Source organism: Bordetella genomosp. 4, assembly GCF_002261185.1.
Lineage (GTDB): Bacteria > Pseudomonadota > Gammaproteobacteria > Burkholderiales > Burkholderiaceae_B > Bordetella_A.
In genome coordinates this window covers 801,182-858,852 of record NZ_NEVQ01000013.1, presented here as the reverse complement: position 1 = coordinate 858,852, position 57,671 = coordinate 801,182, and the positions used below count along the sequence as shown (strand labels likewise).

At 61.1% G+C, this 57,671-nt stretch carries 49 protein-coding genes and 1 tRNA gene (1 of these 50 cut by a window edge); 25 read left to right on the top strand and 25 right to left on the bottom strand.

From position 1 onward, the window contains the following. The first annotated feature begins 243 nt into the window (after window positions 1-243). A complete protein-coding gene (locus CAL20_RS14170) occupies window positions 244-516 on the top strand; it encodes an HU family DNA-binding protein (RefSeq protein WP_003812968.1) in 273 nt (90 codons plus the stop codon). Here CAL20_RS14170 and CAL20_RS14165 read toward each other — a convergent pair. From CAL20_RS14165 to CAL20_RS14130, 8 genes are all read right to left on the bottom strand, one after another. Then, window positions 513-755: a hypothetical protein gene (locus tag CAL20_RS14165; RefSeq protein ID WP_094838161.1), complete on the bottom strand. Its 243-nt coding sequence runs from the start codon at window positions 753-755 to the stop codon at window positions 513-515. The genes CAL20_RS14170 and CAL20_RS14165 overlap by 4 nt on opposite strands. Before the next feature lie 37 nt (window positions 756-792). Next, window positions 793-868 (bottom strand) — tRNA-Val (locus CAL20_RS14160). 115 nt (window positions 869-983) lie between these two features. After that, window positions 984-1,358, bottom strand: a complete 375-nt coding sequence (gene cyoD, locus CAL20_RS14155) for a cytochrome o ubiquinol oxidase subunit IV (RefSeq protein ID WP_094821767.1) — start codon at window positions 1,356-1,358, stop codon at window positions 984-986. Next, window positions 1,358-1,984, bottom strand: a complete 627-nt coding sequence (cyoC, locus tag CAL20_RS14150; RefSeq protein ID WP_094838160.1) for a cytochrome o ubiquinol oxidase subunit III — start codon at window positions 1,982-1,984, stop codon at window positions 1,358-1,360. Before cyoC ends, cyoD begins: the two co-directional genes overlap by 1 nt. A 3-nt stretch (window positions 1,985-1,987) precedes the next feature. Then, the gene (gene cyoB / locus CAL20_RS14145) at window positions 1,988-3,964 is read right to left on the bottom strand and encodes a cytochrome o ubiquinol oxidase subunit I (RefSeq protein ID WP_094821765.1); all 1,977 of its coding nucleotides are present in this window, start codon (window positions 3,962-3,964) and stop codon (window positions 1,988-1,990) included. Beyond that, window positions 3,964-4,872 (bottom strand): ubiquinol oxidase subunit II, encoded by a 909-nt coding sequence (gene cyoA, locus CAL20_RS14140; RefSeq protein ID WP_094821764.1) that lies wholly within the window; start codon window positions 4,870-4,872, stop codon window positions 3,964-3,966. The genes cyoB and cyoA overlap by 1 nt, the downstream gene beginning before the upstream one ends. Before the next feature lie 338 nt (window positions 4,873-5,210). Next, window positions 5,211-5,762: a response regulator transcription factor gene (locus CAL20_RS14135; protein WP_094821763.1), complete on the bottom strand. Its 552-nt coding sequence runs from the start codon at window positions 5,760-5,762 to the stop codon at window positions 5,211-5,213. Continuing rightward, a complete protein-coding gene (locus CAL20_RS14130) occupies window positions 5,759-6,985 on the bottom strand; it encodes an ATP-binding protein (RefSeq protein WP_094838159.1) in 1,227 nt (408 codons plus the stop codon). The genes CAL20_RS14135 and CAL20_RS14130 overlap by 4 nt, the downstream gene beginning before the upstream one ends. Window positions 6,986-7,232: 247 nt before the next feature. Here CAL20_RS14130 and CAL20_RS14125 point away from each other — a divergent pair, with 247 nt between their 5' ends. The 7 genes from CAL20_RS14125 (at window position 7,233) to CAL20_RS14095 (ending at window position 14,287) form a co-directional block, all read left to right on the top strand. Beyond that, window positions 7,233-7,520 (top strand): SelT/SelW/SelH family protein, encoded by a 288-nt coding sequence (locus tag CAL20_RS14125; RefSeq protein WP_094821761.1) that lies wholly within the window; start codon window positions 7,233-7,235, stop codon window positions 7,518-7,520. A gap of 293 nt (window positions 7,521-7,813) precedes the next feature. Next, window positions 7,814-8,641 (top strand): energy transducer TonB, encoded by an 828-nt coding sequence (locus CAL20_RS14120; RefSeq protein WP_094821760.1) that lies wholly within the window; start codon window positions 7,814-7,816, stop codon window positions 8,639-8,641. A 1-nt stretch (window position 8,642) separates the two neighbouring features. Further along, window positions 8,643-9,671 carry a MotA/TolQ/ExbB proton channel family protein gene (locus tag CAL20_RS14115; RefSeq protein ID WP_094821759.1) on the top strand — a complete coding sequence of 343 codons (1,029 nt, stop codon included), beginning with the start codon at window positions 8,643-8,645 and terminating at the stop codon, window positions 9,669-9,671. Beyond that, entirely contained in the window at window positions 9,671-10,210 is a 540-nt protein-coding gene (locus tag CAL20_RS14110) for an ExbD/TolR family protein (protein WP_094821758.1), read from the top strand. Before CAL20_RS14115 ends, CAL20_RS14110 begins: the two co-directional genes overlap by 1 nt. A 314-nt stretch (window positions 10,211-10,524) precedes the next feature. Then, window positions 10,525-11,196, top strand: coding sequence for a response regulator transcription factor (locus CAL20_RS14105; RefSeq protein ID WP_094821757.1), 672 nt, complete (start codon window positions 10,525-10,527; stop codon window positions 11,194-11,196). Between the two features lie 50 nt (window positions 11,197-11,246). Then, window positions 11,247-12,368, top strand: a complete 1,122-nt coding sequence (locus CAL20_RS14100; protein WP_094838158.1) for an ATP-binding protein — start codon at window positions 11,247-11,249, stop codon at window positions 12,366-12,368. Between the two features lie 17 nt (window positions 12,369-12,385). Next, entirely contained in the window at window positions 12,386-14,287 is a 1,902-nt protein-coding gene (locus CAL20_RS14095; protein WP_094821755.1) for a potassium transporter Kup, read from the top strand. Window positions 14,288-14,623: 336 nt separating this feature from the next. On the opposite strand, the gene argG is transcribed toward CAL20_RS14095, so the two are convergent. Both argG and argF read right to left on the bottom strand, forming a co-directional pair. After that, entirely contained in the window at window positions 14,624-15,961 is a 1,338-nt protein-coding gene (argG, locus tag CAL20_RS14090) for an argininosuccinate synthase (RefSeq protein ID WP_094821754.1), read from the bottom strand. Window positions 15,962-16,490: 529 nt separating this feature from the next. Further along, window positions 16,491-17,432: an ornithine carbamoyltransferase gene (gene argF / locus CAL20_RS14085; RefSeq protein ID WP_094821753.1), complete on the bottom strand. Its 942-nt coding sequence runs from the start codon at window positions 17,430-17,432 to the stop codon at window positions 16,491-16,493. 111 nt (window positions 17,433-17,543) lie between these two features. Between argF and CAL20_RS14080 the strand changes: the two genes are divergently transcribed. Continuing rightward, window positions 17,544-17,834: a DUF3579 domain-containing protein gene (locus CAL20_RS14080; protein WP_094821752.1), complete on the top strand. Its 291-nt coding sequence runs from the start codon at window positions 17,544-17,546 to the stop codon at window positions 17,832-17,834. A 9-nt stretch (window positions 17,835-17,843) separates the two neighbouring features. On the opposite strand, the gene CAL20_RS14075 is transcribed toward CAL20_RS14080, so the two are convergent. The 3 genes from CAL20_RS14075 to CAL20_RS14065 all read right to left on the bottom strand — a co-directional run bounded on the left by CAL20_RS14075 (window position 17,844) and on the right by CAL20_RS14065 (window position 22,210). Continuing rightward, a complete protein-coding gene (locus CAL20_RS14075; protein ID WP_094838157.1) occupies window positions 17,844-19,946 on the bottom strand; it encodes a TonB-dependent siderophore receptor in 2,103 nt (700 codons plus the stop codon). 293 nt (window positions 19,947-20,239) lie between these two features. Beyond that, complete coding sequence (locus tag CAL20_RS14070) at window positions 20,240-21,196, bottom strand: 2-hydroxyacid dehydrogenase (protein ID WP_094838392.1); 957 nt, start codon at window positions 21,194-21,196, stop codon at window positions 20,240-20,242. Window positions 21,197-21,238: 42 nt separating this feature from the next. Next, the gene (locus tag CAL20_RS14065; RefSeq protein ID WP_254924088.1) at window positions 21,239-22,210 is read right to left on the bottom strand and encodes a Bug family tripartite tricarboxylate transporter substrate binding protein; all 972 of its coding nucleotides are present in this window, start codon (window positions 22,208-22,210) and stop codon (window positions 21,239-21,241) included. A gap of 201 nt (window positions 22,211-22,411) precedes the next feature. Here CAL20_RS14065 and CAL20_RS14060 point away from each other — a divergent pair, with 201 nt between their 5' ends. The 4 genes from CAL20_RS14060 to garL all read left to right on the top strand — a co-directional run bounded on the left by CAL20_RS14060 (window position 22,412) and on the right by garL (window position 26,463). Continuing rightward, the gene (locus CAL20_RS14060) at window positions 22,412-23,497 is read left to right on the top strand and encodes an SMP-30/gluconolactonase/LRE family protein (RefSeq protein WP_094838156.1); all 1,086 of its coding nucleotides are present in this window, start codon (window positions 22,412-22,414) and stop codon (window positions 23,495-23,497) included. Window positions 23,498-23,575: 78 nt separating this feature from the next. Further along, window positions 23,576-24,355, top strand: a complete 780-nt coding sequence (locus tag CAL20_RS14055; RefSeq protein WP_094821748.1) for a FadR/GntR family transcriptional regulator — start codon at window positions 23,576-23,578, stop codon at window positions 24,353-24,355. Window positions 24,356-24,462: 107 nt separating this feature from the next. Further along, a complete protein-coding gene (locus CAL20_RS14050; RefSeq protein WP_256981497.1) occupies window positions 24,463-25,575 on the top strand; it encodes an Ldh family oxidoreductase in 1,113 nt (370 codons plus the stop codon). A gap of 120 nt (window positions 25,576-25,695) precedes the next feature. Next, entirely contained in the window at window positions 25,696-26,463 is a 768-nt protein-coding gene (gene garL / locus CAL20_RS14045) for a 2-dehydro-3-deoxyglucarate aldolase (RefSeq protein ID WP_094821747.1), read from the top strand. Between the two features lie 193 nt (window positions 26,464-26,656). On the opposite strand, the gene rpsT is transcribed toward garL, so the two are convergent. The 10 genes from rpsT to CAL20_RS13995 all read right to left on the bottom strand — a co-directional run bounded on the left by rpsT (window position 26,657) and on the right by CAL20_RS13995 (window position 34,772). Continuing rightward, on the bottom strand, window positions 26,657-26,920 hold the full coding sequence (rpsT, locus tag CAL20_RS14040) for a 30S ribosomal protein S20 (RefSeq protein WP_094821746.1): 264 nt from the start codon (window positions 26,918-26,920) through the stop codon (window positions 26,657-26,659). Window positions 26,921-27,064: 144 nt separating this feature from the next. Then, window positions 27,065-28,015 carry a FecR family protein gene (locus CAL20_RS14035; RefSeq protein WP_094838391.1) on the bottom strand — a complete coding sequence of 317 codons (951 nt, stop codon included), beginning with the start codon at window positions 28,013-28,015 and terminating at the stop codon, window positions 27,065-27,067. A 130-nt stretch (window positions 28,016-28,145) separates the two neighbouring features. Further along, window positions 28,146-29,705 (bottom strand): murein biosynthesis integral membrane protein MurJ, encoded by a 1,560-nt coding sequence (murJ, locus tag CAL20_RS14030; RefSeq protein WP_094838155.1) that lies wholly within the window; start codon window positions 29,703-29,705, stop codon window positions 28,146-28,148. 200 nt (window positions 29,706-29,905) lie between these two features. Then, window positions 29,906-30,664, bottom strand: coding sequence for a 3-hydroxyacyl-CoA dehydrogenase (locus CAL20_RS14025; protein WP_094821744.1), 759 nt, complete (start codon window positions 30,662-30,664; stop codon window positions 29,906-29,908). Between the two features lie 74 nt (window positions 30,665-30,738). After that, window positions 30,739-31,395, bottom strand: a complete 657-nt coding sequence (gene adk / locus CAL20_RS14020; RefSeq protein ID WP_094821743.1) for an adenylate kinase — start codon at window positions 31,393-31,395, stop codon at window positions 30,739-30,741. A gap of 96 nt (window positions 31,396-31,491) precedes the next feature. Further along, on the bottom strand, window positions 31,492-32,259 hold the full coding sequence (kdsB, locus tag CAL20_RS14015; protein WP_094821742.1) for a 3-deoxy-manno-octulosonate cytidylyltransferase: 768 nt from the start codon (window positions 32,257-32,259) through the stop codon (window positions 31,492-31,494). Then, window positions 32,256-32,447: a Trm112 family protein gene (locus CAL20_RS14010; protein WP_094821741.1), complete on the bottom strand. Its 192-nt coding sequence runs from the start codon at window positions 32,445-32,447 to the stop codon at window positions 32,256-32,258. Before CAL20_RS14010 ends, kdsB begins: the two co-directional genes overlap by 4 nt. Window positions 32,448-32,522: 75 nt before the next feature. Next, on the bottom strand, window positions 32,523-33,689 hold the full coding sequence (gene lpxK, locus CAL20_RS14005) for a tetraacyldisaccharide 4'-kinase (protein WP_094821740.1): 1,167 nt from the start codon (window positions 33,687-33,689) through the stop codon (window positions 32,523-32,525). 52 nt (window positions 33,690-33,741) lie between these two features. Then, window positions 33,742-34,155 (bottom strand): ExbD/TolR family protein, encoded by a 414-nt coding sequence (locus CAL20_RS14000; protein WP_094821739.1) that lies wholly within the window; start codon window positions 34,153-34,155, stop codon window positions 33,742-33,744. Then, window positions 34,152-34,772 carry a MotA/TolQ/ExbB proton channel family protein gene (locus CAL20_RS13995; protein WP_094821738.1) on the bottom strand — a complete coding sequence of 207 codons (621 nt, stop codon included), beginning with the start codon at window positions 34,770-34,772 and terminating at the stop codon, window positions 34,152-34,154. Before CAL20_RS13995 ends, CAL20_RS14000 begins: the two co-directional genes overlap by 4 nt. A 356-nt stretch (window positions 34,773-35,128) precedes the next feature. Here CAL20_RS13995 and xseA point away from each other — a divergent pair, with 356 nt between their 5' ends. From xseA to pcaF, 4 genes are all read left to right on the top strand, one after another. Continuing rightward, entirely contained in the window at window positions 35,129-36,484 is a 1,356-nt protein-coding gene (gene xseA / locus CAL20_RS13990) for an exodeoxyribonuclease VII large subunit (protein WP_094821737.1), read from the top strand. 151 nt (window positions 36,485-36,635) lie between these two features. Beyond that, the gene (gene sodB, locus CAL20_RS13985; RefSeq protein WP_094821736.1) at window positions 36,636-37,214 is read left to right on the top strand and encodes a superoxide dismutase [Fe]; all 579 of its coding nucleotides are present in this window, start codon (window positions 36,636-36,638) and stop codon (window positions 37,212-37,214) included. Between the two features lie 170 nt (window positions 37,215-37,384). Continuing rightward, a complete protein-coding gene (locus CAL20_RS13980) occupies window positions 37,385-38,767 on the top strand; it encodes a chloride channel protein (RefSeq protein ID WP_094838154.1) in 1,383 nt (460 codons plus the stop codon). A 146-nt stretch (window positions 38,768-38,913) separates the two neighbouring features. Beyond that, window positions 38,914-40,119: a 3-oxoadipyl-CoA thiolase gene (pcaF, locus tag CAL20_RS13975; protein ID WP_094838153.1), complete on the top strand. Its 1,206-nt coding sequence runs from the start codon at window positions 38,914-38,916 to the stop codon at window positions 40,117-40,119. 149 nt (window positions 40,120-40,268) lie between these two features. Here the strand turns inward: pcaF and CAL20_RS13970 are convergent, their stop codons facing one another. Next, window positions 40,269-40,808, bottom strand: coding sequence for a DUF192 domain-containing protein (locus CAL20_RS13970; RefSeq protein ID WP_094838390.1), 540 nt, complete (start codon window positions 40,806-40,808; stop codon window positions 40,269-40,271). Between the two features lie 130 nt (window positions 40,809-40,938). Beyond that, window positions 40,939-41,184, bottom strand: a complete 246-nt coding sequence (locus CAL20_RS13965; protein WP_006220277.1) for a cold-shock protein — start codon at window positions 41,182-41,184, stop codon at window positions 40,939-40,941. Between the two features lie 221 nt (window positions 41,185-41,405). Here CAL20_RS13965 and clpS point away from each other — a divergent pair, with 221 nt between their 5' ends. The 8 genes from clpS to putA all read left to right on the top strand — a co-directional run. Continuing rightward, the gene (gene clpS, locus CAL20_RS13960; RefSeq protein ID WP_094821734.1) at window positions 41,406-41,720 is read left to right on the top strand and encodes an ATP-dependent Clp protease adapter ClpS; all 315 of its coding nucleotides are present in this window, start codon (window positions 41,406-41,408) and stop codon (window positions 41,718-41,720) included. Window positions 41,721-41,937: 217 nt separating this feature from the next. Next, window positions 41,938-47,139 carry an alpha-2-macroglobulin family protein gene (locus tag CAL20_RS13955; protein ID WP_094838389.1) on the top strand — a complete coding sequence of 1,734 codons (5,202 nt, stop codon included), beginning with the start codon at window positions 41,938-41,940 and terminating at the stop codon, window positions 47,137-47,139. Between the two features lie 46 nt (window positions 47,140-47,185). Further along, window positions 47,186-49,315, top strand: coding sequence for a penicillin-binding protein 1C (gene pbpC / locus CAL20_RS13950; protein ID WP_179266686.1), 2,130 nt, complete (start codon window positions 47,186-47,188; stop codon window positions 49,313-49,315). A 56-nt stretch (window positions 49,316-49,371) separates the two neighbouring features. Further along, complete coding sequence (gene clpA, locus CAL20_RS13945; RefSeq protein WP_254924084.1) at window positions 49,372-51,681, top strand: ATP-dependent Clp protease ATP-binding subunit ClpA; 2,310 nt, start codon at window positions 49,372-49,374, stop codon at window positions 51,679-51,681. Between the two features lie 2 nt (window positions 51,682-51,683). After that, window positions 51,684-53,072, top strand: coding sequence for a paraquat-inducible protein A (locus CAL20_RS13940; protein WP_373558303.1), 1,389 nt, complete (start codon window positions 51,684-51,686; stop codon window positions 53,070-53,072). A gap of 27 nt (window positions 53,073-53,099) precedes the next feature. Next, window positions 53,100-54,749 carry a PqiB family protein gene (locus tag CAL20_RS13935; protein WP_094821730.1) on the top strand — a complete coding sequence of 550 codons (1,650 nt, stop codon included), beginning with the start codon at window positions 53,100-53,102 and terminating at the stop codon, window positions 54,747-54,749. A gap of 3 nt (window positions 54,750-54,752) precedes the next feature. Continuing rightward, window positions 54,753-55,403 carry a PqiC family protein gene (locus tag CAL20_RS13930; protein ID WP_094821729.1) on the top strand — a complete coding sequence of 217 codons (651 nt, stop codon included), beginning with the start codon at window positions 54,753-54,755 and terminating at the stop codon, window positions 55,401-55,403. A gap of 142 nt (window positions 55,404-55,545) precedes the next feature. Further along, on the top strand, window positions 55,546-57,671 hold the 5' portion of the coding sequence (putA, locus tag CAL20_RS13925; RefSeq protein ID WP_094838151.1) for a trifunctional transcriptional regulator/proline dehydrogenase/L-glutamate gamma-semialdehyde dehydrogenase. The gene runs 1,687 nt beyond the window's last position; 2,126 of the gene's 3,813 nt are visible here — the first part of the coding sequence; its start codon is at window positions 55,546-55,548; its stop codon lies beyond the right edge, outside the window.

Below are 57,671 nucleotides of genomic sequence, written 5' to 3'. Positions count from 1 at the left end.
GGAGTCTTTCCCCTTGACGTCGCCACAACGAGGGGCCTAATATGTTCCTGCGTCGCTGATGTCTTAGCACTTTCTCTGGTGCGAAAGACATCCGCGACGTAGCAATTTTGCCGTTGCGTTTGGCAGGGCACTGGGATATGCGCAGTGCCCGAGAAGCATATCTACCTCCGTTTGCTGGCACCTTGCTTGTTCCCGGTGTCGGCGCGCATCCGACAGAACCAACACCTTGAGGGGTAAACCTGAATGAACAAAACCGAACTCATCGATCATATCGCCAGCAAGGCCGATATCTCCAAAGCTGCCGCCGGCCGTTCGCTTGATGCCCTGATCGGTGCCGTAAAAACCACGCTCAAAAAGGGCGGCACAGTGACGTTGGTTGGCTTTGGCACGTTTGCTGTGTCGGCGCGCGCTGCTCGCACGGGCCGTAACCCTCGCACTGGCGAGACCATCAAGATCAAAAAGGCCAAAGTGCCGAAATTCCGTCCGGGCAAAGCCCTGAAGGATGCCGTCAACTAATCGACGGTCGCGATCGCGCGGCGAGCAACATCGCCGCAAAACACGAAAGCCCTTGGAAGCAGCGCGCTGCGCTGAATATTCAAGGGCTTTTGTGTTTGTGGACGGGGCAGGGCAGCCCGGCAAATAAAAAAGCTCCCACGCTGCGCCTTCGGCTTGCTGCCCCCCGAGAGGGCGTTTTTTGTCTTGGGGCGGCCCGGCAACAAAAAAGGCACCTGGAATAATCCGGTGCCTTTTTTCACATCCAGCCACCGTGGCTGGGTGTTTTATTCGGGGGACTGGTGGGTGCTACAGGGGTCGAACCTGTGACCTACGCCTTGTAAGGGCGCCGCTCTACCAACTGAGCTAAGCACCCCCGAGTGCTGCGTGATGTCGTGCATCACGTTCAACGAGGACGGCAGTATACCGGAGCAAAACGAGTTCGGCAAATGCAGTACGGCGTTGATCATGATGCATGACATTGACGGGCATTACATGCCGGGCATCGGGTGCATCATGTTGGCGTTCATGTTGTGCAGCACCCAGATCGAGCCTACCACGATGATCGCGATCACGAACACGGCGAAGATGAAAGCCGACAGATTGTCGCGCTGGGACTTCGAGGTGCCCATGTGCAGGAAGAACACCAATTGCACCAGCAACTGTGCCACACACAGCACGATGATGCCGGGCAGGATGATGCCGCGCGGGACGCCTTCGACCATGAGCAGACCGAACGAGCCCAGGGTCAGGATAATGGACAGGATGAAGCCTACGATGTAGGACTTCAGCGAGCCGTGATCGGCGCTGTCGTGGCCGTGATCACCGTGACCATGGCCTGCAGTAGAGGTCGTGTGGTGCGACATTAGATCGCTCCCATGAGGTAGATGAAGGTAAAGACGCAGATCCAGACGATGTCCAGGAAGTGCCAGAACAGGCTCAGGCACGCCAGACGACGTTTGTTGATCGAGTCCAGGCCGTGGCGGCGAACCATGTCGATCATGATGATGATCCAGATCAGGCCGAACGTGACGTGCAGCCCGTGGGTGCCGACCAGCGTAAAGAATGCCGACAGGAAGGCGCTGCGATCAGGACCAGCGCCGATGTGGATCAGGTGATGGAACTCATAGATTTCCATTCCGATAAAGCCTGCGCCGAACAGGAACGTCACCATGAGCCAGCCGATCACGCGGCCTTTGTTGCCGGCGTGCATGTTCAGCATGGCTATGCCGAAGGTGAAGCTGCTGATCAGCAGCAGCATGGTTTCGACCAGTACGAACGGCAGTTCGAACAGCTCTTTGCCGGTGGGGCCACCGGCGGTGGCGTTGGATAGTACGGCGAACGTGGCGAACAGGACGGCGAAGATGAGCAAATCGCTCATCAGATAGATCCAGAATCCGACTACGGTCTTGGATCCATCGTCGTGATGCTCGTCATGGTGTCCGGCGTGAGCGCCGGACCCGTGGGGGAGGTGTGTTGCAGCGTGAGTCATGACTCAGACGGCCTTTTGAATAGAAGCAAGATGGGCGGAGTCGATGCGCTCGACTTCTTTTGCGGGCACGTAGTAGTCCACGTCGCGGTCATAGGCGCGCACGATGAACGAGCCGATCATGCCGACGAAGCCCACGATGGCCAGCCACCAGATGTGCCAGACCAGGGCGAAGGTCATTACCAGGCCAAAGAGACCGATGAACACGCCCGCACCAGTATTGCGTGGCATATGGATGTCTTCGTATCGGGCCGGACGGGCATAGGCCGTGCCGTTTTCCTTGTCTTCCCAGTGTTGATCCAGATGGTCGACCTTGGGCAGGTGGGCAAAGTTGTAGAACGGTGCCGGCGAAGCGATCGACCATTCCAGCGTGCGGCCGCCCCAGGGATCACCGGTGGTGTCCAGGTTTTTCTTGCGGTCGCGGATGCTGACGAAGATCTGCAGCAGGATGAAGCCAATGCCAGCGGCCACGAAGCAGGCGCCGATGAAGGCTACGATCAGATAAGGCTGCCAGGTCGGGTCGTCGTAGTGGTTGATACGGCGCGTCATGCCTTTCAGGCCCAGGATGTACAGGGGCATGAAAGCCAGGTAGAAGCCGATGAACCAGCACCAGAACGAGTATTTGCCCAGACGCTCATTGAGCTTGAAGCCAAAGGCCTTGGGGAACCAGTAGGTCATGGCGGCGATACAACCGAACACCACGCCACCGATGATCACGTTGTGGAAGTGAGCAATCAGGAACAAGCTGTTGTGCAACACGAACGACACGCCGGGGATGGCCATCAGCACGCCGGTCATGCCGCCGATCACGAAGGTGACCATGAAGCCGATCGTCCAGAGCACAGGGGTGGTCATTTCGACGCGGCCGCGGTACATCGTGAACAGCCAGTTGAAAATCTTGACCCCGGTCGGGACCGAAATGATCATCGTGGCGATACCGAAGAACGTGTTGACGTTGGCCCCGGCGCCCATGGTGAAGAAGTGGTGCAGCCACACCATGAACGAGAGCACACCGATGGCGGCCGTGGCGTAAACCATGGACTTGTAGCCAAACAGAGGCTTTTTCGAGTAGGTGGCGATGATTTCCGAGAACGCGCCAAAGCACGGCAGGATCAGGATGTAAACCTCGGGGTGGCCCCAGATCCAGATCAGGTTCACGTACATCATGACGTTGCCGCCGAGATCGTTCGTGAAGAAATGCATGTCCAGATAGCGGTCAGCCGACAGCAGGGCCAACGTACCGGCCAGTACCGGGAAGGCGGCCACGATCAGGATGTTGGTCACCAGCGCGGTCCAGGTGAAGACCGGCATTTTCATGAGCGTCATGCCCGGCGTACGCATACGCAGGATGGTGACGATGAAGTTGATGCCGCTCAGCGTGGTGCCTACCCCCGATATCTGGAGCGCCCAGATATAGTAGTCGACCCCGACGCCGGGGCTGCCCTCCAGGCCCGAGAGCGGCGGATAAGCCAGCCAGCCAGTCGCGGCGAATTCGCCCACGAACAGCGACAGCATCATCAGCACGACACCGACACAGAACAGCCAGAAGCTCAGCGAGTTCAGGAACGGGTAGGCCACGTCGCGCGCACCGATTTGCAGCGGCACGACGACGTTCATCAGGCCTGTGATGAAGGGCATCGCCATGAAGAAAATCATGATGACGCCGTGAGCCGTGAAGATCTGGTCGTAATGGTGGGGAGGAAGGAATCCGACTGCGTCGGCAGCTGCGACAGCCTGCTGGCCACGCATCATGATGGCGTCGGCAAAGCCGCGCAAGAGCATGATCAGCGCAACGATGATGTACATGACACCAATGCGTTTGTGATCGACGCTGGTGAACCATTCGGTCCACAGGTACTTCCATTTACCGAAATAGGTAATCGCGCCCAATAGCGCAACGCCGCCCAGTATCACGGCAGCCATCGTCACCATGACGATGGGCTCGTGAAAAGGAATGGCCTCTAGTGTGAGTTTGCCGAACATCAGTTGTTTCCTGCGATCAAATTCTTCGACGTGGGCGTGCAGCTAGCCGGATCCAGGCCAGCTATCTTGCTCATCGTGTTGTGCATGATGTTGTCGAACATGCCCGTCGGTGCGCTGGAGTAGTACGTGACAGGGTTATGTTCGCTGGGCTGAACCAGGGCTTGATACGACTCGGGCGTCAACGGGTTGTTGGCGGCCTTGGCTTTGTTGATCCAGTCCTGGAATCCCTCGTTGCTGGTCGCGATGGCGCGGAAACGCATGCCGGAGAAGCCGGCGCCGCTGTAGTTGGCCGAGATGCCGGCGTAGTCGCCAGCCTCGCGGGCGATCAGATGGAGCTTGGTTTCCATGCCGGCCATCGAGTAGATCTGGCTACCCAATTGCGGAATGAAGAACGAGTTCATCAACGACGACGAGGTGATGCGGAAATTCACGGGCGTATCGACCGGGAACGCAATCTGGTTGACAGTCGCAATGTCGTAGTCGGGGTAGATGAACAGCCATTTCCAATCCAGCGACACGACGTCGATGTTGATCGGCTTTACCGAGGACTCGATGGGTTTGTAGGGGTCCAGCGCGTGCGTCGACTTGTAGGTCAACACGCCCAGAATCGCCACGATGATGCAGGGGATGGTCCAGACGACCACTTCGATACGCGTCGAGTGCGACCAGCGCGGCATGTACACCGCTTTGGCATTGCTCGCTCGGTATTTCCAGGCGAAATACAGCGTCATGATGATGACAGGCACCACGATGAGGAGCATGAGCCCCAAAGAGGTGAGAAGCAGCGTTTTTTCCTGGGCGCCGATGTCTCCCTTGGGCGACAGCACTTCCATTGTGCAGCCGCTGAGCAGCATGAGCGCACCAATACCGAGCGTGCGCCCGACGGTGGTGAAGTGGGGGTGTTTCACGTACAACCTTGAGGGTTAATTGCCGAAGCCGGCAAGAATGCACAACGCGTCTTGTTAGGACGCAAAGATGCGGTGAAGCCGCAATGCTAGCCGTTTGTTGCGGCGCAAACCTGCGACGAAAGGTCGCATCGCGGGAAAAGCGCGGGCATTGTAAACGGCAGTAACGCCATTGGGACAAGGTATTTGTGCGAAGCAGCAGGGGTGCGACAATGTGTCGCATCGAAATTTAGGGGTGGCGCCGAATCCGATCCGATCCGTTGAATGGGGGTGAATTGACGGAGGGGATGCTGCGGCCGCGTGAGCTGCCAACTGATGCGGCTGAAAGGTATCTAGAAAAATCAATCCAGGACGAGATCCCGCTCGGGGCCGGGCTTTTTGGCGAGCTTGCGTTGCAACGAGCGACGATGCATGCCCAGCAGCCGGGCGGCGGCAGATACATTGCCGCTGCACTCGTGCAGTGCCTGCTGGATGTGTTCCCATTCCAGGCGGTGCAGAGGCGTCATGGTGGTTTCGATGGCGGCCGATTCGGCCTTTACCAGACCCAGGGCGCGCAAGATCATCGGGGCGGTGGCGGGCTTGGGCAGGTAATCGTCCGCGCCGCGCTTGATGGCCTCGACCGCAGTCGCCACGCTGGCGTAGCCGGTGACCAGCAAAATGCGCATGTCGGGACGCAAGGCGCGCAGCGGCCGGATCAGCGTGAGCCCGGAGTCCTCGCCCAGGCGCAGATCGACCAGCGCGAAAGCGGGCAGGGTTTCTTCGGCCACGCGCAAGGCCTCGGCAATGCTGGTGGCGACGCGGGTGTCCAGGTGGTGCCGCGTCAGGCTGCGCTGCAAGGTGCGCACATAGAGTTCATCGTCGTCGATCAATAGGCCGACATCAGAGGCATTCATAGTTGAGTTCCGGTGCCACGCGTCGCGAGTGGCGTCAGAGGCAAGTGAAAACGGATGCGGGTGCCGCCGCCCTCGGCGGGGGCCATCGTCATGTCGCCGCCGAGCTGTTCTACGGTGGCATGCGACAGGGCCAGCCCGACGCCGAGTCCGCCCGGTTTTTCGCTATTGAATAAGCTGGTGGCGGGCAGCAGCGAATGGTCGGGATCGAAGCCGTGGCCGTGATCGCGCACCTCGCCTTCGAGGGCGCCGTCGCGATACTCCAGATGCAGGTCGACCCGCGAATTACCCGCGGTTTCGCCGGCATCGGCGGCATTATTGAGTAGAGCTTGTATCAGATGCGAAATCGAGGGCTCCACCCGTAGCGCAGCGGGCAGCTCGCCCGTTCGGTGCAAGTCGATAGTCGGGCGCACAAGACGCCATTGGCTGACTTCGCGCACGAGATCGACCTCGGTGGGGACGGCCAGATTGCGGATGCGCTCGCGGCACAGCGCCAGCAGTTGGCCGAGCAGCTCGGCGTCGGCGCGCAGATCATCCGTGTCGACTTCGGCGGCGATCTCGTCGGCCAACAAGGTCATGGTGGCCAACGGCGTATTGAGCTCGTGCGCCATGGCGGCGGCATGGGTGGCCAGCGCGACGATGCCCTCATTGCGGGTGAAACGCTCGCGCAACGCTGCCAGCTCGCGTTCCCGGCTGCGCAGATCGGCCGCCAGGCGCGTGGAAAAATACAGAACCACCATGGCCGAGATCAGGAAGCTGGCGGCAATGCCCGAGACGATGAGTGCGTAAGGATTATGGTGACCCTCTAGCGGCCGTCCCAACAGGCCCGAAACGAGATAGCCGATCAGGCAAGCCATCGCTGCGGCCAAGGCCCAACTGCGCGGCAACGCCAGGGCGGCCAGCGCGATCAGGATCAGGAACATCAGCCCGAAAGGGTTATGGATGCCGCCGCTCCAACCCACCATCCAGCCCAGGACGATGATGTCGACGAGCAGGTGGGCGAAGGCGACAGCGGGGGAGATCTCGCCGCGGCTGTGCAGCACTCGCAGCGTGGCATACAGGTTGAATGCCACCAGAATGCCGATACCGCTCCAGAGGGCAACCAGGGGGAGTTCCAGATCCAGCAATTCGCTGGCGACGAGCACCGTCGTGGCCTGGCCAGCGATGGCCAGCCAACGTAGTGTGCATAGAGAGCGCAGGAACGAATTGGCGGAACTACCAGGCATAACAAAATTCAGGGCCAAGCGTAGGCGCGAACGCCAGGCGCGGGGGCTCTGGAGAGGCAAGGACCTGCAGTGATGGGGCAAAGCAGGGGCGACGCCCTGGGATAGGCAAGCAGACCCTATTGTATTGCGATTCGATGCGCACTGCTGCGCTGCAATGAGGGACGGTTGCCGGCCACTTGCTGGCGCAAGCATACTGGCGGCTGTGGCATCGAGTGGGATTGCCGTAGAGTCTGGCCCGGAGTGTTTCATGACTGTCGAATCAAATCATCCTCAAATAACGATCACGTATTGCACGCAGTGCCAGTGGCTATTACGGGCGGGGTGGATGGCGCAGGAACTGCTGTCTACGTTCGGCACCGATCTGGGATCGGTGGCCTTGGTGCCAGGCACCGGCGGTGTTTTCCGTATTCATTACGATGGCGACCTCATCTGGGACCGCACGGTGGACGGAGGGTTCCCGGACGCCAAAATATTGAAACAACGTGTACGCGACCGCCTCGATCCCCAGAGGGATTTGGGGCATATCGATCGGTAGAAATAGCGGTGCGCCCCGGGCGTGGAGCGGTTGCTTGCTATAGGGCAGAGCGGTAGCGGGCACCGGTACAGGAGCATTTCACCGTTTGTGATGGTGATGGTGCTGGTGGTGTGCACTGGCTATTTGCCGCTGAGCCCGGCCCTCTGGCTGGAGCGCTGCTTTTTGCATAGAAGCGTGTGCGAATCATTCGCATTTAAGATATCATGTCGGACTTGGAATTTGCCGGTTCTGGCGTTTCCGGCGTGGTGCCGGTTGCGTGGCCGGACGACACTTCGACGTTTTTTGGCTGATTCATGCCTCGTCTTCAACACGGTTGGTCTTCTGGTCCACAATCCTCTGCTGCTTTGCGTATAGGCGCCGGTCTCACGGTGCTGGCAGTGCATTTGGCGGTAGTCGGAGCGATTTACTGGATGCCCGACGAAACTCCGCCCGAACTGCTGGAACCCGAAGCGGTGATGGTCAGCGTCATTGAAGCGCCGGTGCCTGAAATTGCAAAGGCCGAACCCACGGTTGAGCCGCAACCGGAACCGCCGCCAGAGCCCGAGGTGGAACCGCCGCCGCCCGAGCCGGAACCGGAGATTGAGCCGGAGCCAGAGCCTGAGCCCGTGGTCGAGCCCGAGCCCGAGCCCGAGCCGGTCATCGAAAAGCCTGTGGAGCCTGCTCCCAAGCCGAAACCTAAACCGAAGCCTAAGCCCAAACCTAAACCCAAGGTCGAAAAACCGGTCGAAAAACCAACGCCGCCCAAGCCTACGCCGCCGTCCGAGGCCCCGCCTACCGGTACGCCCGAAGGAGCCAAGGTGACGCAGGCTCCGGTGCAGGGGCCGCCGCCGGATGAGCCGATTCTGGTGTCCAGCGTCGAGTATGCAGGGCGTCGTCCGATGCCGAACTACCCGACGATGTCCAAACGCTTTCGTGAAGAAGGGCGGGTCGTGATCTTGGTCGAGATCAACACCATCGGTGTCGTGGAAAAGGCAACGGTGGATAAAAGCTCGGGCTTTGATCGTTTAGACGAGTCTGCTCTGGCAGCGGCGCGTAAAGCACGCTTTAAACCTCTGATGCGCAATGGCGTGCCGTATCCCGCCAAGGCCAAATTACCGTTCGATTTCGTACTAAGGAACTGAGATGTCTAACGCTATGCATAATGCCATCCTGGTGGCGCAGGCAAGCACCACGCCGACGGCGCCCGCGGCCTCTGGCGCCGCGGCGGCTGCAGGCTCTGTCGCTCCCGCTGCTTCGGGCCTTGCGCCCGCCGCAGGCGCCGTGGCGCCTGCCGCTTCCGGCGCCGCTCCTGCTGTGCCTGGCGCGCAACAAGCCGCCGATGCGCTGCATCAGGCAGGCCCCGCCCTGTCGCAGGCAGGCGACACGTTGCAGCAGGCCGCTGGCGCGTTGCCCCCCATGCCCACGGTACCGGACATGGGTTTCCTGCATTTTGTCGCGCAGAGCGATTTTGTCGGCAAGAGCTTGTTCGCCATCCTGATCATCATGTCGCTGGTGACGTGGTATCTGATCCTGGTGAAGTGCGTCAGCAATGTGCGCATGCGCCGCCGTTCGGCCGATTTTCTGAACAAGTTCTGGAATTCCAGTTCGCTGGAACAGGTCGAGAACGAGATCGTGACGCATGGTGCGCGTGATCCGTTCTCGCATTTGGCCAGCCATGCCATGCATGCGCAGGCTCACCACGCCAAATTCGGTGCGACCAAGCTCGAAGAGTCAGGCGCGAATGGCGAGTTTGTGACGCGCACGATGCGTAAAGTCATCGACGAAGAGACCGCCAAGCTCGAAAACGGCTTGACGGTATTGGCCTCGGTCGGCTCGACGGCGCCGTTTGTCGGTTTGTTCGGCACGGTGTGGGGGGTGTACCACGCGCTGGTCGGTATCGGCCTGGCCGACGGAGTGACGATCAACCGTATTGCCGGCCCCGTGGGCGAGGCGCTGATCATGACCGGCCTGGGTCTGGCGGTCGCTATCCCGGCAGTGTTGGCCTATAACGCATTTGTACGTAATAACCGCGTGTTCCTGTCGCGTCTGGACGCGTTTGCGCATGATTTGTTTGCCTTCCTGAGCACGGGCCAGCAGGTGGAGTTGTCTGATGGCAAAGTGCGCGCGCTGCGCCGTCATGGCCAGGGCGGGAACGGCCGAGGAGCGGAATAATGGCTTTTGGCAGCTTTGACAGTAAAGGTCCGGGCAGCCACGCGGTGTCGGAAATCAACATGGTGCCGCTGATCGACGTCATGTTGGTGCTGCTGGTGATTTTCATCATCACGGCACCGTTGATGGCGCACTCGGTGCGCATCAATATGCCGCAGGTCAGCTCCGAGCCGATCGACCAGGAACCCAAAAGCGTGGACCTGGCGATCGATCCCGCCGGGGCGTTGTTCTGGGACGATAAGCCCGTGGCGATGGATGATTTGCCCAACCGTTTCTATACGATGGCGCAGACCAAGCCGCAACCCGAACTGCGCATTCGCGCTGACCTGAACACGCGCTACGAGACCTTGGCCAAGGTCATGGCGGCGGCGCGCCGCTCGGGCTTGTCGCGAATAGGCTTTATCACTACACCGGCGGCTCAGGGCGGCGCCCCAGGCAGTGCTGCACCAGGCGGTGCACCTGCTGGCGCTGGAACGCCGTCTAGCGGATCGCCCGCACCGTCTGCCGCCCCTGCGGCACCGGCGCCCGCCGCGGCACAGTAAACCGCTGCCGACTCGGCATGACACACGCTGTGATGGTCATGCCCAAAACGTGCCAGACTCACCAGGTCTGGCACGTTGCGTTTCAGCGCCTTGTCAGCGCGGCAGCGAGCTCGCATGTCCCGTATCGGCATCTGGGCATAACTGTCACAAGTGTGACGCAGTGCATTTCAGCGCCTTGGCATATCATGTCGCGGATTTGGCGCTTGATTTACAGCGTTTTCGCAGCGCCTGTCTCAATCCTTAACTGCGGCAGATACGGCCGGGCGCCTCACGGCGAATTTCTTCTAAACCATACTTCGCGCTAGAATTCCGCCATGCGAGTACTTGTAATCGAAGACGACATGACCCTGGGCCACGCGCTCCAGGAGTTTTTGGCCGACCAGGGTTATGCGGTCGATTGGCTAACCGACGGAGACAAGGTGCTGGGCGCCTTGGCCGGGCAGACCTACGATCTGCTTTTACTCGACTTGAATCTGCCGGGCCGCAGCGGGCTGGATGTGCTGCGGCAACTGCGCCAGGACGGCAACCAGGTTCCCGTGTTGATCGTGACAGCCCGCGATGGTCTGGACGATCGCGTGGCGGGACTGGATGCCGGGGCGGATGACTACGTGACCAAGCCCTTTGATTTGCCTGAGCTGGCCGCACGCGTACGTGTTTTCGGCCGCCGCCGCTCGGGCCAGGCACAGCCGTTGATCGAGGCGGGCCCGCTCAGTTTCGATACGGTCGGGCGCGAGGTTCGCGCCAATGGTCAGCGTTTATCCTTATCGGTGCGTGAGCTTTCCGTGCTGGAAATGCTGATGGCGCGCGCGGGACGCGTGGTGACCAAGCGCCAGATCGTCAATTCTCTGTCGGCCTGGGACGCAGACTTCAGCGAAAACGCGGTCGAGGTCTACGTCTACCGTTTGCGCAAGCGCCTCGAAGGCACGGGCGCCAGTATCCAGACGGTACGGGGTTTCGGCTATATGCTGGAAACGCAAGCAGCGTGAATACCCATCGCAGGTCCGCGCACGCTGTGCCCCGACCTGCGTCTTCCACTATGCTGGATTCACATTCCTCTATTTCGGACGCGTCTGCGACCGGGCGTTGGCGTTTTTCGCGCGGCTCGTTGGCGCGCTATCTGGTCAAACGGCTGCTACCGCCCATTCTGGTGCTGGTGGCGCTGGATTTGCTGGCCACCTGGGTCATCAGCCATAAATTCGATATGGCCGGCTGGATGCTGGAGGATTTCTTCTGGGTCATGGTCCTGGGCCAGGCGGTACTGGTGGGGGTCTTCGCCGCCGTGATCGTGCAGGGTGTGCGATCCGGGTTGCGTTCGGTCAATCATCTATCCGAAGAAATCCGTCAGCGATCTATCGATGATATGCAGCCGCTGGAGGTTGCGGGCGTGCCAGACGAGATCGCGCCTTTGGTGACGCACACCAATGATCTGTTGTTGCGTCTGGATGCTTCATTGGCCGCGCAGCGCCGGTTCATCGGCCATGCCGCGCATCAACTGCGTACGCCGTTGAGCGGGCTGCGCATGGAATCCGAGCTGATGTTGGCGCGTCCGCTACCGGACGATGTGCGGGCGCGTGCCGAACGCATCAAAGCTGTCAGCGACCGCATGATCCGGCTCGGGCAGCAACTGCTGGTATTGGCGCGATCGGATCCGAACGCGCGTCCGCAGGACAGTTTTGTCCGCATCGACCTGTGTGAATGGGTACGGGTGAGCGGTGCGGAATGGATACCGCATGCCCATGCGGCACATTTTGATATTGACCTGGTGGCGCCGGATCATCCTGTCTGGATCGATGGCGATCCATTGCTGCTGGATGAGCTGCTGGGCAACCTGATCGACAATGCCGTGCGCTATGGCAATGGCATTGGCCGTATTACGCTGACAGTCAGCGAGAATCCGCCAACACTGATTGTCGAGGACGACGGCCCTGGGATCCCTGGCGAAGAACGCGAGCGCGTGTTCGAGGCGTTTTATCGTTCGCCAGGCTCTACTGCCGGCGGCTCGGGATTGGGGCTGGCCATCGTGCGCGAGATTGCGCATGCCCATGGCGCGTGGTGGAAACTGACCAGCCGGCCCGAATATCCTGGCACGCGCTTGTCTGTGGCTTTCCCCGGCCCTCGCAAGGGGGCGCAATTGACCCGTCAGGATCGTACTGTTTGACTCACTGGGAGTAACGGATGAGTTCGCCTGTGCAGGTCCCTATTTCAGGCAACGACCATGTTGCGTCGTCGAAAGCCATGCTGATGCTCGGGGCGCTGGGAGTGGTTTATGGTGATATCGGCACCAGCCCACTGTATACCCTGCGCGCCTGTCTGGTCGGCTTTGCCGATGTTGAGCCTGATCACATTCTGGGTGTGCTGTCGATTCTGTTCTGGCTGTTGATGCTGGTCGTCTCGTTCAAGTACGTCATGTTGGTGCTGCGCGCCGATAACCGGGGCGAGGGCGGCACACTGGCATTGCTGGAGCTTGCCGTACGCGGGCGTTCGGAGCGCTCGCGGTGGCTGCTGGTGGTGCTGGGGATTTTCGGGGCGTCGCTGTTTTACGGCGATAGCATGATTACCCCGGCGATTTCGGTGTTGTCGGCGCTGGAAGGCATAGGCGTGGTGTCGCATACGCTGGATCCCTGGATCGTCCCGTTGGCGCTAGTGGTCCTCATATTGCTGTTTGTGATCCAGTCCAAAGGCACCGGGGCCATGGGTAAGTTGTTCGGCCCTATCATGGCGCTGTGGTTTACGACGCTGGCGATATTGGGGGGATGGCAGATCTGGCAAGCGCCCCAGGTGCTGCAGGCCTTGAATCCCGCATGGGCGCTGAGCTTCATCGATGAGTTTCCTTTGGGCAGCTTCCTGTTGCTGGGCGCTGTGGTGCTGGCGCTGACAGGGGCGGAGGCGCTTTATGCGGACATGGGCCATTTTGGCCGCCCGGCGATCCGGCGTGCCTGGTTCTCGATGGTGTTGCCGGCTTTGGTGCTGTGCTATTTCGGTCAGGGCGCGTTGTTGTTGCGTGACCCGCAGGCCATTCGCAATCCGTTTTTCCTGATGGCGCCGGAATGGGGGCTGGTACCGCTGGTGATCTTGGCGACTATTGCTACGGTCGTAGCGGCTCAGGCTGTGATTTCTGGCGCGTATTCGGTGACGCGCCAAGCGGTGCAATTGGGCTTTTGGCCGCGGATGCAGATTTTGCATACGTCGGCGGTCGAAAAGGGCCAGATCTATTTGCCGCAGGTCAACGCGTTGCTGCTGGTGTCAGTGTTGATTCTGGTTCTGGTGTTCCAGGATTCTGAAAACCTCGCTGCGGCGTATGGTTTTGCAGTCACGGGCACCATGTTGGTGACAACGGTGCTGGCATTTGCGGTATTGCCGCGCGGTGCGACAGGCGGCAAGCGGGTGTTGTGGCTGGCAACGCTCGGTGTGCTGCTGGTGGTGGATATCCTGCTGTTCGGTGCCAATATTTTCAAGATTCATGAAGGCGGGTGGTTGCCTTTGCTGGTAGGCGCGATCGTGTTTTCTTTGATGATGACGTGGCGCCGGGGCCGTCAATTGCTGGCCCAGCAGCAGCGCCGCGATCAGCAGCCGCTGAAAGAATTCATGGTGCAACTCGAGGAGTATCCGCCCGCGCGCGTGCCAGGTACGGCGATTTTCATGACCATGAGTCCAGGCTTGGTACCGGCTGCGCTGCTGCATAATTTAAAGCACAACAAGGTGCTGCACGAGCATGTGTTGTTCTTGACGGTTGCGGTGGCCGACGTGCCTTACGTGTCGGAGCACGAGCGCTTTAAGGTTGAACAGATCAGTGCGTCGTGCTGGCAGATTGTGGTGGATTATGGGTTTAAAGAAGATCCCAATGTGCCTGATGTCTTGAGGCAGGTGGCAGAGGCTTATCCTGAAATTGATTTGGAGCCTATGCGGACGTCGTATTACCTGTCGCGTCAGACGGTCGTGGCGGCGAGAAAACCTGCGATGTGGCGTTGGCGGCGCGGGGTGTTTGCATTTATGGCGCGCAATGCGACGCGCAGTACGAAGTTTTTCAAGATTCCGCCGAATCGCGTGGTGGAGATGGGGATGCAGGTCGAAGTGTAAGTGGTGGTGTTGCTGCGGGTTTGCAGCGTGAGAGTTGGAGATGGTTTTTGGGGGCCGGTGCAGGCGTTGATTGGCGTGGCGATGGGGTTCTTTAGCCGTTCCTGCCGGTCGCCGGGGAGCCGCACCGGGCCTATCGCACGGACTCGGCCCGTGATCAGGGGCCTCGGCCCGCTTCGCGGGCTAAATCCGCGCTCTACGGCCCGGCGCGGCTCCCCGGCGACCGGCAGGAACTCATACAGGGGCTGGCCGTTGCGGTTTGATCGCGTCGTTATCGGAAATAATTCGGGCCACAAAAAAACCGCACATCAGTGCGGTTTTTTTGTGGGTGCTAGCTGATTACTTTTTGTCGTTGTCCTTCAACTGGGGCAACGCCGTGCCAGAGGCGGCCAGGAGGCCGGTTTGCACGTAGGTGAAGAGCTTGGCGCGCGTGTCGGTGATGTCGAGATTGCGCATGGTCAGCTGGCCGATACGGTCCGCTGGGGTGAAGGGGGCGTTTTCCACCTTTTCCATGGACAGGCGCTCGGGCGCGTAGGTCAGGTTGGGCGACTCGGTGTTCAGGATCGAGTAGTCGTTGCCGCGGCGCAGTTCCAGGGTCACCTCGCCAGTGACGGCGCGGGCAACCCAGCGTTGGGCGGTTTCGCGCAGCATGATGGCTTGGGGGTCGAACCAGCGGCCTTGGTACAGCAGTCGGCCGAGCTTGCGGCCGCTTTCGCGGTATTGCTCGATGGTGTCTTCGTTGTGGATGCCGGTGACCAGACGCTCGTAGGCGATGAAGAGCAACGCCATGCCCGGGGCCTCGTAGATGCCGCGGCTCTTGGCTTCGATGATGCGGTTTTCGATCTGGTCGCTCATGCCCAGGCCATGACGGCCGCCGATACGGTTCGCTTCGAGCATCAGTTCGACGGGATCGTCGTATGCGACGCCGTTCAGCGCAACGGGTTGGCCTTCTTCGAAGCGGATGGTGACTTCTTCGGCTTTGACGGCGACGTCATCGCGCCAGAACGCAACGCCCATGATGGGCTTGACGATGCGGATGCCGGAGTTCAGGTGCTCGAGGTCTTTGGCCTCGTGCGTGGCGCCCAGCAGGTTGGAGTCGGTCGAGTAGGCCTTTTCGGCGGACATCTTGTAGTCGAAGCCGGCTTGGCGCATGTACTCGGACATCTCCGAGCGGCCGCCGAGTTCGTCGATAAAGCGCTGGTCGAGCCAGGGCTTGTAGATTTTCAGTTCCGGGTTGGTCAACAGACCGTAGCGGTAGAAACGCTCGATGTCGTTGCCCTTGAACGTGCTGCCGTCGCCCCAGATGTTGACGTTGTCTTCTTTCATGGCGGCCACGAGCATGGTGCCGGTGACAGCGCGGCCGATGGGCGTGGTGTTGAAATAGGTGATGCCGCCAGTGGAAATGTGGAACGCGCCCGATTGCAGGGCGGCAATGCCTTCGGCCACGAGCTGAGGACGGCAGTCGATCAGGCGGGCGCTTTCAGCGCCGTAGGCGAGGGCTTTGCGCGGGATTTCGTCGTAGTCGGATTCGTCGGGTTGGCCCAGGTTGGCGGTGTACGCGTAGGGGACGACGCCGTTATTGCGCATCCACAGCAGGGCCGCGCTGGTATCCAGGCCGCCCGAAAAGGCGATGCCGACTTTCTGGCCGATGGGCAGATTGGGAAGAATAGTGGTCATGGTGTGTAAATCGCCTACGGGACGACGGACGAATGAAACGTAAGAAGAACCAACTGACGCGTTGAGCAGGGCAAAGCCCTGCGGCGCGTACGCGGAATTATCCATTTTAACGCGTTTGCCGGGCGTGGTCGTAACTACCGCCAGCCGTGGCGCTTCTCGTTCAAGCATCCACCTTTCAACGCCTTGGCGAGCAGAAATGCAGCTGTTCCTAGCTGTGAGTTTGCCGCAGCCGGGGTGCAGTGGCGGGCAGGCCTGTCGGAGGCTGCCGAGTCCGCGGGCCATCGGCGGGGGCAGTCCGGGGGCCATGTTTGAGTGGAGCGCAGCGGAGCGAGTTTGGCCCCCGGCCCGCCGATGGCCCGCGGACGTAGGCCGAGTCCCCGTTGAGGGGACGAGTCAGCCGACCAGGCCTGTCCGCCACTGCGCCCCGGCTGCGGCAAACGCCTCAAGAACTCATTTTTCTCGCCGCACGAACGACGTCAAACCGCAAGAGGCCGAAGCGAACTGAATCACCTCGCCCCGGAATTCGCCGTCAATCGATTTTGCCCAATAACAGGAATTCCATCAGCGCTTTCTGAACGTGCAGCCGGTTTTCCGCCTCATCCCAGACAACGCTTTGCGGCCCGTCGATGACTTCGCCGGTGACTTCTTCGCCACGGTGAGCGGGCAGGCAGTGCATGAACACAGCCTGGGGATCGGCAGCAGCCATCATTTCGGCGTCGACGCACCAATCGGCAAAGGCCGCGCGACGGGCGTCGTTTTCGGCCTCGTAGCCCATGCTGGTCCAGACGTCGGTCGTCACCAGATGAGCGCCGCGGCAGGCCTCGATGGGGTCGGCAAACTGGCGCAGCACGCCCTCGGGTGGGGTGCCGATGCGATTGGGCTCGAGTTCGTAGCCAGGCGGTGTGGACACATGCAGCGTAAAGCCCAGCATTTCGGCCGCCTGCAGCCAGGTGTAGGACATATTGTTGGCATCACCGATCCAGGCAACGGTCTTGCCGGCGATGGGGCCACGGTGTTCGACGTACGTGAAGATGTCGGCCAGAATCTGGCAAGGGTGGAATTCGTTGGTCAGCCCGTTGATGACAGGCACGCGCGAATGCGAGGCAAAGCGCTCGATGCGGGTCTGCTCGAACGTGCGGATCATGACGATGTCGACCATGCGGGAAATCACGCGGGCCGTGTCTTCGATGGGCTCGGAGCGGCCCAGTTGCGAATCGTTGGACGTCAGGTTGATGACAGAGCCACCCATTTGGTACATCCCGGCCTCGAACGAGACGCGGGTACGGGTGCTGGCTTTCTCGAACACCATGGCCAGAGTGCGGTCGTGCAGAGGCATATGGGGCTCGTAGCGCTTGAACTTGTCTTTGATCAAGCGGGCACGGTCGAGAACATAGGCGATTTCACTGGGGGAAAAGTCCCGGAACTGCAGGAAGTGCCGCAACGGGCCAGTCTGGTGCGCAGGAGGTGTCATGATGAAAAGGGCGAAGCCAAAACATCAATCATATACAATTCGCGGCGCGGGCCGCATCTTTGTCGTTTGTCCGATCCGGACGCAGCGCACGCCGCCCGTGGTGAAAAATTCATGACAAATCGCGTCAAACAATTCGTTATTCACGGCGTCACCGAGAGTGGCTCCCGTTTTCGTCCCAGTGATTGGGCCGAGCGCCTGGCCGGCGTGATGGCCCAGTTCCGGCCGCCTGGCTCGGCTGGCAGCCACCTGACCTATTCGCCTTATGTGTTACCCATGTTGATCGATGGGGTTCGCGGCGTGGTGGTGGATCTGCGGCTGCGAGACCTGGAGCCGCTGGCCTACAAATTCGTGGTGGACTTCGCCCGCGACAATAACCTCAAGACCGAGGAACGCGAGGTGTGACGCCTGGCCCTAATATTGGTATCCCAGCGTCAGCATGGCGGTGCGGCCGTCTCCCAGCGCGACCGCGTTACGCAAGCCGCCAGTGAAGTAGTCCTTGTCGAACAGGTTTCGCACGGTCAGCGCCGCGCGCCAATGTGCCGCGTGATACGCGACACCGACGTCTGCCACGGCGTAACCGGGAATTTCGTACCCGTAGGCATGACGGCGGCTTTCTCCGCGTACGGTGCCGTTGAGTTCCCAGCCTAGCAGCCGGTCTTGCAGGCGATATCGCGCCGTCAGATTGAAACTGTGCCGTGGTACGTTGTCCAGCCAGTCTCCCTCTGTGGAGGGCGATTGACCGCCATCGTCGGTGATGACGGCGGCAGTATAGGCATAGCCTCCCATCAGGCTCAGGCCGTTGCCCAGATCGGAGGCAAAGCCGATTTCCGCACCCTGCGTACGTTGTTCGCCTACGGCGATACTGAAACCGTCGTTGAAGGGGTCGGATTGCAGGACGCTGCGACGGCGCAAATCGAAGGCGGCCAGCGTCAAACTGGTAGCCCCGTCATCCAGATCGAATTTCACGCCGATTTCCCATTGCGATCCTTTTTCGGGATCAAACACGTTGCCATCGACGTCGGTCCCGCTGTTGGGATAGAACGAGGTCGCATAGCTGATATAGGGGCGCACGCCGGGCCATATTTCGTACATGAGGGCCGCAGAGCCGGTGGTGGCTTGAGACGGATTGTCTGCGCGCTCGCCGTTCAAATGGTTGGTGGAATAGGTCGCGGCATGGTCGCGTCTCAGGCCCGCGACGAGTTGCCAACGCTCGCCGAACTCTATCTGGTCGCGTAAGTAGACGCCCAATGCGCGCAGTGTCGACGTGGTGTCGGTTCGCGGATTGGCGGGGCAGGTAATAGCGCTGCCGTAGACGGGATCGTAAACATCCAGCGTGCCTACGCTGCAGTTGTACGACAGCGCGTTTTCCCTTGAACGTAGATAGTCGACCCCGACCATGATGGTATGACGGCCCAGCGGGGTGTCGAAACGGCGTTGAGCATTGGTGTCCAGAGAAAAGGTGTCGCCGTCCCAGGCTTGATCTGTCGCGGTGCGTCGCAGCGTTCGATTGTCCGCATTCAGCGTGCCGTTGGCGATCAACTGACCCGTAACCGAGAACTGTTGCCAGCGCAGGTTTTGATTGAGCGTCCAACCGTTGGCAAAGCGATGGGTGAGGGCGTAGCCGATGCGGCTTTGGAATGCCCGATAAGGGTCTTGGTCCGGTTCGCCGATGAATCGGCTGCGGGTAATGCTGCCCAAGGGGTTGGGCAGGACGGAACCCGCCAGCGGCAAACCCTGCTGGCGGATGTAGCGGCGTTCCTGGTAGCTGGCCAGAATCGTAAAGTCGGTGGCGGCGCCGAGGTCCAGCGACAGCGAGGGGGCGATCCAGCGATTCTTGAACCACACATAATCGGTCGCATCGTGCGAGTTCATGGCCAGCGCGTTCAGACGAAACGCCGCCTTGCCACTGTCGGACAGAGGCGTTCCCATGTCCAGCGTGCCCTGATAGAAATCATGGCTGGCCACCGTGACATCGGCGCGGGCAAAGGCCTCGGCCTGCGGACGTTTGCTCACCATGTTTACCAGTCCGCCGGGCAGCACCAGGCCATACAGCAATGAGGCGGGCCCTTTGAGGACTTCGACTTGGTCTACGCCGAACAATTCTTGTGCGACACGGTTGCTGTCTGAGACGCGCAGGCCGTCCAGGAAAATGGAATCCGATGCCACTTGGCCGCGAATGATCAGATCGTCCCAGCCGCGACGGCCAAATTGATTGCTGACCACGCCCGGCACATTGTGCAGAGCATCGGCCAGGGTCTGCGCCTGTTGGCTGTCGAGCACGCCGCGTGGCACCACGGTGATGGATTGCGGTGTCGCCGATAGCGGAATAGAGGATTTATTGACTTGAGGCGGGGTGACCGGATTGAATGCTTCGGCGCCATCATCGCCGGTTATCTGTACCGTCGGCATTTGCGCGATGTCATCATCGGGACGGCTTGTCGTGGCAGGCTGCGCTATGGCCAGGGTAGGGATGAGTGCGATCAGGCAAACAAGGGGGCGTTGCGGCAACGGCATGGCGTGATGTGAAATGCAGCGAGGTGAGGGGCGAGGCGACAGCGGCGAAGAGGCGCCGGCCGGGCTAGCCAGGAATAATAATTATTGCACCAATAATGATAATCGTTTTTGTTTCTTAAATTTTGAAGCGTTGGCCATGACAGGCAATGGTGTTGGACGGCCTTGAGGAAAGCATCTGACGCTACAAGGAAAGCGCCCAGATTCAGGCGCAATAGCGGGCGTTGCACCCGCTCGGCAGATCGGCGCCGGCACGAGAGCGAGCCGTTGCGCGGCTCACTGTGGCGGCTGAGGGTTTATTCGACCGGCGTGACCAGCTTGCCGCTCTGGAAATACGATGCCAGGTTTTCCAGCATCAGGTCTTCCATGGCCAGGCGGGTTTCGTAGGTGGCGCTGCCGATGTGAGGCAGCAAGACCGTGTTATCGCTGTCGATGAGGGCCTCGGGCACCTTGGGCTCGTATTCGAACACGTCCAGGGCAGCGCAACCGAGTTTGCCGTTTTCGAGGGCGGTTGTCAGGGCTTGTTCGTCAATGACGGGGCCGCGCGCGATGTTGACGATGATGCCTTTCGGGCCCAATGCCTCGATGACCTGCTGATTGACCAGATGGCGGGTTTCCGGGCCGCCGACGGTAGCAACAACCAAGAAATCGGCCCAGGTAGCGAGATCGATCAGCGAGGCTTCGTAGCCGTACGGCACATCGGACCGTGCACGGCGGTTGTGATAGCGGACTTCCATGTCGAAACCATCGCCGCGGCGGGCGATGGCCTGGCCAATGCGGCCCAGCCCGATCACACCCAGTTTTTTGCCGCTGACGCGGGTGCCCAGCGGGATGTTGCCGTGGACCTGGCCCCAGCGGCCGGCCCGTACAAAGCGGTCGCCCAGACTCATGCGGCGCGCCCCGGCGATCATCAGCCCCCAGGCCAGATCGGCCACGCAGTCGGTCAGGACGTCCGGCGTGTTGCTGACGAGGACACCGCGGGCACGGGCCGCTTGTATGTCGATGGTTTCATAGCCCACGCCCCAACTGCAGATGGCCTTCAGATCAGGCAACGCATTGATCAGGTCGGCATCGGCGCCCATGGTTGCCGAGGTGACCACGGCGGTGATGCCTTTGCCGTGGTCGGTGAGGGCGGCTTTGCGATCTCCGTGTTTCCAGAGCTCGAAGACGTCGTAGTCGTTGGCGAGCCGTTGGTTGGCGGAAGGAGAGCCGGACAGAGAGCCGACCTGAAGAATGCGTGGCTTGGTGGTCATGTCGTTGATGGTTGGGGTGAGAAAAAACAAATGCTACTTGATTTATTGCAGCTCAATGCCGCCTTCTTTGATGACCTGCTTCCAGCGGGCGACCTCGGCTTTTTGGAAGGCGGCGAACTCTTCGGGTGTGTTGGCCACGACCTCAAAGCCCAGGCCTTGCAGGGTTTTCATCACGCTGGGGTCACGCAGCGTGGTGCGCAGTGCGTCGGACAGGGTTTTCACGATCGGGGCCGGGGTGTCTTTAGGTACGGCAAAACCTTGCCACGAGTACACCACCATGTCTTTGATGCCGGCTTCGGCCAGGGTGGGCACGTTGGGCAATTCCGGTGAACGGGCATCGCCGGTGATGGCCAGGGCCTTCAGTTTGCCGGCCTGTACGTGTTTCTGTACTGCGCCAAGGTTCTGGAACGAGACGTTGACTTGGGCGCCCAACAGGTCGGCAATGGCAGCACCACCGCCGCGGTAGGGGACGTCTACGCCGGTCGTGCCGGTGCGCTGGCGAAACAGGATGGCAGACAGGTGGTCCGACGAACCTGTGCCGGAGGAGGCGTACGAGACTTTGCCGGGGTTTTTCTTGGCGTATTCCACCAGTTCGGCGACGGTGTTGGGCGGGAACGAGGGCGGTGCGACCAGGATGTTGGGGTTGCGCACGGCCTGGGTCAGATAGGCAAAGTCCTTGCTGGGGTTGTACGAGAGTTCTTTGTACAAGGCTTCGTTAATCGCAAAGGTGCCGATCGAGCCGACCATCATGGTGTAGCCGTCTGGCGTGGAGCGTGCGAGAGCCTGAGCGCCGATGGCGCTGTTGGCGCCGGGTTTGTTTTCGGCTACGAAGGTCTGGCCCAGGAGCTTTTGCATCCCCGGCAGGACCGAGCGCGCCGTGATGTCGGACGAGCCGCCAGGAACAAAGGGCACAATGACGGTGACGGGCTTGTCGGGATACGAGGCGGCTTGGGCAGCAGTGCCGCCGAGCAGGGTGAGGCTGGCGGTTGCGATGGCGCTAATCAGTTTCTTCACGATGTCTCCTGTGCGCGTTGGGCGCATCTTGTGAGCGGGGAGTCTTGTAAAACAAGACCAAGCGTTGAGAGTATGCTTGTCAACCAAGTATACTTTTCCGAGGCCGTATCGTACGGTGATAAACACGGCATTTTTAGCAGTAAATACCCTAGTGTGAGTATGCTCGCACAGCGAAGATAACGATAAGCCGGAGACAACTTTATGCGTGATATTCCTGCTCCACAGTCCGCTGCCGCATCCCTACCAAAGCAGCCGAATCCTGAAGACGAGACATCGGTCCATAACGGGCGCCGCCGGTGGTTGGCGGGGGTCGGCGCAGCGGCGGTGACGCTGCCCGCATGGGCGCGTGCCTGGGAGCCTGCTGCGGCGTATCCCGATCCTTCGGTGCAAGTGCTGGATGCCGCATTCGAACCCTATCGCTTGTTCAATGCGGGCGTGGAGCGCATTGCGACGGGTATGCGCTGGAACGAGGGGCCGGTATGGTTTGGCGATGGGCGGTTTTTGCTGTGGAGCGATATTCCCAACGACCGCATCATGAAATGGGATGAGTCCACGGGGGCGGTCAGCGAGTTTCGCAAACCCTCGAACTACGCCAATGGCAATACGCGCGATCGGCAGGGCCGTCTCGTGACGTGCGAGCATCTGACGCGCCGCGTCACCCGTACGGAATACGATGGTTCGATCACGGTGCTGATGGATAGCTATGAAGGCAAGCCTCTGAATTCGCCCAATGATGTGATTTGCCATTCGGATGGTTCGATCTGGTTTTCGGATCCGCCGTTCGGGATTGGCGGCAATTACGAGGGCCGCAAGGCCAAGGCCGAATTGCCGCACACGGTCTATCGCATCGATGCGCAGACGGGCAAGGGCGAGGCCATGATCACGAACCTGAAGGGCACCAATGGTCTGTGCTTTTCGCCTGATGAGTCGCTGCTGTATGTGGTCGAAGGGCGCGCGACGCCGAATCGCTTGGTCCATGTGTATGACGTGACCGAGGGCGGCAAAAAGCTGTCTAACGGGCGGGTGTTCCTGGACGCGCAAGGCGGCACCATCGACGGCCTGCGCTGCGATGTGGACGGCAATCTGTGGCTGGGCTGGGGCATGGGCGAGGGCAAGGACGGCGTGATGGTCGTCTCGCCTCAAGGCAAACGCCTGGGCCATATTCATTTGCCCGAGCGCTGCGCCAATCTGTGCTTTGGCGGCGCGCAGCGTAACCGCTTGTTCATGGCATCGTCGCATTCCGTTTATGCCTTGTATGTGAATACGCAAGGGGCGGTTGGCGGTTAGCGCGTCATGTCGACTACACGTAAACGAGCAGCGAGATCGGGGGCGGGCACGACGAATGCCAGCCCCTTGAGTCCAGCAATGCAAGCGGGGCCTGGCACGCTCGCCGGCGAGGCGAACGCAGCCGCAGCCGACAAGCAGGGCGGTGGTGCCTTGGTCCTGGAGCGAGGCCAGCGCGTGCGTCTGGCAGATCAGCTATACGGCCAGATCTTTGAACAGATAGTCGAAGGCGGGTTGAATGTCGGCGACAAGCTGCCATCCGAGCACGAGATCTGCGAGCGTTTTGGCGTCTCGCGGCCGGTAGTACGCGAGGCGCTGCTGCGCTTGCGTGCAGATGGGTTGGTGACGGCGCATCAGGGCTTGGGGACGTTTGTCAGTCATCAGCCCGCGCCTCGTTTAAAAACGTTCAGCGATGTGCGGAATGTGGGAGCGTATTTACGGGCCCAAGAGGTCCGTGTTGCGCTCGAGGGCGACGCCGCACGCCTGGCAGCCATGCGGCGCACGGACGAGGAGCTGCTTCAGATCGAGCAGGCACATGCGGCGTTCGTGGATGAACTGGAACGTGGCCATATTTCCGCGGAAGCGGACCTGGCCTTTCATGCCTGTATTGCACAGGCGACGGGTAATGATTATTACCTGGGGGTGCTGGAATCGATTCACGAGTCGATCAGCGGTTTCATGCGCCTGACATTGAGTCTGACGCGTACCGGGTCGCGTCAACGCGCGCAACGCGTTGTGGACGAGCACGCCGCCATTTTGTCGGCGATACGCGAACAGGACGGCGAGCGGGCGCGGGTGGCGATGCAGTTTCATCTGGGTCAGGCACGTCATCGACTGGTGGATCGTGAACGGGATCAATGAGAATCGAGCGGCTGGGCGCGGTCCAGCGTGGTTCAACACATATGTGGCGGCAAGACGGGTGCAATGCCCGTTGAGAACAAGGGTGTGAAGCCCGAAGGAGAGCGGCAGTGAAGGGTGGTAGTAGCCAAGTGACCAATGTGCCGGCGCAGCAGGTGCGTCAGCAGATACGGCTGGTGTTGATGGCGTGGGGGATGCCGGAGGATCTGGCCGTCACCACATCGGACCTGATGGCGGAAACGGATTTGCTGGGAATCGATTCGCACGGCATTTCCATGTTGCCTGCGTATGAGGCCAAGTTGCGTGCCGGTACGTTGCAGATCGGTGCGCGGCCTCGTTTGGTGCGCGAGGCAGCGTCTACCGCGTTGCTCGACGGCATGGCAGGTCTCGGGTATCCGGTCGCGGCGCAGGCGATGAATCTCGCGGTAGACAAGGCCTTGGAGCATGGCGTAGGCGCCGTTTCGGTGCGAAATTCGCATCACTTCGGCGCGGCGGGTGTTTATGCGCGTATGGCCGTGCGGCGTGGCACGGTGGGGTTGGTGACCAGTAGTGCGACGACGCTGATCATGGTGCCTACGCATGGGGCGTTTCCGATGCTGGGGACCAATCCGATTGCGTTTGCAGCCCCAGCGGCCCAGAACGAACCCTTCGTGCTGGATATGGCCACGACCACGGTCGCTGCGAACAAGGTCAAGGTGTACGACTTTCATGGCAAGCCCTTGCCCGAGGGGTGGGCGGTCGATGGCCAGGGCGGCAATGTGACCGATTCGGCCGAAGCGATGCGCTACATCTTTGACCGGCGCGAGGGTGGCTTGACGCCGTTGGGCGGTACCGCCGCCATGAGCAGCCATAAGGGCTATGGCCTGGCGATGATGGCGCAAATCCTGGGCGGCACGTTGAGCGGCAGTGCGTTGGCGGCGCGGCAAGCCGCAGTGCGCCGTCCGGGCGATCCCGACGATATCGGACATTTCTTTTTGGCACTGAATCCGGATGCATTCCGGGACTCGGGGTCATTCGAAGACGAACTGGACGAGGTGATCGACACCTTGCATGAAACGCCGCCGGCCGATCCGGCCAAGCCCGTGCAAGTGGCTGGAGAGCCCGAGGCGGTCGAGCGGGAGCGTCGCCTGCGCGAGGGCATTCCCATTCCATTGGCGCTGGAACAGCGTCTGCGCGCTATTTGCGAACGTAGCGGCGTGGACTATGTGCTGAGCGCCGCGTGAGCCGCTGGCGTTACGCTCGATGGGGGTTTTTGCTAGAGCGCGTATCGCGCCACGTTTCTGTCTCTCGCTGCTGGATTGCGTGCAGCCACGAGAGCTTTCTACTTAGCCAAGGAAGTGATTATGAATTCACCGTTGCCTAACCGTTTTCGCCAGCAGATCCTGGCTCGCGAGCGGTTGATCGGCTTTTGGATGTGCATGTCCAACCACATTACCGCCGAACTGGCGGGCCTGGCCAACTACGATTGGTTGCTGATCGATGGCGAACATTCGCCCAACGAGGTCCCGCTGATGTTGCAGCAATTGCAGGCGCTGCAGGGCAGCACGAGCGCGGCAATCGGCCGGCCTTCTTGGAATGATCCGGTCGAGATCAAGCGTTTGCTGGATATCGGGTTTTATAACCTGTTGATACCGTTTATCGAGACGGCGGAAGAGGCGCGTCGCGCCGTCGCTGCTACGCGCTATCCGCCGCAGGGGATCCGCGGTGTGGCGGGGGCACAGCGCAGCAACCGCTATGGCACGGTGCCGGATTATCTGACGACGATCAACGACAATGTCTGCGTACTGTTGCAGATCGAAAGCCGAGCCGGCGTGGATGCCGTCGATGAGATCGCGGCGGTCGAGGGCGTGGACGGCATCTTTATTGGTCCGTCGGATCTGGCGGCGGGCTTGGGGCACTTGGGTAATCCGGGCCATCCAGAGGTGCAAGAGGTCATTCGCCATCTATATGACCGCGTCACTGCTCAGGGCAAGGCTGTAGGCACCCTGGCGCCCGTGCAGGCAGATGCACGCCGCTATCTGGACATGGGTATGCACTTTGTCGCGGTGGGCACGGACCTGGGCGTGTTCAAGCAAGCGACCTTCGCGCTGCGTGAGGCGTTTGCGAAGTGAATGAAATCGGCCGGCGATCCGGCCGGCTGCTTGCTGGCGCATGTCGCATAGGCACGCGTTAGCCCGCAGCGGAGCGTGTGCGATCAGCAACGACAAGCGAAATCCGTTGCTGCAATAACAAAAGGATGCCCACGGGCATCCTTTTGTTTTGCCGTATTCATGCAGCCCTGCAGAGCAGGGGCAGCAGAATGGCTTAGGCCAGCGCCTTGATGGCGGCAGCCAAGCGGCTCTTGTGGCGAGCGGCCTTGTTTTTGTGAATGATGTTCTTGTCAGCCACGCGATCGATCACGCTGGTGGCTTTTTGGAACACTTCGCTAGCCGCCGCCTTGTCGCCGGCTTCGATCGATTGGCGTACGCGCTTGATGGCGGTGCGCAGCATCGAGCGCAGGCTGGAGTTGTGCTTGTTACGCTCTACGGATTGGCGAGCGCGTTTGCGGGCTTGGGCGGTATTGGCCATGTGTTGATTAATTAAGTGAATTCGGCAAAGTCCAACATTGTAGCAAGTTTGCCGGGGATTGCAAGGAATTTCTAGTGTTGTGTCTCAAGAGTCTGCCGAGGCGCCACAGACGCGTCGTGCGGCGGCAGCCAGAACAGCGTTGCGTCAGGCTGAAGCAACGGCAATGGAGGTGACCCAGGGTGTGAAACGCTGCACGGTGATGGGCAGACTCTGTTCGAGGCTGCGCAATGTCCCGCTGACGTCATCGAGCGAGTATTCGCCGGAAACGGGAAGTCCCCCTGCCGCGACGGTAACACGTAGCGTCCCCGAATAGTAAGGACGTAAGGTCTCGACGACCTCGTTCAGGGTAACGTCACGCGCTACGATGCGTCCATGTTCCCAGGCGGCTCGGGTAGCCATTTCTCGGCTGGGTTCACCCAGGCGAAGCGCATCAAAGCGTATGCCCATGCCCGGTTGCAGAATGGTATGTGCGCCGGCACGAGTCTGGATTTCGATTGGCTCGTCATGAGCGACAACCAGTGTGCGGTGCGATTGTTGGCGAACCATGTAACGGGCGCCGTGCGATCGAATCAGCCCCTCGGCCGTCTTGGTCAGGAACGGCCGGGATTCATTCGCCGCAGCCTCGATCGTGACCGCGCCGCTTTGCAAATTGAGCTGGCGCAGATAGGGGGTGTAGCTCAAGTCCAAGGAGCTGCGTGCATCGAGCAGCAGGCTGCTGCCGTCGGTGAGCGTGTAACGACGCCGCTCGGAGGTACCTGTTGCAGCGTCTGACGCCAAGTTCTGCAGTGGGTAAACCGCGTTGCAAGCATAGGCTGTAGCGCCGCCAACGAGCACCGTGAGTCCCGCGCGAGCCAGGAAACGGCGCCGGCTATACGAGGCAGAGCTGGACGGGGGATGCGAATCGTCCGCCTGATCAAAGGCTGCGCCATCAATGCTGGTAGTCAAATTTTGCCAGGCTTGATGGTGCTGAGGGTGCGCGTCGCGCCACGCCCGAAACTCTGCGTAGTCGAGCTGCGTGGCACGGCCTGACCGCAGCAATAACAGCCAATCGATGGCTTGGTTTGCCAGAGGGGATGCGTGGCTGAAGGGAGGCATCATTCCCATAAGCGAATCCGAACGGCTATTGAAGGTTAAATAGTAATGCTATTTTTACTTTAGTTTACATTAATTGTGAAAATTCTTTTAATTGAAGTTAAAAACTTTTTGTTATTAACGATGATGGGGATTATTGACTGCGCCGGCGGCCGAAATCGAGCAGGCGGAAACCAAAAATGAAAAGCACAGCAAAATATGCGATGCCGCTGGCGGCAAGGACGGCCGCTAGCCACAATGCGCGTTGTGCCGGATGGTTTTGTAATGCTATCCAATCCAGATGACGATCGGCGTAATAAAGGACGGCAGCCAAGGCTGCTAAAGCGGGCAGCAGGCGCAACGCAAACGTCAGCCAGCCCGGGCCGGGACGGTACGTCCCTCGGCGCAAAAGGCCGAACAATAATGCCAGAGCGTTAAGCGTAGCGCCCAGGCCGATGGCCAGCGCCAGGCCGGCGTGAGCCAGTGCCGGGACCAGGGCCAGGTTCATGAGCTGGGTCACAATCAGCACCATGACAGCGATTTTGACCGGGGTACGGATATCCTGTTGCGCATAAAAGCCGGGCGCCAGGATTTTCACACTGAGAATGCCAATCAGGCCGACGGAATAGGCCATCACGGCCAGGCGGGTCTGTATGACGTCTTGTGCCTGAAAGGCGCCGTAATGAAAGAGCGTGGCTACCAGCCCGTCCGATAACAGCGCCAGGCCCAGCGCGGCAGGCAGACCCAGCAATATCACCAAGCGCAGTCCCCAGTCCAGCAGGGCGGAATAGCCAACCTGGTCCTGTTTCGCATGCGCGGCCGACAGGCTGGGTAGCAGTACCGTGCCCAACGCGACCCCCAGCAAGGCGGTGGGAAATTCCATCAAGCGATCGGCAAACGATAGCCATGTGACGCTACCTGGCGCGAGCCACGTGGCGATATTGGTATTGATCAACAGCGATATTTGGGCAACGGATACGCCCAGGGTGGCGGGCGCCATTTGCTTGAGGATGCGTTTGACGGTGGCGTCGCCGCAGGCTAGCCGCAGATTGGTCGCAAAGCGGGGCGTCAGGCCCAGACGCGCCAGGGCTATCCACTGCACCGCCAGTTGGGCTACGCCACCCGCCATGACGCCAATTGCCAGGGCGTATATCGGAATGTCCAGGCGCGGAGCCAGCCATAGGCAGGCCCCAATCATGGAGAGGTTAAGCAGAACAGGAGTGAAGGCCGGCACGGCAAAGCGCCGCCAGGTATTGAGAACCCCCGAGGCAAAGGCCACCAGCGACATGCACAGGATGTACGGGAACATCATCCGCGTCATCCAGACGGCCGCACCGAACTCCGTGCCGCGGGCTTCGCCGCGCAAGCCGCTGGCCATGGCGGTGACAACCCAGGGAGCGGCCAGAATGCCGACGAGTGTGACGGCCATGAGGGCCAGCGTCAGCAGCAGCGCGACGCGATCGAGCAGAGTGCGCACTTCGGCGTCTGTGCGTTCGGTGCGGGCGGCACCCAGGATGGGCACGAAGGCCTGCGCGAAGGCGCCCTCGGCGAACAGGCGCCGCAGCAGATTGGGAATCCGGAAGGCGACCCAGAAGGCGTCTGTCAGTGGCCCGGCGCCAAAGGCGCGCGCAACCAGAATGTCGCGAACCAAACCGGTGATGCGCGACAACAGCGTGAAGCTACTGACCGTAGCAGCCGAGCGAAACAGACTCATAGGGTGATAAGGGAATTAAACGGTAAAAAAGCCCCACGCTGCACCTTCGGCTTGCTGCTCCGTCAGGAGGCTTTTTTGTCTTGGGGCCGGTCCAGCGGCAAAAATCCCCCTGGCGCAAGTTGCCGCCAGGGGGATGGTCGTTCCGGGCGTGCCCGGGACGGCATGGTGCGCACCCGCAGCGTCGGCGCGCAGGGTTTGTATCATTTGGGCGGCATGCGGATCGCGCCATCCAGACGGATGGTCTCACCGTTGAGCATGTCGTTGGTGACGATACTGTGCACCAGCTTGGCGTAGTCCTCGGGACGACCCAGGCGTGCGGGGAACGGGATGCTGGCAGCCAGGGAGTCCTGGACCTCTTGGGGCATGCCGAAGATCATCGGGGTGCCGAAGATTCCAGGGGCGATGGTCATGCAGCGGATGCCGGCTTTGGATAGATCTCGCGCAATCGGCAGGGTCATGCCCGCGACGCCGGCCTTTGAGGCGGCGTAGGCGGCTTGGCCGATCTGGCCGTCGAACGCCGCTACCGAGGCGGTGTTGATCAGGACGCCACGTTCGCCGGTGGGCTCAGGGCTGTTGGCGCTCATGGCTTCGGCTGCCAGGCGCATCATGTTGAAGCTGCCGATCAGGTTGATCGAGACGACTTTTTGGAACAAGTCCAGCGGATGCGCGCCATTTTTGCCGACGATCTTGGCGGCTGGGGCAACGCCTGCGCAGTTGACCAGGCCGAATAATGCACCGAGTTCCAGCGCGGCAGCGACCGCTCGCTGACCGTCAGCCTCTTGGGTGACATCGCAATGCACGTAGCGTTGGCCCAGTTCTTTGGCCAAGGCTTCGCCGGGTTCGTCTTGAACATCGGCGATGACGACTTTGGCGCCGTTGTCGACCAGCATGCGCACAGTGCCGGCACCCAGGCCAGAGGCCCCGCCAGTCACAATGAATACCTTGTTCGCGATTTCCATACGAGTTCTTCAGAGGGAGAGGTTCAAAGAAACGCCGTGGCATGCCACGGCGCCCAGGGGGTAGCGCGAGAGCCTTAGCTGGCCAGCGCCTCGAATAGGCGGGCTTTGATTTCGTCAACCGCGCCTACGCCTGAAATCTTGCGATATTTGGGGGCTTTGGCATCGCCTGCGTCGGCCCACGACGAGTAATAGTCCACGAGCGGGCGCGTCTGGCTTTGGTAGACGGCCAGACGGTTGCGTACGGTGGCTTCGCTATCATCGTCGCGCTGGATCAACGGCTCGCCGGTGACATCGTCCACGCCGGCGACCTTGGGCGGATTGAAGCGCACATGATAGCTGCGGCCGCTGGCCGGATGGACGCGGCGGCCACTGATGCGTTCGATGATGTCTTCTTCAGGAACGGCGATTTCGACGACGTAGTCGAGTGCGACGCCCGCGCTTTTGAGTGCATCGGCCTGCGGGATCGTGCGCGGAAAACCGTCAAACAAGTAACCGTTGGCGCAATCAGGCTGTTTCAGGCGGTCTCGCACCAAGCCGATGATGATGTCATCAGAGACCAGACCTCCTGCGTCCATGACCTTTTTGGCTTCCAGGCCGAGCGGGGTGCCGGCCTTGACGGCCGCACGCAGCATATCGCCGGTGGAAATCTGCGGGATGGCGAACTGCTGGGTGACGAAGGCGGCCTGGGTGCCTTTGCCGGCGCCGGGCGGACCGAGCAGGATGAGACGCATGGGAGGAGCTCCTGAATAGTGGATGAATTTTAAGAATGAGGACGATTATGCCGCAACGCGGTGGACGGTGTGATTACGAGAATCAGGGAAAACCCGTCATTGGGGGCGATTGGCATACCACGCACGGACTCTTTCGAGATCGGCGGGGGTATCTACGCCAGCCATAGGCGGTTGCGGAGTGCGATGTACGACAATGGTGTGGCCGTGTTCGAGCGCGCGCAGCTGTTCGAGGGCCTCGAAACGCTCCAGCGTGCCCTGGGGCAGATTCGGAAAACGCCGCAAGAAGGCTACGCGGTAGGCATACAGCCCAATGTGATGCAGTGCCGGTAATCCCGGGGTCAGCACGCGCTCGCCGCTGGCCAGGGCATCGCGAGCCCACGGAATCGGCGCACGGGAAAAGTACAGCGCACGCCCATCGGCGCCGCAGACGACCTTGACCACGTTGGGATTGAAGAGGGACTCGGCGTCAGCCACAGGACACGCGCACGTGGCGATGTCGGCATCGGGATGATCGTGCAGCATCGCCGCCACGGCATCGACGAGAGAGGGATCGATCAGCGGCTCGTCGCCCTGGACGTTGACGACGATGGCGTCATCAGCCAGGCCCAGTTGTTCGACGGCCTCGGCCAGGCGATCGGTACCGGTGGGATGATCTGCACGAGTCAAGACGGCCTGGTGACCGTGCTGCGTAGCTGCCTGCTGCACGCGAGTATCGTCCGTGGCGATGATGACTTGCGCAGCCTGCGAGCCTGCGGCCCGCTCCGCCACGCGCACAACCATCGGTTTGCCGGCAATATCGGCCAATGGCTTGTCGGGCAGGCGCGTGGACGCCATGCGGGCGGGGATGAGGGCGATGAAACTCACGATGTCGCCGTATCAGGGCGGGGGGTGTCCAGCGACCTGGCCTCGGATTCGAGCATGACGGGAATGCCGTCGCGCACCGGGTAGGCCAGGCGGTCGGCGCGGCAGGTTAGTTCGGCCTGGGGGCGGTCGTAGTCGAGACGGCCCTTGCAAAGCGGGCAGACGAGCGTATCAAGTAGGCGGGATTCCATAGGCGTAATTCTAAAGCAGTTTGGGGCCAGAACGGACGCTGCGCTACCTGAGATGCGAGGTTTGGTGTGACGTTTTCAGCCTGGAGAGCCGTCGTGGTTGCGTGCGTCGGCAATTCTACGTAGACGCTGGTCGAGCCAATCGAACAGGGTTGGATCGGAGAACTGCGCCTGGACCGGGATTTCCCAGAGGCGCGCGTCACGGTGATCCCGGCATTTGATGGCGTCTTTCGAGGTGATCAGAATGGCGTCGGCCTGCACGGCGTCGAACGGAGACTGACGATAGTCGTAATGATCGGGCAGCGCCAGGCACGGGGCTGCCTGTATACCGGCCGCCTGCAAGGTCGCGAAAAATCGGTTGGGATTACCGATGCCGGCCGCCGCGGCAACACTGCGAAAGGCCGATGGATCGGCAAAGTCCGCCAGGGGCCGTTCTACGCCCGTGGCGATCTGGCGGGCAGCATCGGGGCGCAACCGCACGTCGGTCCGTCTGGGGACAGTCGACTTATCCCCGGCCGACGGTGCCAGGGACGGCTCAGTGGCATTTGATGAGGCCGAAAGCGCCTGCTGCGAAACATCGGCGCCAGGCCGCGAGGGCTGGCCGCCCGAGGGAAACGATGCCGCGGGTGACGCGTGTGGATTTGTACCGCTGGCCGAGCGATTCGTGATAATGGCGTCCACCGTATCCAAGCGGGACGCGGGTTCGCGCAATGGCCCGGCCGGGAGCAGGCGCCCGTTACCGACGCCGCGTTCGTCCTGCACGACGAGTTCCGCGTCACGCGCCAGCGCCAAGTGTTGCAACCCGTCGTCGGACACGATGACGTCCGTTTGCGGGTACTGTTGTAGCAGGGCCTGGGCAGCCAGGGCGCGGCGCGGGTGAACTGCGACAGGGGCGCCGCTTATGTGGGCGATCAGGGCAGGTTCGTCGCCAAAGTCAGCGGGATTCAGTTCGCCATGGCCGACTCGCGGTTGGGGGCCGATCTTGGCGCCGTATCCGCGGCTCACGACGCCGGGTGTCCAGCCGCGTTCGCGCAAAGCCTGTACGGTGGCGATCACCACAGGTGTTTTACCGGTGCCGCCGACATAAATGTTGCCGATCACGACCACCGGCACGGGGGCGCGATAGACTGGACGCTGGCCATTCACGTACTGGGCACGCCGTCGTTTCACATGCCAGCTCGTCAGGGCCGCGAGCGGGCGCAGCAGCATGGCCAGCCAGCCATCGTGCTGCCACTGGCGTTGCATAAAGTCCGAAGCGGACGGCGAGGGGGGCGAGCTGTTGCGCGGCACGGGGAAATCACCGGGCGTTCTGAGCCGCAAAATTGACGCGGCTGATGCCCGCCAGGCGAGCTGCCTCCATGACGTTGACCACAGCCTGGTGAGTGGCTTGCGCATCGGCGTTGATCAGCAGCATGGGGGATTCTTTCCCCGCCGCGGCGAGGGCGAGCATGTTGGCGATGTCGCTGGCGTTGGCGGCGTCGATCACCGTTCCGTTCAAGGCATAGCGGCCATCGCGGCTGACGTCGAGCGTGATCTCGGGAGCCGTGTCTTGCTCGATGGCGGCCTCGGGCAGGGTGATCTGCAACTGCGTATAGCGGGCAAAAGACGTGGTGGCGGCCAGAAAAATCAGAATCACCAGCAAGACATCAATCAAAGGAATCAGATTGATGTCGAGTTCATCGCGGTCACCGCGCCGGCTGCGAAAATTCATGGCTGGGCCCGGGGCGGAATGGTCGGGCGGCTCAGCCGTGCGAGGCGCGCCGCGGCTTGCTCCATGTCGTTGAGCAGGTTGTCGGCCCGGCTGCGCAGATAACGATGGCCGATCATCGCAGGGATGGCGATCAGGATGCCGAAAGCGGTGTTGTACAGCGCAATGGAAATGCCGCGCGCCAACTGGGCGGGGTCGCCACCGGCGGGCGTGTACGACGCAAAAATCTCGATCATGCCCACGACGGTGCCGAACAAGCCGAGCAACGGAGCGATGACGGCAACCGTGCCGAGCGCGGAAATGTACCGGTTCAGATCGTGCGCGACGGCTCGGCCCACGTCTTCGACGGCAGAGCGCTGGACTTCGCGCGGTTGGTTCCGGTGGCGCAGGACTTCGGCCAGAATGCGTCCCATGGGCGAATGCTGTTCCAGCCGGGCCAGCGCTTCCGGGCTGTCTTGGCCGTTGCGCTGCATTTCCAGCACTTGCTCGGCCAGGCCTTTCGGCAAAATCAAATTGCGGCGCAGGGAGAGCAGCCGTTCGACGATCAGCGCCAGGCCCAGGATAGAGGTGATCAGCAGCGGCCAGATGGGCCAGCCGGCTTCGCGGAAAATGGACAGCAAAAGAAGGGCTCCGGGAGAGGGCTGCGGTAAAGGTCGCAGCCGATTTAAGCGCGCACTGTACCGGTCAGAAGGGGGCTATGGCAAGGCCGGGGCGAGAGCGGGGGATAACCGCCAATCTATCCACAGATTTTGTGGATAATTCTGTGCAAAACTGAGGCTAAACATGGATAAATGCTGGGTTTGCGCTGGATTGGGCCCGCAGTCGTTATTTTTGTGATATTAATTTATTCATATAAAACAATTACTTAGTACGAATTTGCTAGCGTTGCAGGCAGCGCTGCAAGATTTGCGTGCTTACGGTATCATCGCGGCCCACTTGGCGCGCCCTGTGGACAGCTATCTCTCTGGAAAGCCTTATGACAATTGAATTTCCCGTCACAAACGACGTATTTACGCGGGATATCCTCACAGTCGCCCAGTTGAACCAGGCTGTAGGCCAATTGTTGGAACGCAATGTCCCGCCGTTGTGGGTGCGCGGCGAGATTTCGAATTTCACCCAGGCGGCGTCAGGGCATTGGTACTTCACATTGAAGGACAGCCGGGCCGCTGTGCGGGCGGTCATGTTTCGCGGCCGCGCGTCAGCAGTCGGGTTCGTGCCCAGAGCCGGTGATCAGGTCGAAATCCGGGCTCGCGTCTCGCTGTACGAGCCCCGAGGGGACTACCAATTGCAAGCCGACGCCATGCGGCGCGCGGGCTTGGGCAATTTGTACGAGGCATTTCTGCGTCTGAAGACCCAGCTGGCCGCAGAGGGTTTGTTTGACGATAGCGTCAAGCGCAAGCCGGTCGCTCTGCCGCGCGCCATCGGCGTGGTTACCTCGTTGCATGCGGCGGCATTGCGGGATGTGCTGTCCGCTCTGGCCCGCCGTGCGCCGCAAGTGCCGGTCGTGATTTATCCCGCTCCGGTGCAGGGCGCTGATTCGGCAGCCAGACTGGCGGCCCAGGTGCAATTGGCAAATGCCCGCCAAGAGGTCGACACGCTGCTCCTGGTGCGTGGCGGCGGTAGTATCGAGGACCTATGGAGCTTTAACGACGAGGCCCTGGCCCGGCTGGTGGCAGCGAGCGCCATTCCTATCATTAGCGGGGTGGGGCACGAAACCGATTTTACGATCGTGGACTTTGTGGCGGACGTGCGGGCGCCGACGCCTACAGCGGCGGCGGAGCTGGCCTGCGTGCCGCGAGCGGACTTGCTGGCGCGTATTGGCCATGCCGTACAGCGTTTGACGCGAGGGCAGCAGCGCCGCCTCGACCAGGCAGCGCAGCGCCTGGATCGCGCCGCGGCACAATTGGTGTCGCCCGCGCGCCGCCTGGCGCATCAGGCCGAACGCCTGAACACGCTGCGCCATCGTTTGCATTCTGCGTGGCAGGGGCCTCATGGCCGCAGGACCGCGCGCTTGGGCATGTTGGTGCAGCGCTTGTCGCACGCCACCCCGGATACTGGCCGGGCGAGTGAGCGTGTAGCCGCGCTGGCCCGCCGTCTGCATCAAGCCCAGGAACGCCAATTGGCTACCCGCCAAGCTAGGACTGCTGCCGTCAGCGCGCATTTGCGTGCCCTGGATCCGCAACACACCTTGGCGCGAGGCTATGCCATCGTGCGGGATGCCGAGGGCCGGATTCTGCGTGACGCTGCGCCGTTGACCAAAGGCCAGGCGCTGAATCTGACGTTCGCGCGAGGCGGGGCACAGGTGCAAGTGCTGGATACGCAGGGCACATGATGTCACGGCCGCGGCGAACGCGGTGCAGATTGCTTAAGACTGATTCTCCTTTCGCGTAACCCCGCGCTGCACTGGGTTAACCCAGAGTGCAGGCCAAAGAGCCGATACAATCTATTTGCTTGATCGTGCAATCAACCAAGAAGGAACTCACATGGCATTTACGCTTCCTCCCCTGCCTTATGCGCTGGACGCCCTGGCGCCGCATATCTCCAAAGAAACCCTCGAGTTTCACTACGGCAAGCACCATCAGACCTACGTCACGAACCTGAACAACCTGGTCCCGGGCACCGAGTTTGAAAACGCGTCGCTCGAAGACGTCGTCAAAAAGTCCTCCGGTGGCGTATTCAACAATGCCGCACAAATCTGGAACCACACGTTCTACTGGAACAGCCTGGCTCCCAATGCTGGCGGCGCACCCTCGGGCGCACTGGCCGACGCCATCAACGCCAAATGGGGCAGCTTTGACGCTTTCAAAGAAGCCTTCAACAAATCGGCTGCCGGCAACTTCGGTTCGGGCTGGACCTGGCTCGTCAAAAAGGCCGACGGCTCGCTGGATATCGTCAATACCAGCAACGCTGCTACCCCGCTGACCACCGCAGACAAGCCTCTGCTGACCTGTGATGTGTGGGAACACGCCTACTACATCGACTACCGCAATGCCCGTCCCAAGTACCTGGAGAACTTCTGGGCGCTGGTGAACTGGGACTTCGCTGCGAAAAACTTCGCCTGAGTCGTATCCGGTTTCGATGAAAACGCCCAGCTTAGGCTGGGCGTTTTTGTTGAGTCGTATCACTGCGTTGGCGCCAATCCGGCCTCGATCGAAAAGGCGCAGTGTTTTTCTTGGGCCATATTTCGCGCACACCGTCCGTTGTTTTGTGTCGATTCTGGCAAAATGCCGCGATGTCCACGACCTCACCTCCTCGCAGCCTGTTCTCGCGCCTGTCTCTACTCGCCCGTCGTAAATTGCGGCAGTTCAGCCGTCTCTCGCGCAAGAGCCTGCAGCTCAGTTTGCTATTGGGCGGCGCTGCCTTGGTGGCTCTCGTGTCGCTGGGGTTTGCGTGGTTGGCCGATCTGGCACTGGAATGGAACCATGCCTGGACCTCGCGTGCGGGTTGGCTGGCGTTCGTCGTGCTGCCCGTGGCCTTTGCGGTCTTGCGCTGGATGACGATGCGTTGGGCGCCCAACGCCGCAGGCAGCGGGATCCCGCAAGTCATCGGCTCGTTGTCGTTGCCGCCCGGCGCTGCACAAAGCAGCCTGGTTTCGATGCGGCAAACGCTGTTGAAAATTCCATTGACCTTTCTGGGACTGGCTGCCGGCGCTTCCGCCGGACGCGAAGGCCCGTCCGTGCAGGTGGGCGCGGCAGTCATGCTGGCCTGGGGAAACTTTTGGCGCAGCAAAGGAGTGCCGTTACGCGGCTTTCATGCGAATGAGCTGATCGCGGCCGGTGCGGCCGGAGGCTTGGCTGCCGCCTTTAATGCGCCACTGGCTGGCGTCATTTTTGCGATCGAGGAGCTGGGGCGTGGCACCATCCTGCGTTGGCAGCGTCTGGTATTGATCGGCGTGCTGGCCTCCGGGTTTCTGGTCGTCGCCGTCATTGGAAACAACCCGTATTTCGGTACCTTTGGCGGCCAGGCGCTGCCTAACTACATGGTGCTGTGGGTCTTGCTGTGTGGTTTGGCTAATGGCGTACTGGGCGGTCTGTTCAGCTGGTTGCTGAGCAAAGGGGTCTCAGGGGTTGCCCCCATGAATTGGCGTGGCTGGATCCGGCGCCATCCTGTTTATACGGCCGCTGCCATGGGATTGATTCTGGCGTGTCTGGGCGTATTGAGCGGTCAGACTGTCTATGGCACGGGATACGGCGTGGCCAACGGCCTGCTTTCAGGCGAGGCCGAGGGGCCGGCTGCCTTTGGCCTGGCCAAGCTCGGAGCGACGGTGGCGTCATACTGGGCAGGAATCCCGGGCGGCATTTTCACTCCAGCGCTAACCACAGGGGCGGGCATCGGCCAGCATATCTGGGAACTGACAGGCGGTGAAATTGACCGCCGCGTGCTGGTGTTGATTTCCATGGCGGCGTTCCTGGCGGCAGCAACGCAGTCTCCGTTGACGGCGAGTGTCATTGTGATGGAAATGACGGGCAGCCAGCCGATGCTGTTCTGGTTATTGGTGGGCTCGCTGTCGGCGTCGGTGATCGCGCGGCAGTTTTGTCCGCAGCCGTTTTATCATTTTGCTGCGGGACGGTATCGCCGCCAGGCTCAGGTCGAGGCCGGTCGCACCGCGACATAGCGGACCGTCGTAAAGTACGTGTCCATGCACTGGACTGCGTCCAAAGAATGGACGCTCTGGCATGGCACTGCGCCGGTGCATGGTCGAGTGGCGTAAGATCGCATGCTATCTTTTTTGTCATTCACTTTTCTTACGAGCTTCGATCCATGACCGTGCACGCTTATATTTGTGATGCCATCCGTACTCCTTTTGGCCGTTACGGCGGCGCTCTGGCGCCCGTGCGCGCCGACGATCTGGCGGCTGTGCCTATCAAGGCCCTGATGGCGCGCAATCCGGGCGTGAACTGGGAAGAGTTGACCGATGTGATCTACGGCTGCGCCAACCAAGCCGGCGAAGACAACCGTAACGTCGCCCGCATGGCGGCATTGCTGGCCGGATTGCCGGTCGATGTGCCCGGCGGTACGGTCAACCGTTTGTGCGGCTCGGGCCTGGACGCCGTGGGTACGGCCGCTCGCGCCATTCGCGCCGGCGAGGCCGGCTTGATGTTAGCCGGCGGTGTCGAAAGCATGAGCCGTGCGCCATTCGTCATGGGCAAGGCCGAGAGCGCATTTTCGCGCAGCGCCGCGATTTACGACACGACCATCGGCTGGCGCTTTGTCAACAAACTGATGAAGGCGCAATACGGCGTGGACTCCATGCCGGAAACCGCGGAAAACGTGGCGGATGATTTCAAGATCAGCCGCGAGGACCAGGACAAATTCGCGCTGGCCAGCCAATCCAAAACGGCTCGTGCTCAGAAAGAAGGCTATTTCGACGCTGAAATCACTCCGGTGTCGATTGCTCAGAAAAAGGGCGATCCCGTCGTCGTGACGACAGACGAGCATCCGCGCGAAACCAGTCTGGAAGCCCTGGGCCGCCTCAAAGGCGTAGTCCGCGAAGGCGGCTCGGTGACCGCCGGCAATGCGTCGGGCGTGAATGACGGTTCGGCCGCGCTCTTGCTCGCTGATGAGGCCAGCGCAGCGCGTCATGGCCTGACGCCGCGTGCGCGCGTCGTGGGCATGGCTACCGCTGGCGTGGCTCCGCGCATCATGGGCATGGGCCCCGCACCGGCCACGCGCAAGGTCTTGGCCCTCACTGGCCTGACCTTGGATCAGATCGATGTCATCGAGCTCAACGAAGCCTTTGCCGCGCAGGGCTTGGCTGTTCTGCGTGATCTGGGCCTCGCCGACGACGATGCGCGCGTGAATCCGAATGGCGGCGCGATCGCGCTGGGCCATCCGCTGGGTGCCAGTGGCGCGCGTCTGGCGACGACTGCCGTCAATCAATTGCACCGCACCGGCGGCCGCTATGCGCTGTGCACGATGTGCATCGGCGTGGGCCAGGGCATCGCCGTCGTGCTCGAGCGCGTGTAATACCGAGGCAGAGGCGGCGTTTCGCCGTCGCCTGTCCAAACAAAAAAGCCGGTTTTACCGGCTTTTTTGTTAGATGACTCCAATCAACGGCTGGCGGCATTTGCCGCATCGCGCATTCCGGAGACGTTTCAAACGCGTTTACCGCGCGTCTACTGGGAAATGCCTCCCAGCCGCTGGCCCGCTGCCACGCCACGGGTCTCAAACCAGCCTTGCGCCATTTCCAGCGCGTAGCGCACCGGCCGTTCCGAACAATGTGGATCATCGGTCTGTGGCGCCATATCGGCCATATTGACGATCGTGCCGTCATCGGCGATGAATGCGATGGACAAGGGCACCAGCGTATTGCGCATCCAGAAACACTGCAGCTCGGGTTCTTCGAACACGAAGAGCATGCCGTTATTGTCGGGCAGGCTTTTGCGTAGCATCAAGCCGACGCGCCGGGTTTCGTCGGTATTGGCGACTTCGGCCCGGATCACGTGGATTCCCGCGGTCAATTCGGTGATGGGCAAACCGGTCTGCGGACCGGCAGGTGTTTGCGCTGCCGCGGCAATGCTCGCCGTGGTCAGGAGTGCACTTATCGCCAGCGTGGTCGCCGTACGGGCGCTCCGCAGCGGCAAGTGAAAGGAGTATTGCCCAGTGGCCAAACGGGAGAGGGCGCGCGCAAACCACGTGAAACGATGAATCGACATGAGACCGGAAAACAGCAAAAAATAACAAGGCGGGGCATGGTGCCCCGCCTGGGTAATAGCGCCGCCTTCTAGAACAATCCTGCCGTAGGTCCGGTTTGTCTATCGTTCGGCGCGATAATGATACTGGGCGTCAGGCCGCCGTAATATTCAGCGCCTGTTTGCCTTTAGGTCCCTGAATAATTTCGAATGCCACTTTCTGGCCTTCTTTCAGGGTTTTGAACCCGTTCATCTGGATCGACGAAAAATGTGCGAACAGATCTTCACCGCCATCGTCAGGCGTAATGAAGCCAAAACCTTTCGCGTCGTTGAACCATTTGACGGTGCCCGTCGATTTGGGATTGTCCCCTTGGACGGCGGTTGCGGTCGTATCAGACATGCGGACTGCCTCATTTGAATCGTATATTTGACAGAGAACCCTTGGCCGAAGCCATTGCCTCCCGGCTTCCGACGGCGCTTGTTGACACAAGATAGCCCCCGAATGCGTGGATAATGCTCTGCTTTTCTTTAAACCGTCAAGTGTGGAAATTACGCATCTGTACGTGTAATTTTAAGTAATACGCGGCGTTGCCGCCCATTGTTTCAATACAATTCCGCCTTATGAGTTCGACCTTTGATACACAGCATGACCTCGTCGTGGAGAAACAGACGGCCCGTACCGCGCCGCCGCCCATGTATCAGGTAGTGTTGCTCAATGATGATTACACGCCCATGGAGTTCGTGGTGAAGGTCCTGCAAAAGTTCTTCGGCAAGAATCAAGAAGATGCTACCCGGATCATGCTGCAGGTGCACCATGAGGGTCGCGGCGTCTGTGGTGTTTATCCACGAGACGTGGCGGCCACGCGTATTTCCCAGGTCGCGCAGTATGCGCGCGAGCGCCAGCATCCGCTGCAGTGCGTGATGGAGCCTGTGTAGCAGCGCCTAAAGCACAGCCATCGCAACGGGTGGGTATAGACAAAACGGCACATGCAGGACTTCGGGACTGCGACGGGAGATAGCAAATTCAGGCCAGACGGGGCGCCTGCACGTAGTAGTGATCTGGTAATTGGCGTATAGTCGCGGCGCGCCGGTGCGTGCCGGGCGAGGAATCGTGGGCGTCTGGTGCCCTAACATGTTGTACAGAGGCAAAGCCATGGGTAAAAAGAGTGGCGTGATCGGAGTCGTGGCGCTGGTGGTTGCCATCGCTGTGGGTATCGGGGTATGGCAATGGCGCAGTGATGCGCCGCCGAGTGCGGATCCTCCCGCGGCGCCAGCGGCGGCGCAAGCCGATGCGGCGAGCGGCACTGCTCAAACGGCAAGTCCTTCGGCATCAACACCACAGACCTCGGGCAGTTCTACCGCCACCATTGGCCAGAACGATCCCTTTGCCATGCTGGATTGCAAGCCGCGCCAGTTCCGCGATTCCATGGCATTGGCCGTCACCTTTACCCAGCCGGTGGGCCGCGAGACAGACCTGACGCGCTATTTCAGCGTCATCGACACCGGCGAAGCCAAGCCCGCCGAGGACGGCGAGCAATCGACCGCCGGACAGACCGCCACTGCGGTGCCGCCGGGCCAGGCCGCACCGGCAGGCAAGACCGTCGAGGGAGCATGGGCGGTCGGCGACAATCCGCGCATCGTCTATTTCCCCTATGTGCAACCGCAGCGAGCTTACGCCATCCGCGTGCGCTCCGATTTCCCGGCTGCCCAAAAAGGCACCACCCTGGGCGACGAGCGCCAGTGCAGCGTGCAAACTGAAGCCATGCCGCCGTCGTTTTACTTTGCCAGCCGCGGCGTCGTGCTGCCGGCAGGACAGAATGGCGGCTTGCCCGTGGCGACCGTCAATATGCCCGAGGTCGATGTGCAGTTTCTGCGCGTCTCGCCCGAGCACATGCCTGAGTTTTTCGATGATGTCCTGGGTCTGAGCGCCTCCAGCGATGAGGATGACGAGGATGAGTGGCGTTATTCGGACAACCGCAGCCTGAAGGGCCTGGTCAGCAACTGGGACCTGGACCGCCTGCATAGCCTGACCACCAGCGTCTATCAGGGCCGTTTCGTCACCGACGACAAGCCCAATCGTCGTCACGTGACCTTCCTGCCGGTGGAAAACATCCAGGAATTGCGTCAGCCCGGCATCTACGTGGCGATCATGAGCGAACCCGGCCGGTTCCGCTATGAATACCAGGTGACCTATTTCTACATCAGCGACATGGGCTTGCACGTGCGTCGTTATACCGATCGCACCGAGGCCTATACCATTTCGCTGAAGACGGGTCAGCCTATTGCCGATGCCGAGGTCGAATTGGTCGACGGCTCGGGCAAAGTCCTGGCAAAGGCCGCGTCCGACAAGGGCGGCCACGTCCGTTTTGACGGCGATTCGTCGCGTGCGCGCTTGATCCGCGCTCTGCGCGGCAGCGAATTGACCATGTTGTCCCTGGGCGAGCCTGCGCTGGATTTGTCCGAATACGACATCGGTGGTCATACCTCGCGTCCGAACAACCTGTTCGTGTATTCCGGCCGCAATCTCTACCGCCCCGGCGAAACGTTCCACGTATCCGTGTTGCCGCGTGATCTCGACGGCCGGCCTCTGAAGGCCGCGCCCTTGACGGCCGTCCTGAAACGCCCCGACGGCAGGGTAGTGCGCAGCGAGCTCTGGCAACCGGATAGCAAAGTCGCGAACTATATCGAACACGCGATCACTCTGCCGGTTGATGCCCAGACCGGTAAATGGCTGCTCGAACTGCGTGTCGACCCAGCGGCCAAGGTGCCTGATGCCGCGTGGTGGTTCCAGACCGAGGAATTCCTGCCCGAACGCATGAAGCTGCATCTGGACTCCAAGCAGCCCGTGCTGTCGCCGGGAGAGGCCTGGACCGTAGATGTGCAGGGCGATTACCTCTATGGCGCGCCAGCCGCCGGCAACCGCCTGCTGTCGAGCTTCCAGGTCAAGCGTAACCGCTACGCTCTGGCGCAACAGTGGCCTGGTTTTATCTTTGGCGACGTGGCCGACGACGCGCTGCGTCACTACGAGGAAATGCCCGAAACGACATTGGACGACAGCGGATCCACGCAACTGACGATCGATCCGCAGTCTGCCGGCAAGGCGAAATCGCCGCTGAGCGTACGCTTGTCCGCCAGCCTGTTGGAATCCGGCGGCCGCCCGGTTGTGCGCTCGATCGAGCGCAGCGTCTGGCCTGCCGACAAACTGATCGCCGTGCGTCCCTTGTTCAACAATGACGTGACCCGTGAAGGCTCGCCTGCGAGCTTCGAGGTGGTGCGCGTCAACGCCTCGGGCGAGGTAGTACCGCTGCCGGAAGCCCAGGTGCGTCTGTTCCGCGAAAACCGCAACTACTATTGGCGTTATGACGACCAGCGCGGCTGGAACAGCGGCTATACCGATACCGAAGACCTCGAAGACTCGCGCACGATCGCGTTGCCAAATCGCACGGCGCTGACCCTGCCGGTCAGTTGGGGCCGCTATCGTCTGGAAATCACCGATCCGGAAACCGGCGAGGTGATGCGCTACCGTTTCTACGCAGGCTGGGATGCGCAGGACGCCGATTCGGTAGGCAACCGTCCCGATCGCGTCCAAATGAAACTCGAAGGCGTACCTGCACGCCCGGGCGACAAGGTCAAACTGACCGTGACGCCGCCGCACGACGGCCAGGCGCTGGTCACCGTCGAAGGCGATCGCATGCTGTGGTCGAACTGGGTCGACGTCAAGGCGACCGGGACCGAGGTCAGCATCCCCATCGACGAATCGTGGAAACGTCACGATCTCTACGTCTCTGCCGTGGTGTTCCGCCCGGGCAGCGCCGGTGATCGCGTGACGCCTGCGCGTGCTGTCGGCCTCGCTTTCCTGCCTATCGCCAGCGACGATCGCAAGCTGAACGTCACCGTGACGGCACCCGCGAAGGTCGAGCCTGAAAAACGGACCACGGTGCGTGTGAAGGTCGACGGCGCGAAAGGGCAGACCGCCCATGTCACGCTGTCTGCGGTGGATGTCGGCATCCTGAATATCAATCAGTACGCGACGCCGGATCCGATGGATTTCTTCTTTGGCAAACACCGTTATGACGCCGAATTGCGCGACATGTACGGCAAGCTGATCGAGAAAATGGACGGCACCCAGGGCCGACTGAAATGGGGCGGCGATGCAGCCATGCGCGGCGATAGCCGCAGCCTGCCCAAAAAGGTCAAACTGGTCGACCTGTACTCTGGTCCGGTCAAGCTGAACGATCAGGGCGAGGCCGATATTCCCCTGGATCTGCCCGATTTCAATGGCACGCTGCGTTTGATGGCGGTCGCGTTTACCGACTCGCACTACGGCCATGCCGATCAGGAAATGGTCGTGGCCGCGCCTATCGTGGCCGAACTGAACATGCCGCGTTTCATCTCGCCGGGTGACCGGGCGACGGTGGCGGTCGATGTGGCCAACCTGAGCGGATCGGCGCAGCAAGTCACCGTGACGCTGCAGGCACTAGACCCCTTGTCCATCGCGGACGGCGGCACGCGTACGCTCACGCTGAAGGATCGTCAACGCACCACCGTGCGCTTTACCGCCACCCCGACCGGGTCCTACGGATTGGGTCTGATGCGCCTGGTGATCGACGGCAAGGGCGGTGCAAAACCGATCCATATCGAACGCGAGTCCGTGCTGCAGGTGCAGCCCTCGCATGCCGCCGAGCATGTCGTCAAACGCGTGCGTCTGGCCCCGGGCGAGAGCTTTACGCCGGGTGCCGGCGTGATGGCCGGTTATTACCCCGACTCCGTCACCGCCAACATCAGCCTGTCGAATCGCCCACCGATCAACGTCTCGCGTCTGGTGCAGGATCTGTTGCGCTATCCCTACGGGTGCACCGAACAGACCATCAGTTCGGCCATACCGTGGGTGCTGCTGGACGAGACCGACGGCAAGCGTTTCGGCCTGCCTGTGCAGACCAAAGAACAGCGCGCCGAAAAAGTCGCCGTCGCAGTGGGACGGCTGGCCGGTATGCGTAACGCCGCAGGCGGATACTCGCTGTGGGGCAATGAGGCCTCTGCGCGGGATGTCTGGCTGACCTCGTATGCGGTCGGCTTCCTGCAGGACGCGCGGGATCAGGGCTTTGATGTGCCCGAACAATCGCTCGATCGTTCGCGGCAATGGCTGCAAGAGCAGTTGCAGCAGAGCTCGGGATCGTTCGGCACGTGGCCCGATGCGTTGCGTAAATCGCTGCAGAAAGGCAGCGTCGAGAGCGGCTATATCGACATGATGCGTGGCGATCATCGCCGTTTCGCAGGCTATGCGGCTGCCGCGCTGACCTTGGCGCGCGACAAGCAGGCTTCATTGGCGACGGTGCGTCAGTTGTTCGACCGTTACCAGGAACGCGCCCTGTCGCCTCTGCCGTTGATTCAATTGGCGGCGGCATTCCAGTTGATGGGCGACACGGGGCGTATGGAAAAAGCCACGCAGCTGGCCATGGAGCGAGCCTATGGCTACCCGATCAAGGGCAGCTACTACTACGGCGCCTGGCTCGGCGACTACGGCAGCCCCGTGCGTGATTACGCTTTGGGCTACGCCATCGCGAGCAAGTATCAGCTCTCGCCGCAACGTCGCGAAACGTTGATGATGCAGCTTGATGACCATTTGCGCGGGCGCTCGTACCTGTCGACGCAAGAGCAAATGGCGCTGGTGCTGGCGGCCCGCGCGGCGGGTGGCGACGCGGGGCAGCCCTGGGCTGCGGCCATGGCTGCGGCGTCGGGAACGAAAAACCTGACCAGCGCCGAGGACGAAACCGTCGCGTTGAAAGCGGACGATTTGTCTTTGCTGCAAGTGACCAATACGGGTTCGAATGTTCTGTTTGCCGAGTTCGATCTGCAAGGCACGCGACAGGAGGCCCCGGCGCCGCGCAGCGACGTGATCTCGCTGCAACGTCGTTGGTACACGCCCGACGGCCGTTCGTGGGATGGCGGTGTCCTGCGCACGGGCGATATGCTGGTGGTCCGCCTCACGGCGAGCGCGAACCAGACGATTCCTGATGCGCTGATCGTCGATCGCGTGCCGGCAGGCCTGGAAATCGAGAACCTCAACCTGTCGCAGAGCCCCGACATGCAAGAGTGGGAAATCGGCGGCGTGCGCGTGGCTGAGGCCATGTCCAATTCGGCGATCAAGCACCGTGAGTTCCGCGACGATCGCTATGTGGCCGCAGTATCCTTGACACGTAGCAACGTCGATGTGTTCTACATGGCCCGCGTAGTGACGCCTGGACGCTATGCCGTGCCGTCTACGGTGGCCGAGGACATGTACCGGCCCGAATTGCGGGGCGTAGGCGAACGGTGGAGTCCCATCGAAGTCCGTGATCGCGCGGCTGCTCGGTAAGGGTATTTGAGGGACCGGTTTGGTGAAACTCTTCCGCCGGGGGGTGATAGGGCTGGCCAGCACGCTCATCGTGCTGGCCGCGCTGCTCTTGATCCTGGATCGGCTGTTTCCTTTACCGCCGGTGGGCAGCGGCGGCGCCTCGGTCGTGATCGCTGCCGACGGGACGCCGTTGCGCACCTATCCCAGCCGCGACGGCATCTGGCGTTACCCCGTGACGCCGGAGCAGGTCTCGCCGTATTACCTGCAAACGCTGCTGGGATACGAAGACCGCTGGTTCTACTGGCATCCAGGCGTCAACCCTGTCTCGCTGATGCGTGCTGCGTGGCAGTGGGCTGCGCACGGGCGTATCGTCTCCGGCGGGTCCACCATCACCATGCAGGTGGCGCGTTTATTGGATCCCGAGCTAGCCGGGCAACCCTCGCGTTTTCTGTCGGCCAAGCTGCGCCAGATGGCGCGCGCCGTCCAGTTGGAACTGCACTACAGCAAAGACGAAATCCTCGGTATGTACCTGACGCATGCGCCGATGGGCGGCATTGTCGAGGGCGCCGAGATGGCCTCACGCATGTGGCTGGGCAAATCGGCGATGGACCTGAGCCCGGCCGAGGCCGCGCTGCTGACCGCATTGCCGCAATCGCCATCGCGCTTGCGTCCGGACCGCCATCCGCAGGCAGCCCAGGCCGCGCGCGATAAAGTGCTGGATCGCATGGCAACCAATGGCGTCTGGAGCGCTGCCGAGGTTGCCGACGCCAAAATCGAAAACATACTGGCTCCGCCGTTGCGCGCGCGTTGGCTGGCACCGTTGGCAGCGCAGCGACTGCAAACCGAGCAGCGCCGCAGCGGTGAACGCGCGGCCATCGTGCAATCCACGCTGGACGCGGATATTCAGACGACTGCGGAACACATGTTGCTGGATCGCGTCGACGCGTTGCCCGCCAAAGTCTCGATGGCGGTGCTCGTCATGGATAACGACACGCTGGAAATCAAGGCCTATGCGGGGTCGGCGGATTTCTCCGATGAGAGCCGTTATTCCCACGTCGATATGGTGCGGGGGGTACGTTCGCCGGGATCGACGCTCAAACCGTTTTTGTATGCACAGGCCCTGGATGACGGGATCGTGCATTCCGAAAGCATGTTGCTGGATGCGCCGCTCTCCTTCGGCGGTTACGCGCCGGGGAATTTTCAAGCCGCATTTTCCGGCCCCGTCAGCGTGGCGCAGGCCTTGCAGCGTTCGCTGAATGTGCCGGCCGTTGATCTGCTGGACCGCGTCGGGCCGAACCGCTTTGCGTCCATGATGCTGGCCGGGGGCGTGCAATTGCGCCTGCCAGCGGGTGCGTCGCCAAATCTGAGCTTGATTTTGGGCGGGGGAGGCACCACTTTAGAGGAACTGGTCGGTGCTTATCGTGCGTTGGCACGCGGCGGACTGGCCGGGCGGCCGCGATTGTCGCCCGATCAGCCCCGCGTCGAGTCGCGCATGATGAGCGCTGGCGCGGCTTGGATCGTGCGCGACATCCTCGAGGGCGGGGGGCATCCTGATCGTCCTCTTGAGCAAACCGGACGCCGATTGGCCTGGAAAACGGGTACCAGTTTCGGTTTCCGCGATGCCTGGGCGATCGGGGTGACCGACAACTGGACCATCGGAGTGTGGGTAGGGCGGCCGGATGGCACGCCTAATCCCGGTTTTTTCGGCGCCAATGTGGCTGCCCCGTTGTTGAGCGATCTAGTAGCCGCGTTACCACCAGGGCCATTCTCTGCACGTACCCGGCCGGTTAGTGTAAAACCGGTAGTGACGTGCTGGCCCTTCGGATGGCGGCAAGGCAGTCCGCAGGCCGAGCAGTGTGCCCAGCCGCGTACCGCCTGGTCCCTGGACGATACGGTGCCGCCGACTTTTGCAGGTTATGCTGATGTGGCGAATGGCCCGCTGCGTTTGCAAGGCATTGCGACCGGGTCGGTGTTGCGTCCCGTACCGGGGCGTCAAGTCGTGTCAGTCGATGTCAGTGTGCAAGGCGCACGCGGGCAGGTATGGTGGATGCTGGATGGGCGGGTTCAACAACGCGGCGAGGCTTCGGAGTCAGTGAAACTATCTATGGTGCACAATGGCCGGTATACCTTGACCGCGATGGATGAACAAGGCCGATACGATCGTGTGGTTTTTGAAATCACTGGCGTTACGCCCTGATCAGCTTAGAATATGAATCGTGTATTTCGATCGCTTCAATGCGTTACGGAGGAAGCGTGATTTCCCAAGAGCTTGAAGTCAGCCTGCATATGGCTTTCGTCGAGGCCCGTTCGGCCCGGCATGAATTTATTACCGTCGAGCACCTGCTGTTGTCGCTGCTCGACAATGCGTCGGCCATCGAGGTGCTGCGCGCCTGCTCGGCCAATCTCGATGATTTGCGTCGCAATCTGCGTCAGTTCGTGTCCGAAAACACGCCGGTCATTCCCACCGGCGCCGAGGTCGACACGCAGCCGACGCTGGGTTTTCAGCGCGTGATCCAACGCGCCATCATGCACGTATCGGCGGGCGGTACCGGTAAGAAACCGGTCACAGGCGCCAACGTGCTGGTCGCCATTTTTGGCGAGAAAGATTCGCATGCTGTGTACTACCTGCAACAGCAGGGCGTGACACGGCTGGACGTGGTCAATTTCCTGTCGCATGGCATTACCAAGCAGCCCCAGGAAGAATCCGCCTCCGCCACGCCCAAAGAACAACCCGGCGCCGACGAAAACGCCGAGTCGCGCCAGTCGCCGCTGGATCAATACGCCACCGATCTGAATGCCGCTGCACTGGCGGGGCGTATCGATCCGCTGATCGGCCGCGAACACGAAGTCGAACGCGTGATCCAGGTGTTGTGCCGCCGCCGGAAAAACAACCCATTGTTGGTGGGCGAGGCTGGCGTGGGTAAAACCGCGATCGCCGAGGGATTGGCCTGGCGTATTACGCGCGGCGAAGTCCCCGAGGTCTTGCAGGCTGCTCATGTTTACGCATTGGATATGGGCGCGCTGCTCGCCGGCACCAAATATCGCGGCGATTTCGAACAGCGTCTCAAAGGCGTTCTGAAACAGATCCGCGGCAATCCCGACGCTATTCTGTTCATCGACGAAATACACACCCTGATCGGTGCCGGATCGGCATCGGGCGGTACGCTGGATGCGTCCAATCTGCTCAAGCCTGCCTTGTCATCCGGGCAGTTGAAATGCATCGGCGCCACGACCTATACCGAATTCCGCGGCGTCTTTGAAAAAGACCACGCGCTGTCGCGCCGTTTCCAGAAGATCGACGTGCCCGAGCCTAGCGTCGAGCAGACTGTGCAGATTCTGCGCGGTCTGAAGAGCCGCTTCGAAGAACACCACAGCGTGCGCTATTCCGCTGCGGCCTTGAGTGCGGCTGCGGAGTTGTCTGCGCGCTACATCAATGATCGTCATTTGCCCGACAAGGCCATCGACGTCATCGACGAGGCCGGCGCCGCGCAACGCCTGCTGCCGCGCTCGCGCCAGAAAAAAGTCATCGGCAAGATCGACATCGAAAACATCGTGTCCAAGATCGCGCGCATTCCGCCGCAATCCGTGTCCAACGATGACCGCAGCAAGCTGGCCACGCTGGAACGCGATCTGAAAACCGTGGTGTTCGGACAGGACAACGCGATCGAAGCGCTGGCGGCGTCGATCAAAATGGCGCGTTCCGGTTTGGGTAAGCCAGAGCGTCCTATCGGGTCGTTCCTGTTTTCCGGCCCCACAGGCGTGGGCAAAACCGAAGTTGCCCGTCAACTCGCGTTTACCTTGGGCGTCGAGCTGCTGCGTTTTGACATGTCCGAATACATGGAGCGTCATGCCGTGTCGCGACTGATCGGCGCGCCTCCGGGATATGTCGGATTTGATCAAGGCGGCCTTTTGACCGAGGCCATTACCAAGCAACCGCACTGTGTGTTGCTGCTGGACGAGATCGAAAAAGCGCATCCCGATGTGTTCAACATCCTGCTGCAGGTGATGGACCACGGTACGCTGACCGACAACAACGGACGCAAGGCCGATTTCCGCAACGTCATCATCATCATGACGACGAACGCGGGCGCCGAAACGCTGAACCGTCCCACGATCGGCTTTTCGAACAGCCGGGTGGCGGGCGACGAAATGGCCGAGATCCGCCGCGTGTTTACACCGGAGTTCCGCAACCGCCTGGATGCCATCATTCCGTTTGCGGCGCTGTCGCGCGAAATCATTTTGCGCGTGGTCGACAAATTCCTCATGCAGCTCGAGGATCAGTTGCACGAGCGCCGTGTCGAGGCCGTTTTCACCGATGCACTGCGGGATCACCTGGCCAAAGAGGGCTTCGATCCGCTCATGGGCGCGCGGCCGATGCAGCGTCTCATCCAGGACACGATCCGTCGTGCCTTGGCCGACGAACTGTTGTTCGGCAAGCTGGCCGATGGCGGTACAGTGACAGTCGATCTGGATGCCGACGGCAAGGTACAGCTGAGTTTCGACGGCCGCAAATCGTCCGACTCGGGCGCCCGTGATCGACAGGAAGTCGAGTTGGTCGATTGAGCCTGCCCACAGAACCGCTGATTGCCTGCGAACATTGCGGCAATATTTTCCGGCGGCACGAGTTGCAGCGCGGCGAAACCGCCTCGTGCGCGCGCTGCGGCACCACGTTGTGGAAATATAGCGGGATCAGCCTGTCGAGTTGGTCGGCCTTGGGTGTGACGGCGTTGATCGTCTTTGTGGTGGCCAACGCCTATCCCGTCATGAGCATGTCGGTGCAAGGCATGACTCGTGACGCATCCTTGCTCGACGCAGTTATCATGACCTGGGATCAGGGGTACGTGCTCACGGCCGCGATGACGGGTATGGCAGGGTTCGCGGTGCCGCTGGCCAGCCTGATCCTGTTGCTGTGGGTGCTGTTTCCGCTGACGATGGGGCGACAACCCATCGGCTTTCGCCCCATCATGCGCCTGTACGGCGCGTTGCGCCCTTGGGGGATGGTGCCTGTCTTTTTGCTCGGCGTATTGGTGGCGGTGGTAAAGCTCGCTGGCATGGCCTCGGTCAGCCCGCAGCCGGGTCTGTTTGCGTTTGGCATATTGACCATCCTGATGACGATGCTCTCGCGCTTGTCGCCGCATGCCTTATGGCGTTATGCCGAGCAGGAAGGCGTCGTGCCGAGCTATACGCCGAGACGCAAGGCAGGTGAGGTCCTGACAGGCTGCCATGTGTGCGGGCAAGTGCAGGCAGTGCCCGCACAGGCGCATGAACATGAACATTCGGACGGCGAGACACCTCATTGCATCCGTTGTCATGCGGTAGTGCATGAGCGCAAGCCTGCCAGCCTGAGGCGCACCTGGGCGCTACTGTTGGCGGCCGCAGCGTTCTATGTGCCTGCCAATGTGCTGCCCATCATGAACATCAGTTCCGTTCTCTTCGGCGACAGCGGCCATACCATCCTCGGGGGGGTGGTCGAGCTCTGGCAAACTGGATCCTGGGATATCGCGCTGATCGTTTTTATCGCGAGTATCGTGGTTCCATTGACCAAAATGCTGGCCTTGGCGGCGTTGGCCGCTAGCGTAGATCGCTGCAGTCCGTTTAATCTGCGCCAACGGACTCGGATGTACGAAATGATCGAGTTCATTGGGCAATGGTCGATGTTGGACGTCTTCGTGGTGATTCTGTTGGCGGCCTTGGCGCATTTTCAGGGGCTGATGGAAATCTCTGCCGGTCCCGCAGCCGCGTCTTTTGGTCTGGTCGTGGTGTTGACAATGCTGGCGGCAATGAGCTTTGATCCTCGTATTGCCTGGGATAACGAAGTGCAAGAAGAATCTGATAATGTGACACCACAGCAGGGGACCCAAGACGAGCGGCGTCATGAGTCTTTGAATGCTGACCCGCAGATCGAGCGTGGCTCGGCACGACCGTCGGCGGCTTCCTTGCAAGACTCTGCATAGCAAAAATAACAGGCTCGCCTTCATACTATGGCTGAACAAACTCCTTCGAATCCTGGCGACGAGATCGCCGCGCCAGAGGTCGTACGCAAAAAAACACGGCGTATCGGCTGGATATGGCTGGTGCCTGTCGTCGCGGCCGTCGTCGCGCTGTCGCTGGTGTTGCGCACCTGGATGCAAGAAGGGCCGGAAATTGCCATCACATTCAACACGGCCGAAGGCCTGGAAGTCGGCAAGACTCAGGTCCGCTACAAGGACGTCGTGATCGGCATGGTGCAGCGCGTGCATTTCAACGACGATCGCTCCAAGGTCATCGTCAAGGTCCAGCTGTCCAAGAATGCGGCAGGCTTGGCCACCGAAGGCACGAATTTTTGGGTGGTTCGGCCGCGGTTGGGATTTAGCGGCGTGTCGGGCTTGGGGACGCTGCTGTCGGGCGCGTATATCGATGTCGACGCTCGCGAAGGATCAGGAGCGTCCACTTCGGCCACGAAATTCGAATTCGTCGGCCTGGAAACGCCGCCGCCGGTGACTCACGATCGGGACGGCAAACGTTTTATCCTTAAAGCCCGTGATTTGGGGTCTTTGGATATCGGCTCTCCGGTATATTTTCGGCGCATCAACGTCGGGCGGGTGATCGGGTATAGCCTCGATGGCAGCGGCGATTCAGTGAATGTCGAAGTCTTTATCGATGCACCCAACGACAAATTCGTCACTGCAGGCTCACGTTTCTGGAATGCCAGCGGCATCGATTTACAGGTGGACGGCAGCGGCGTGAAGCTGCATACGCAGTCCTTGCTGTCCCTGGCGCTGGGTGGTGTGGCGTTTGCGCCTGTCAACGTCAGCCAACCCGAGATGGCCAAATCCGGTGCGCAATTTGAGCTGTATGACAGCGAAAGCGCGGCAAAGGCCAATCCGGATGGCGACCCGTTCCCGATCCGGATGCGTTTCGACCAGTCCATCCGCGGCCTGGCAGTCGGCGCGACGATCGACTTCCAGGGCATCACCTTGGGTCAGGTCACCAAGATCAGTATCGATTTCGACAACGAGAAAAAACGCTTCTTCGCGGTGGTCGATGCCGTCACGTATCCCGAGCGCCTGGGTCCGGTGTATGACAGGATGCACGCGCGTGCAGAAGCCGATGGCGATGCGGGCGGGCGCCTGCTGGGCGTCATGATCAGATACGGCCTGCGTGCCCAACTGCGCACCGCCAATCTCCTGACGGGCCAGTTGTACATCGTGTTGGAGAATTTCCCGAAAGCCGAACCCGTGGATTTCAAACTCACTGATCCAGTGATGATCCCCACGGTCCCGGGCAATCTGGAACAACTGCAGCAGCAGATTACGAACATCGTCGACAAGATCGACAAAATCCCGTTCGATCAAATCGGCCGCGATTTGCGTACGACCTTGTCGAGTACCTCACGCTTGCTCGAGAACCTGGACAAGCGCGTCGCGCCAGACCTGCGCAATACCCTGCAGGCAGCTCGTAAATCGCTCGATAGCATCAATGAACTGCTGTCGCGCGATGGGTCGCTGCCAGTCAACGCCGAACGTGCGATGACCGAGCTGAGTCGCGCGGCGCGTTCGCTGCGCAGCTTGGCCGACTATCTGCAAGTCCATCCCGAGGCCTTGATCCGCGGCCGTGGCGAAGACCCGATACCCGGTCAAATCAGGAATTGATCTATGTCTGCTACACGACGCATTCCGTTGTTGTCCACCTTGATGCTGTCGGCCGTGTTGGCTGGCTGCGGGGGCTCGCCTTCGGTCCGCTATTACACGCTGCAATCGGATCCGGAAACGGCGGTGCGCAGCGTGCCGCGCGTGGATTATCAAATCGAGGTTGCGCCCGTGAACGTGCCGCAACAGGCCGATCAGCCGCAAATCATGTTGCGGCCGGGGGGCGACAGTGCCTTGACGCCGATGTATTCCGACCGCTGGAGTGCACCGCTGGCCGATGAAATACGCTCAGCTTTGGCCGACACGCTGACGCGCACCCTGGGTGCGCTGGATGTGCAGACACTCACCCCTGCACCGGATGTGCCGGTGTGGCGGATCCAGGTCGACGTGCAGCGTTTTGACATGGTCGTGGGCGGCCCGGCGCGGTTGGATGCCACCTGGCGCGTGCGGCCGCTCAATGTGAAAGGCGGGCGTGCCTTGCTATGCCGTTCGACGGTGCAGTTGCCGGCGGATCAATTCAACGCCGTGAATTCGCTGGTGCAGGCCCAACAACAGGCAGTGGTGCTGTTGGGAAATACGATCGCATCGGCGATTCAATCGGGCGGTGCGCGCGCTACGCCAGCTGCAGAGCAGGTACAAATGCTGGGATGCACTTGAAACACGGGTTAACCCTTAAAGGTTAACCATGATTTCAAACTGGTTGTATCTTCCTTAGTATTCGGTTTTACCGAAACCGCAACTCAGTGCCGTGGCGCGCGACGCCCAGGGACGGGCTGCCTTACTGAGGATTTGCTTCATCATGACCAGCACCACACTGGGCGTCAAGGTGGACGACACCTTGCGTGATCGCCTGAAGGCCGCTGCGCGGAAACTCAGCTGCACTCCGCATTGGCTGCACAAGCAGGCGCTGCTGGCATATCTGGACAAAATCGAGCGCGGCCAACTGCCGGCAGAAATTTTGCATCTATCCTCTGACGAGCCGGACGCCGAGGACAACGACGCGGCGACGCATGCCATCACGCCGCCGTTCTTCGAGTTTGGCCAGGACGTGCAGCCGCAATCCGTCCTGCGTGCCGCGATCACGGCCGCGTATCGCCGCCCTGAACCCGAGTGCGTACCGTTGTTGCTCGGCCAGGCTCGCATGCCCCATCCCGAAAAAATCCACGCCATGGCCACGCGCCTGGTAAAAGCCCTGCGCGACAAGCGCGGCGGCGGTGGAGTCGAGGGCTTGATTCAAGAATTCTCGCTGTCCAGCCAGGAGGGCGTCGCGCTAATGTGTCTGGCCGAGGCCTTGCTGCGTATTCCTGATCGAGCGACGCGCGATGCGCTGATACGCGACAAGATCTCGCGCGGCGACTGGCGTTCGCATATGGGTGGTTCGCAGTCCTTGTTCGTCAACGCCGCCACCTGGGGTTTGATGCTGACTGGCAAACTGGTTGCGGTCAACAGCGAGCAGTCCTTGTCCAAGGCTTTGACGCGCTTGATTGGCAAGGGCGGCGAGCCTCTGGTGCGCAAAGGCGTCAACATGGCCATGCGCATGATGGGCGAACAATTCGTGTCGGGCCAGACGATTTCCGAGGCCCTGGCCAACAATCGCAAACAGGAATCCAAAGGCTTTCGGTATTCGTACGACATGCTGGGCGAGGCCGCTACGACCAGCGAAGACGCGGACCGTTACTATGCCTCGTATGAGCAGGCTATTCACGCCATTGGCAAGGCAGCCGCGGGCCGCGGCATTTACGAAGGCCCAGGCATCTCCATCAAACTCTCAGCATTACACCCCACGTATTCCCGCGCTCAGCGCGAGCGTGTCATGCGGGAGTTGCTGCCGCGCGTGCGCGCGCTGACGATATTGGCGCGCCAATACGACATCGGCCTGAACATCGATGCAGAGGAAGCCGATCGCCTGGAAATCTCCCTGGATCTGCTCGAAGCGCTCTGCATGACCCCGGAGCTCGAGGGTTGGAACGGCATCGGATTCGTCATCCAGGCATATCAGAAACGTGCGCCGTTCGTCATCGATTACGTTATCGATCTGGCACGCCGCAGCCGCCATCGCATCATGGTGCGTCTGGTCAAGGGCGCCTATTGGGACACCGAAATCAAACGCGCGCAGATCGACGGCCTGGAAGGCTATCCGGTCTATACCCGCAAGGTCTACACCGATGTGGCGTACCTGGCTTGTGCGCGCAAGCTCTTGGGCGCGCCAGAGGCTGTCTATCCTCAGTTTGCGACGCATAACGCGTACACCTTGGCCGCGGTGTATCAATTGGCCGGACAGAACTATTATCCCGGCCAATACGAATTCCAATGCCTGCATGGCATGGGCGAGCCTCTGTACGAAGAGGTCGTCGGCCCCGTGGCCAATGGCAAACTCAACCGGCCGTGCCGCATCTACGCGCCAGTGGGCACGCACGAAACCCTGCTGGCCTATCTGGTGCGGCGTTTGTTGGAAAATGGCGCGAACACGTCCTTCGTCAACTTGATCGGCGACGAAGACATCTCGATCGATACACTCGTTGCAGACCCGGTCGATGTCGCCATGCGTATTACGCCGCTGGGCGCGCCGCACGAGCAAATCCCGCTGCCGCGCGAACTCTATGGCCCGGCCGGCAGCGGCGCGCGGCTGAACTCGGCCGGCCTGGACCTGACCAATGAACATCGCCTGGGCTCGCTCGCGGCGGCGTTGCTGACCAGCGCGGCGACACCCTGGCAGGCCATGCCCATGTTGGGCGAATCTCATGGCGCCTGGGATACCGAGCGTGCGATCGAGGTGCGCAATCCCGCCGATCATCGCGACCGCGTCGGTTATGTGATCGAGGCTCAGCCTGCAGAAGTCGAGCAAGCCCTGCGCGTCGCAGAAAGCACGGCGCCGATCTGGCAAGCCACGCCCGTCAGCGAGCGTGCCCACTGCCTGCGCCGTGC

Bases quoted from the DNA above. Each gene is read 5' to 3' on its own strand.
- CAL20_RS14170 (WP_003812968.1), top strand. From the start codon at position 244: ATGAACAAAACCGAACTCATCGATCATATCGCCAGCAAGGCCGATATC.
- cyoD (WP_094821767.1), bottom strand. From the start codon at position 1,358: ATGTCGCACCACACGACCTCTACTGCAGGCCATGGTCACGGTGATCAC.
- cyoC (WP_094838160.1), bottom strand. From the start codon at position 1,984: ATGACTCACGCTGCAACACACCTCCCCCACGGGTCCGGCGCTCACGCC.
- cyoB (WP_094821765.1), bottom strand. From the start codon at position 3,964: ATGTTCGGCAAACTCACACTAGAGGCCATTCCTTTTCACGAGCCCATC.
- CAL20_RS14135 (WP_094821763.1), bottom strand. From the start codon at position 5,762: ATGAATGCCTCTGATGTCGGCCTATTGATCGACGACGATGAACTCTAT.
- CAL20_RS14130 (WP_094838159.1), bottom strand. From the start codon at position 6,985: ATGCCTGGTAGTTCCGCCAATTCGTTCCTGCGCTCTCTATGCACACTA.
- CAL20_RS14125 (WP_094821761.1), top strand. From the start codon at position 7,233: ATGACTGTCGAATCAAATCATCCTCAAATAACGATCACGTATTGCACG.
- CAL20_RS14120 (WP_094821760.1), top strand. From the start codon at position 7,814: ATGCCTCGTCTTCAACACGGTTGGTCTTCTGGTCCACAATCCTCTGCT.
- CAL20_RS14115 (WP_094821759.1), top strand. From the start codon at position 8,643: ATGTCTAACGCTATGCATAATGCCATCCTGGTGGCGCAGGCAAGCACC.
- CAL20_RS14110 (WP_094821758.1), top strand. From the start codon at position 9,671: ATGGCTTTTGGCAGCTTTGACAGTAAAGGTCCGGGCAGCCACGCGGTG.
- CAL20_RS14105 (WP_094821757.1), top strand. From the start codon at position 10,525: ATGCGAGTACTTGTAATCGAAGACGACATGACCCTGGGCCACGCGCTC.
- CAL20_RS14100 (WP_094838158.1), top strand. From the start codon at position 11,247: ATGCTGGATTCACATTCCTCTATTTCGGACGCGTCTGCGACCGGGCGT.
- CAL20_RS14095 (WP_094821755.1), top strand. From the start codon at position 12,386: ATGAGTTCGCCTGTGCAGGTCCCTATTTCAGGCAACGACCATGTTGCG.
- argG (WP_094821754.1), bottom strand. From the start codon at position 15,961: ATGACCACTATTCTTCCCAATCTGCCCATCGGCCAGAAAGTCGGCATC.
- argF (WP_094821753.1), bottom strand. From the start codon at position 17,432: ATGACACCTCCTGCGCACCAGACTGGCCCGTTGCGGCACTTCCTGCAG.
- CAL20_RS14080 (WP_094821752.1), top strand. From the start codon at position 17,544: ATGACAAATCGCGTCAAACAATTCGTTATTCACGGCGTCACCGAGAGT.
- CAL20_RS14075 (WP_094838157.1), bottom strand. From the start codon at position 19,946: ATGCCGTTGCCGCAACGCCCCCTTGTTTGCCTGATCGCACTCATCCCT.
- CAL20_RS14070 (WP_094838392.1), bottom strand. From the start codon at position 21,196: ATGACCACCAAGCCACGCATTCTTCAGGTCGGCTCTCTGTCCGGCTCT.
- CAL20_RS14060 (WP_094838156.1), top strand. From the start codon at position 22,412: ATGCGTGATATTCCTGCTCCACAGTCCGCTGCCGCATCCCTACCAAAG.
- CAL20_RS14055 (WP_094821748.1), top strand. From the start codon at position 23,576: ATGCAAGCGGGGCCTGGCACGCTCGCCGGCGAGGCGAACGCAGCCGCA.
- garL (WP_094821747.1), top strand. From the start codon at position 25,696: ATGAATTCACCGTTGCCTAACCGTTTTCGCCAGCAGATCCTGGCTCGC.
- rpsT (WP_094821746.1), bottom strand. From the start codon at position 26,920: ATGGCCAATACCGCCCAAGCCCGCAAACGCGCTCGCCAATCCGTAGAG.
- CAL20_RS14035 (WP_094838391.1), bottom strand. From the start codon at position 28,015: ATGCCTCCCTTCAGCCACGCATCCCCTCTGGCAAACCAAGCCATCGAT.
- murJ (WP_094838155.1), bottom strand. From the start codon at position 29,705: ATGAGTCTGTTTCGCTCGGCTGCTACGGTCAGTAGCTTCACGCTGTTG.
- CAL20_RS14025 (WP_094821744.1), bottom strand. From the start codon at position 30,664: ATGGAAATCGCGAACAAGGTATTCATTGTGACTGGCGGGGCCTCTGGC.
- adk (WP_094821743.1), bottom strand. From the start codon at position 31,395: ATGCGTCTCATCCTGCTCGGTCCGCCCGGCGCCGGCAAAGGCACCCAG.
- CAL20_RS14010 (WP_094821741.1), bottom strand. From the start codon at position 32,447: ATGGAATCCCGCCTACTTGATACGCTCGTCTGCCCGCTTTGCAAGGGC.
- lpxK (WP_094821740.1), bottom strand. From the start codon at position 33,689: ATGCAACGCCAGTGGCAGCACGATGGCTGGCTGGCCATGCTGCTGCGC.
- CAL20_RS14000 (WP_094821739.1), bottom strand. From the start codon at position 34,155: ATGAATTTTCGCAGCCGGCGCGGTGACCGCGATGAACTCGACATCAAT.
- xseA (WP_094821737.1), top strand. From the start codon at position 35,129: ATGACAATTGAATTTCCCGTCACAAACGACGTATTTACGCGGGATATC.
- sodB (WP_094821736.1), top strand. From the start codon at position 36,636: ATGGCATTTACGCTTCCTCCCCTGCCTTATGCGCTGGACGCCCTGGCG.
- CAL20_RS13980 (WP_094838154.1), top strand. From the start codon at position 37,385: ATGTCCACGACCTCACCTCCTCGCAGCCTGTTCTCGCGCCTGTCTCTA.
- pcaF (WP_094838153.1), top strand. From the start codon at position 38,914: ATGACCGTGCACGCTTATATTTGTGATGCCATCCGTACTCCTTTTGGC.
- CAL20_RS13970 (WP_094838390.1), bottom strand. From the start codon at position 40,808: ATGTCGATTCATCGTTTCACGTGGTTTGCGCGCGCCCTCTCCCGTTTG.
- CAL20_RS13965 (WP_006220277.1), bottom strand. From the start codon at position 41,184: ATGTCTGATACGACCGCAACCGCCGTCCAAGGGGACAATCCCAAATCG.
- clpS (WP_094821734.1), top strand. From the start codon at position 41,406: ATGAGTTCGACCTTTGATACACAGCATGACCTCGTCGTGGAGAAACAG.
- CAL20_RS13955 (WP_094838389.1), top strand. From the start codon at position 41,938: ATGGGTAAAAAGAGTGGCGTGATCGGAGTCGTGGCGCTGGTGGTTGCC.
- CAL20_RS13935 (WP_094821730.1), top strand. From the start codon at position 53,100: ATGGCTGAACAAACTCCTTCGAATCCTGGCGACGAGATCGCCGCGCCA.
- CAL20_RS13930 (WP_094821729.1), top strand. From the start codon at position 54,753: ATGTCTGCTACACGACGCATTCCGTTGTTGTCCACCTTGATGCTGTCG.